The organism is Paraburkholderia sp. EG287B (assembly GCF_040965595.1).
Lineage (GTDB): Bacteria > Pseudomonadota > Gammaproteobacteria > Burkholderiales > Burkholderiaceae > Paraburkholderia.
Window position 1 is genome coordinate 227,796 of the sequence record NZ_JBFRCG010000005.1, and the last position, 54,140, is coordinate 281,935.

At 66.9% G+C, this 54,140-nt stretch carries 57 protein-coding genes, 1 tRNA gene and 1 riboswitch (1 of these 59 only partly in view); of the genes, 22 read left to right on the plus strand and 36 right to left on the minus strand.

Going from position 1 to position 54,140, the window contains the following annotated elements; all coding sequences use genetic code 11:
* Positions 1-74 precede the first annotated feature (74 nt).
* The 3 genes from AB4Y40_RS10580 (at position 75) to AB4Y40_RS10590 (ending at position 1,932) form a co-directional block, all read left to right on the plus strand.
* Entirely contained in the window at positions 75-638 is a 564-nt protein-coding gene (locus AB4Y40_RS10580) for a cytochrome b (protein WP_368687626.1), read from the plus strand.
* A gap of 61 nt (positions 639-699) precedes the next feature.
* Complete coding sequence (locus AB4Y40_RS10585) at positions 700-1,287, plus strand: YceI family protein (protein ID WP_368687627.1); 588 nt, start codon at positions 700-702, stop codon at positions 1,285-1,287.
* A gap of 54 nt (positions 1,288-1,341) precedes the next feature.
* The gene (locus AB4Y40_RS10590) at positions 1,342-1,932 is read left to right on the plus strand and encodes a YceI family protein (protein WP_368687628.1); all 591 of its coding nucleotides are present in this window, start codon (positions 1,342-1,344) and stop codon (positions 1,930-1,932) included.
* 106 nt (positions 1,933-2,038) lie between these two features.
* Here the strand turns inward: AB4Y40_RS10590 and AB4Y40_RS10595 are convergent, their stop codons facing one another.
* The 10 genes from AB4Y40_RS10595 to ydfG all read right to left on the minus strand — a co-directional run bounded on the left by AB4Y40_RS10595 (position 2,039) and on the right by ydfG (position 9,232).
* Entirely contained in the window at positions 2,039-2,371 is a 333-nt protein-coding gene (locus AB4Y40_RS10595; RefSeq protein ID WP_368687629.1) for a hypothetical protein, read from the minus strand.
* Between the two features lie 274 nt (positions 2,372-2,645).
* A tRNA-Lys gene (locus tag AB4Y40_RS10600) sits at positions 2,646-2,721 on the minus strand.
* Between the two features lie 176 nt (positions 2,722-2,897).
* Complete coding sequence (gene ybgF / locus AB4Y40_RS10605; RefSeq protein ID WP_266231215.1) at positions 2,898-3,647, minus strand: tol-pal system protein YbgF; 750 nt, start codon at positions 3,645-3,647, stop codon at positions 2,898-2,900.
* A gap of 23 nt (positions 3,648-3,670) precedes the next feature.
* Positions 3,671-4,177: a peptidoglycan-associated lipoprotein Pal gene (gene pal / locus AB4Y40_RS10610; RefSeq protein WP_042266217.1), complete on the minus strand. Its 507-nt coding sequence runs from the start codon at positions 4,175-4,177 to the stop codon at positions 3,671-3,673.
* 18 nt (positions 4,178-4,195) lie between these two features.
* Positions 4,196-5,488, minus strand: coding sequence for a Tol-Pal system beta propeller repeat protein TolB (gene tolB / locus AB4Y40_RS10615; protein ID WP_342921148.1), 1,293 nt, complete (start codon positions 5,486-5,488; stop codon positions 4,196-4,198).
* Positions 5,489-5,624: 136 nt separating this feature from the next.
* Positions 5,625-6,623 carry a cell envelope integrity protein TolA gene (gene tolA, locus AB4Y40_RS10620; protein ID WP_368687630.1) on the minus strand — a complete coding sequence of 333 codons (999 nt, stop codon included), beginning with the start codon at positions 6,621-6,623 and terminating at the stop codon, positions 5,625-5,627.
* Complete coding sequence (tolR, locus tag AB4Y40_RS10625; RefSeq protein ID WP_324152869.1) at positions 6,620-7,066, minus strand: protein TolR; 447 nt, start codon at positions 7,064-7,066, stop codon at positions 6,620-6,622. Before tolR ends, tolA begins: the two co-directional genes overlap by 4 nt.
* A 24-nt stretch (positions 7,067-7,090) precedes the next feature.
* Positions 7,091-7,768: a protein TolQ gene (tolQ, locus tag AB4Y40_RS10630; RefSeq protein WP_028205324.1), complete on the minus strand. Its 678-nt coding sequence runs from the start codon at positions 7,766-7,768 to the stop codon at positions 7,091-7,093.
* Positions 7,769-7,922: 154 nt separating this feature from the next.
* Entirely contained in the window at positions 7,923-8,417 is a 495-nt protein-coding gene (ybgC, locus tag AB4Y40_RS10635; RefSeq protein WP_069262809.1) for a tol-pal system-associated acyl-CoA thioesterase, read from the minus strand.
* Between the two features lie 68 nt (positions 8,418-8,485).
* Positions 8,486-9,232: a bifunctional NADP-dependent 3-hydroxy acid dehydrogenase/3-hydroxypropionate dehydrogenase YdfG gene (gene ydfG / locus AB4Y40_RS10640; RefSeq protein ID WP_368687631.1), complete on the minus strand. Its 747-nt coding sequence runs from the start codon at positions 9,230-9,232 to the stop codon at positions 8,486-8,488.
* Between the two features lie 197 nt (positions 9,233-9,429).
* Positions 9,430-9,567: riboswitch (ZMP/ZTP riboswitch) on the plus strand.
* A 160-nt stretch (positions 9,568-9,727) separates the two neighbouring features.
* On the opposite strand from ydfG, the gene glyA reads away from it, so the two are divergent.
* The 7 genes from glyA to AB4Y40_RS10675 all read left to right on the plus strand — a co-directional run bounded on the left by glyA (position 9,728) and on the right by AB4Y40_RS10675 (position 14,362).
* Positions 9,728-10,975, plus strand: coding sequence for a serine hydroxymethyltransferase (gene glyA / locus AB4Y40_RS10645; protein ID WP_028205321.1), 1,248 nt, complete (start codon positions 9,728-9,730; stop codon positions 10,973-10,975).
* Positions 10,976-10,990: 15 nt separating this feature from the next.
* Positions 10,991-11,470 (plus strand): transcriptional regulator NrdR, encoded by a 480-nt coding sequence (gene nrdR / locus AB4Y40_RS10650; protein ID WP_133182723.1) that lies wholly within the window; start codon positions 10,991-10,993, stop codon positions 11,468-11,470.
* Between the two features lie 157 nt (positions 11,471-11,627).
* Positions 11,628-12,164 carry a GspH/FimT family pseudopilin gene (locus AB4Y40_RS10655; RefSeq protein ID WP_368687632.1) on the plus strand — a complete coding sequence of 179 codons (537 nt, stop codon included), beginning with the start codon at positions 11,628-11,630 and terminating at the stop codon, positions 12,162-12,164.
* Complete coding sequence (locus tag AB4Y40_RS10660) at positions 12,161-12,589, plus strand: hypothetical protein (RefSeq protein WP_368687633.1); 429 nt, start codon at positions 12,161-12,163, stop codon at positions 12,587-12,589. The genes AB4Y40_RS10655 and AB4Y40_RS10660 overlap by 4 nt, the downstream gene beginning before the upstream one ends.
* Positions 12,586-13,377, plus strand: a complete 792-nt coding sequence (locus AB4Y40_RS10665) for a PilW family protein (RefSeq protein ID WP_368687634.1) — start codon at positions 12,586-12,588, stop codon at positions 13,375-13,377. The genes AB4Y40_RS10660 and AB4Y40_RS10665 overlap by 4 nt, the downstream gene beginning before the upstream one ends.
* On the plus strand, positions 13,374-13,910 hold the full coding sequence (locus AB4Y40_RS10670; protein ID WP_368687635.1) for a hypothetical protein: 537 nt from the start codon (positions 13,374-13,376) through the stop codon (positions 13,908-13,910). The genes AB4Y40_RS10665 and AB4Y40_RS10670 overlap by 4 nt, the downstream gene beginning before the upstream one ends.
* A 20-nt stretch (positions 13,911-13,930) precedes the next feature.
* On the plus strand, positions 13,931-14,362 hold the full coding sequence (locus AB4Y40_RS10675) for a type IV pilin protein (RefSeq protein WP_368687636.1): 432 nt from the start codon (positions 13,931-13,933) through the stop codon (positions 14,360-14,362).
* A gap of 29 nt (positions 14,363-14,391) precedes the next feature.
* Here the strand turns inward: AB4Y40_RS10675 and AB4Y40_RS10680 are convergent, their stop codons facing one another.
* From AB4Y40_RS10680 to AB4Y40_RS10690, 3 genes are all read right to left on the minus strand, one after another.
* On the minus strand, positions 14,392-14,862 hold the full coding sequence (locus AB4Y40_RS10680; RefSeq protein WP_368687637.1) for a DUF3318 domain-containing protein: 471 nt from the start codon (positions 14,860-14,862) through the stop codon (positions 14,392-14,394).
* A gap of 15 nt (positions 14,863-14,877) precedes the next feature.
* Positions 14,878-15,264, minus strand: a complete 387-nt coding sequence (locus tag AB4Y40_RS10685) for a phage holin family protein (protein WP_028205315.1) — start codon at positions 15,262-15,264, stop codon at positions 14,878-14,880.
* Between the two features lie 206 nt (positions 15,265-15,470).
* Positions 15,471-15,773 (minus strand): YqjD family protein, encoded by a 303-nt coding sequence (locus AB4Y40_RS10690; protein ID WP_007584918.1) that lies wholly within the window; start codon positions 15,771-15,773, stop codon positions 15,471-15,473.
* A 360-nt stretch (positions 15,774-16,133) separates the two neighbouring features.
* Here AB4Y40_RS10690 and AB4Y40_RS10695 point away from each other — a divergent pair, with 360 nt between their 5' ends.
* Positions 16,134-16,772 carry a peroxiredoxin gene (locus AB4Y40_RS10695; protein ID WP_368687638.1) on the plus strand — a complete coding sequence of 213 codons (639 nt, stop codon included), beginning with the start codon at positions 16,134-16,136 and terminating at the stop codon, positions 16,770-16,772.
* Between the two features lie 107 nt (positions 16,773-16,879).
* On the opposite strand, the gene AB4Y40_RS10700 is transcribed toward AB4Y40_RS10695, so the two are convergent.
* Positions 16,880-18,070: an acyl-CoA dehydrogenase gene (locus AB4Y40_RS10700; RefSeq protein WP_254317026.1), complete on the minus strand. Its 1,191-nt coding sequence runs from the start codon at positions 18,068-18,070 to the stop codon at positions 16,880-16,882.
* A 127-nt stretch (positions 18,071-18,197) separates the two neighbouring features.
* Here AB4Y40_RS10700 and AB4Y40_RS10705 point away from each other — a divergent pair, with 127 nt between their 5' ends.
* Positions 18,198-18,998 carry an IclR family transcriptional regulator gene (locus AB4Y40_RS10705; RefSeq protein ID WP_368687639.1) on the plus strand — a complete coding sequence of 267 codons (801 nt, stop codon included), beginning with the start codon at positions 18,198-18,200 and terminating at the stop codon, positions 18,996-18,998.
* Positions 18,999-19,076: 78 nt separating this feature from the next.
* On the opposite strand, the gene argF is transcribed toward AB4Y40_RS10705, so the two are convergent.
* Positions 19,077-20,006 carry an ornithine carbamoyltransferase gene (gene argF, locus AB4Y40_RS10710; RefSeq protein WP_368687640.1) on the minus strand — a complete coding sequence of 310 codons (930 nt, stop codon included), beginning with the start codon at positions 20,004-20,006 and terminating at the stop codon, positions 19,077-19,079.
* A 633-nt stretch (positions 20,007-20,639) separates the two neighbouring features.
* Here argF and AB4Y40_RS10715 point away from each other — a divergent pair.
* Positions 20,640-20,987 (plus strand): DUF3579 domain-containing protein, encoded by a 348-nt coding sequence (locus tag AB4Y40_RS10715; protein ID WP_324159890.1) that lies wholly within the window; start codon positions 20,640-20,642, stop codon positions 20,985-20,987.
* A 141-nt stretch (positions 20,988-21,128) separates the two neighbouring features.
* Here AB4Y40_RS10715 and rpsT read toward each other — a convergent pair whose 3' ends face one another.
* A complete protein-coding gene (rpsT, locus tag AB4Y40_RS10720) occupies positions 21,129-21,401 on the minus strand; it encodes a 30S ribosomal protein S20 (protein WP_069262794.1) in 273 nt (90 codons plus the stop codon).
* A 421-nt stretch (positions 21,402-21,822) separates the two neighbouring features.
* Here rpsT and murJ point away from each other — a divergent pair, with 421 nt between their 5' ends.
* Positions 21,823-23,373, plus strand: coding sequence for a murein biosynthesis integral membrane protein MurJ (gene murJ, locus AB4Y40_RS10725; protein ID WP_368687641.1), 1,551 nt, complete (start codon positions 21,823-21,825; stop codon positions 23,371-23,373).
* 5 nt (positions 23,374-23,378) lie between these two features.
* The gene (locus AB4Y40_RS10730; protein ID WP_035513442.1) at positions 23,379-24,218 is read left to right on the plus strand and encodes a SirB1 family protein; all 840 of its coding nucleotides are present in this window, start codon (positions 23,379-23,381) and stop codon (positions 24,216-24,218) included.
* Positions 24,219-24,293: 75 nt separating this feature from the next.
* On the opposite strand, the gene AB4Y40_RS10735 is transcribed toward AB4Y40_RS10730, so the two are convergent.
* The 5 genes from AB4Y40_RS10735 to lpxK form a co-directional block, all read right to left on the minus strand.
* Positions 24,294-25,052, minus strand: a complete 759-nt coding sequence (locus tag AB4Y40_RS10735; protein ID WP_368687642.1) for a 3-hydroxyacyl-CoA dehydrogenase — start codon at positions 25,050-25,052, stop codon at positions 24,294-24,296.
* A 199-nt stretch (positions 25,053-25,251) separates the two neighbouring features.
* Positions 25,252-25,914: an adenylate kinase gene (adk, locus tag AB4Y40_RS10740; protein ID WP_069262791.1), complete on the minus strand. Its 663-nt coding sequence runs from the start codon at positions 25,912-25,914 to the stop codon at positions 25,252-25,254.
* Between the two features lie 300 nt (positions 25,915-26,214).
* Entirely contained in the window at positions 26,215-27,018 is an 804-nt protein-coding gene (gene kdsB / locus AB4Y40_RS10745; protein ID WP_368687643.1) for a 3-deoxy-manno-octulosonate cytidylyltransferase, read from the minus strand.
* Between the two features lie 160 nt (positions 27,019-27,178).
* Positions 27,179-27,382: a Trm112 family protein gene (locus AB4Y40_RS10750; protein ID WP_042266182.1), complete on the minus strand. Its 204-nt coding sequence runs from the start codon at positions 27,380-27,382 to the stop codon at positions 27,179-27,181.
* On the minus strand, positions 27,363-28,442 hold the full coding sequence (gene lpxK / locus AB4Y40_RS10755) for a tetraacyldisaccharide 4'-kinase (RefSeq protein WP_368687644.1): 1,080 nt from the start codon (positions 28,440-28,442) through the stop codon (positions 27,363-27,365). The genes AB4Y40_RS10750 and lpxK overlap by 20 nt, the downstream gene beginning before the upstream one ends.
* 559 nt (positions 28,443-29,001) lie before the next feature.
* Here lpxK and xseA point away from each other — a divergent pair.
* Positions 29,002-30,378, plus strand: coding sequence for an exodeoxyribonuclease VII large subunit (gene xseA, locus AB4Y40_RS10760; protein WP_368687645.1), 1,377 nt, complete (start codon positions 29,002-29,004; stop codon positions 30,376-30,378).
* A 399-nt stretch (positions 30,379-30,777) separates the two neighbouring features.
* Positions 30,778-31,356, plus strand: a complete 579-nt coding sequence (gene sodB / locus AB4Y40_RS10765; RefSeq protein WP_042266176.1) for a superoxide dismutase [Fe] — start codon at positions 30,778-30,780, stop codon at positions 31,354-31,356.
* A 107-nt stretch (positions 31,357-31,463) separates the two neighbouring features.
* Here sodB and AB4Y40_RS10770 read toward each other — a convergent pair whose 3' ends face one another.
* A complete protein-coding gene (locus tag AB4Y40_RS10770) occupies positions 31,464-32,039 on the minus strand; it encodes an isochorismatase family protein (RefSeq protein ID WP_342921129.1) in 576 nt (191 codons plus the stop codon).
* A 63-nt stretch (positions 32,040-32,102) separates the two neighbouring features.
* On the opposite strand from AB4Y40_RS10770, the gene AB4Y40_RS10775 reads away from it, so the two are divergent.
* Positions 32,103-32,753, plus strand: coding sequence for a TetR family transcriptional regulator (locus tag AB4Y40_RS10775; protein ID WP_368687646.1), 651 nt, complete (start codon positions 32,103-32,105; stop codon positions 32,751-32,753).
* A 25-nt stretch (positions 32,754-32,778) separates the two neighbouring features.
* On the opposite strand, the gene clpP is transcribed toward AB4Y40_RS10775, so the two are convergent.
* A complete protein-coding gene (gene clpP / locus AB4Y40_RS10780) occupies positions 32,779-33,423 on the minus strand; it encodes an ATP-dependent Clp endopeptidase proteolytic subunit ClpP (protein ID WP_368687647.1) in 645 nt (214 codons plus the stop codon).
* A gap of 175 nt (positions 33,424-33,598) precedes the next feature.
* On the opposite strand from clpP, the gene AB4Y40_RS10785 reads away from it, so the two are divergent.
* Positions 33,599-34,711: a sigma-70 family RNA polymerase sigma factor gene (locus AB4Y40_RS10785; RefSeq protein ID WP_368687648.1), complete on the plus strand. Its 1,113-nt coding sequence runs from the start codon at positions 33,599-33,601 to the stop codon at positions 34,709-34,711.
* Positions 34,712-34,735: 24 nt separating this feature from the next.
* On the opposite strand, the gene AB4Y40_RS10790 is transcribed toward AB4Y40_RS10785, so the two are convergent.
* From AB4Y40_RS10790 to AB4Y40_RS10800, 3 genes are all read right to left on the minus strand, one after another.
* A complete protein-coding gene (locus AB4Y40_RS10790) occupies positions 34,736-36,007 on the minus strand; it encodes an EAL domain-containing protein (protein WP_368687649.1) in 1,272 nt (423 codons plus the stop codon).
* A 357-nt stretch (positions 36,008-36,364) separates the two neighbouring features.
* Positions 36,365-37,840 carry a multidrug transporter subunit MdtD gene (gene mdtD / locus AB4Y40_RS10795; protein WP_368687650.1) on the minus strand — a complete coding sequence of 492 codons (1,476 nt, stop codon included), beginning with the start codon at positions 37,838-37,840 and terminating at the stop codon, positions 36,365-36,367.
* A gap of 98 nt (positions 37,841-37,938) precedes the next feature.
* Positions 37,939-39,387: a PLP-dependent aminotransferase family protein gene (locus AB4Y40_RS10800; RefSeq protein WP_368687651.1), complete on the minus strand. Its 1,449-nt coding sequence runs from the start codon at positions 39,385-39,387 to the stop codon at positions 37,939-37,941.
* Between the two features lie 225 nt (positions 39,388-39,612).
* Here AB4Y40_RS10800 and AB4Y40_RS10805 point away from each other — a divergent pair, with 225 nt between their 5' ends.
* Complete coding sequence (locus AB4Y40_RS10805; RefSeq protein ID WP_368687652.1) at positions 39,613-39,993, plus strand: DUF2917 domain-containing protein; 381 nt, start codon at positions 39,613-39,615, stop codon at positions 39,991-39,993.
* Between the two features lie 14 nt (positions 39,994-40,007).
* Here the strand turns inward: AB4Y40_RS10805 and AB4Y40_RS10810 are convergent, their stop codons facing one another.
* Positions 40,008-41,258: a citrate synthase family protein gene (locus tag AB4Y40_RS10810; protein ID WP_368687653.1), complete on the minus strand. Its 1,251-nt coding sequence runs from the start codon at positions 41,256-41,258 to the stop codon at positions 40,008-40,010.
* A gap of 144 nt (positions 41,259-41,402) precedes the next feature.
* Between AB4Y40_RS10810 and AB4Y40_RS10815 the strand changes: the two genes are divergently transcribed.
* Positions 41,403-42,830 (plus strand): CoA transferase, encoded by a 1,428-nt coding sequence (locus AB4Y40_RS10815; RefSeq protein ID WP_368687654.1) that lies wholly within the window; start codon positions 41,403-41,405, stop codon positions 42,828-42,830.
* A gap of 21 nt (positions 42,831-42,851) precedes the next feature.
* Here the strand turns inward: AB4Y40_RS10815 and AB4Y40_RS10820 are convergent, their stop codons facing one another.
* A complete protein-coding gene (locus AB4Y40_RS10820; protein WP_368604054.1) occupies positions 42,852-43,598 on the minus strand; it encodes a GntR family transcriptional regulator in 747 nt (248 codons plus the stop codon).
* 158 nt (positions 43,599-43,756) lie between these two features.
* Here AB4Y40_RS10820 and AB4Y40_RS10825 point away from each other — a divergent pair, with 158 nt between their 5' ends.
* The gene (locus tag AB4Y40_RS10825) at positions 43,757-44,602 is read left to right on the plus strand and encodes an aldo/keto reductase (protein ID WP_368687655.1); all 846 of its coding nucleotides are present in this window, start codon (positions 43,757-43,759) and stop codon (positions 44,600-44,602) included.
* Positions 44,603-44,839: 237 nt separating this feature from the next.
* Here the strand turns inward: AB4Y40_RS10825 and AB4Y40_RS10830 are convergent, their stop codons facing one another.
* The 8 genes from AB4Y40_RS10830 to fusA form a co-directional block, all read right to left on the minus strand.
* Entirely contained in the window at positions 44,840-45,721 is an 882-nt protein-coding gene (locus AB4Y40_RS10830) for a hypothetical protein (protein ID WP_368687656.1), read from the minus strand.
* 542 nt (positions 45,722-46,263) lie between these two features.
* On the minus strand, positions 46,264-48,360 hold the full coding sequence (locus AB4Y40_RS10835; protein WP_368687657.1) for a dipeptide ABC transporter ATP-binding protein: 2,097 nt from the start codon (positions 48,358-48,360) through the stop codon (positions 46,264-46,266).
* Positions 48,357-49,241 (minus strand): ABC transporter permease, encoded by an 885-nt coding sequence (locus AB4Y40_RS10840; RefSeq protein ID WP_368687658.1) that lies wholly within the window; start codon positions 49,239-49,241, stop codon positions 48,357-48,359. The genes AB4Y40_RS10835 and AB4Y40_RS10840 overlap by 4 nt, the downstream gene beginning before the upstream one ends.
* Before the next feature lie 5 nt (positions 49,242-49,246).
* Complete coding sequence (locus tag AB4Y40_RS10845; protein ID WP_368687659.1) at positions 49,247-50,269, minus strand: ABC transporter permease; 1,023 nt, start codon at positions 50,267-50,269, stop codon at positions 49,247-49,249.
* Between the two features lie 32 nt (positions 50,270-50,301).
* Positions 50,302-51,990: an ABC transporter substrate-binding protein gene (locus AB4Y40_RS10850; protein ID WP_368687660.1), complete on the minus strand. Its 1,689-nt coding sequence runs from the start codon at positions 51,988-51,990 to the stop codon at positions 50,302-50,304.
* A 260-nt stretch (positions 51,991-52,250) separates the two neighbouring features.
* On the minus strand, positions 52,251-53,267 hold the full coding sequence (locus AB4Y40_RS10855; RefSeq protein ID WP_368687661.1) for a HoxN/HupN/NixA family nickel/cobalt transporter: 1,017 nt from the start codon (positions 53,265-53,267) through the stop codon (positions 52,251-52,253).
* Between the two features lie 34 nt (positions 53,268-53,301).
* On the minus strand, positions 53,302-53,820 hold the full coding sequence (locus tag AB4Y40_RS10860; protein ID WP_368687662.1) for a cupin domain-containing protein: 519 nt from the start codon (positions 53,818-53,820) through the stop codon (positions 53,302-53,304).
* 141 nt (positions 53,821-53,961) lie between these two features.
* Positions 53,962-54,140, minus strand: the 3' portion of a protein-coding gene (fusA, locus tag AB4Y40_RS10865; protein ID WP_342921112.1) for an elongation factor G. It continues 1,930 nt past the right edge of the window; 179 of the gene's 2,109 nt are visible here — the last part of the coding sequence; its start codon lies off the right edge, out of view — the gene reads right to left on this strand; its stop codon occupies positions 53,962-53,964.

Genomic DNA, 54,140 nt, shown 5'->3' on the forward strand with positions numbered 1-54,140 from the left:
ATCCATTTTAGACGATTGTTTGAATAGGTTTGGCCGGGTAAAGTGCACACCTCGAATAATGGAGTCGTATGCCGATGAACCCTGACGTCAAGCCCGCCGAGCGCTATAACGGCGTCGCCATGCTGCTGCACTGGCTGATCGCCGCGCTGATCGTCTGGGGCTTTGCGCTCGGCTGGATCATGACCGACATTCCCGGCATCACGCCCACCAAGCTGCGCTACTTCTCGTGGCACAAGTGGATTGGCGTGACCGTGCTCGCGCTCGTGCTCGTGCGCATTCTCTGGCGCGTCACGCACAGGGCGCCCGCGATGCCCGGCTCCATGCATGGCTGGGAACGGCTCGCCGCGCACCTGGGCCACACCGCGCTTTACGTGCTAATGGTCGCGATTCCCGTGACGGGCTACCTCTATAGCTCGGCGGCGGGCATCCAGGTCGTGTACCTCGGCATCTGGCCGATGCCTGTGCTGATCAGCCCCGACACCGCGCTCAAGGGCGTGCTGCGCGTCGTGCATATCTCGTTGAACTACACCTTGCTCACCGTCGTCGTGCTGCACGTGCTCGCCGTCATCAAGCATCAGCTGATCGATCGCCAGAACATCCTCTCGCGCATGCTGCCGTTCGGCACACCGCGTGACTGACTTCGCGGCGCGCATGCGCCGACTCCGTTTCCCGATGCCTCCCACCTTGGACCGACTGCCCATGATCCAGCGTCTTGCCCATTCCGCCTCCGTCGTCGCGCTCGGCGCGGCGCTCGCCGCCGGCGCGGCGTTTGCCACGACCTTCGCCACCAACGCCAACGCTGCTGCCGAAGCCGCGAAGAACTCCGTGAGCGCCGTGTTCAAGCAGATGAACGTGCCGGTCGAAGGCCGCTTCAATCACTTCACCGCCGACGTGCGCTTCGATCCGGCGAACGTCGCGGCATCGAGCGCGAAGCTCGACGTGGAGGTGGCGAGCTTCGACCTCGGCGCGCCGGAATACAACAAGGAAGTCGCCGGCGACGAGTGGTTCGACGCCTCGCACTTCCCGCACGCGACCTTCGTCTCCACGCAGATCAAAGCCGGCGCGAACGGCGCGTTCACGGTGGCTGGCAAGCTGACCATCAAGGGCAAGACGACCGACGTCGTCGTGCCGGTGCAGTACCGCAAGGACGGCGCCACCCAGGTGTTCGACGGCACGCTGCCCATCAAGCGCCTCGCGTACGGCATCGGTTCGGGCGAGTGGAAGGACACCTCGATCGTCGCCGACGACGTGCAGATCAAGTTTCACATCGTGTCCGCCGCGCACTGACGCGCGTACGGCAGCGCTTTTTCACCCCGTTTCTCCCGCACCAGGAATCGATTCATGAAGACCACGATTTTCGCCGCGGCCGTTGCCGCCTCGCTCGCCGCCTTCGTCGCTACGCCGGCGCTGGCAGCCGCCACGACCTACAACCTCGATCCGATGCACACCTATCCGAGCTTCGAAGCCGATCACTTCGGCGGCGTCTCGGTGTGGCGCGGCAAGTTCACGAAGAGCTCGGGCACGGTCACGCTCGACCGCGAGGCGAAGACGGGCACGGTGGACGTGACGATCGACGCAGCGTCGATCGATACCGGCAACGCGAAGCTCGACAAGCATGTGAGCTCGGCCGAATTCCTCGACACCGCGAAGTACCCGACGGCCACCTACAAGGGCACGTCGATCCGCTTCGACGGCGACAAGCCCGTGGAAGTGATCGGCACGTTCACGCTGCATGGCGTGACGAAGCCGCTGAACCTGAAGATCGACTCGTTCAAGTGCTTCCAGAACCCGATGCTCAAGCGTGAGGTGTGCGGCGCGGACGCGTCGGCGCAATTCGACCGCGCGGACTACGGCGTGAACTGGGGCCAGTCGTATGGCTTCAAGACGGCCACGACGCTGCAGATCCAGGTGGAAGGCGTCAAGGCAGACTGAGTTTGCGCGCGGCATGGACCGCGCGTCGCTCGATGCGAAGCCCGTGCGCTGTCAGGCGCGCGGGCTTTTTTTTGTTGCGGGCAGCGATAAGGACGACGAAGTGTCGTCACTGGATCGGCGAGGTTGCGTGCGTGCTGCGCGGCGACAGCGCGACATCGACGACATGCGAATGCCAGATGCCGCAGGTGGCCTTCACGGGCACCCAGGCGTACTTGCCGCGGACCTTGGCGAAGGCGCGCAGATGGATCAGCGTGTCGATGGACGGGACCGGCGTGAGCGTGTCGCTCGCGGCGGGCGCGGGCGTGGCATTGGCGCGCACTGGCTGCTCGATCGTCGCCGAGAGCGCGCGCCGATCGGGCACGAGCAGCGAATCGTAGCGCTGCGCCTTGTGCACCCACTGGTCGAGCGCGGCGACGCAATTGACGACGGCGTCCGGCACGCGAATGCGGCGCAGGTATGCGTATCTTCGGGTTGCGGCTGGATTTGCGCCTGAACGCGCAGACTGAGCCAGAATAGCGCGAGCAGGGCGCAGGCAAGGGTCGTGAACTTCATGATGACGTGGCCTGTGCAGCGGGGATGTGACGGCGGGGGAGCAGGGAGTATACATGCTGGGCGCATGCTCGCGCGCCGAGTCACTCAAACCGCTTGAGCTTGCGCCGTACGCTGCAAGGCAAAAAGCCCAGTCCGGAGACTGGGCTTTCTGTTTGATGCTTTGGTAGGCCGTACGGGATTCGAACCTGTGACCAACGGATTAAAAGTCCGCTGCTCTACCAGCTGAGCTAACGACCCAAAAGAGAAGCGGGATTATAGCGGCGCCGGGTCAACACGTCAACCTTTGCCGTCATAAAACCGATGGAAACGCCCGGAGCACGCCGTGCCCCGGGCCTTCCCTGTATGCGAGAGGCGCATTTCGCGGCTTTGGCATTACACCAGCGCCACGTCACGCCAAAACCAGCCAGCAGCGCTTATTTGAGCTGTGCAAGCTTGCTCTGCGCCGTCTGGGCGACATCCGAGTTGCCGTACTGCGAAACGACCTGTTCGAGCGTGCGTTTGGCCGCAGCCTTTTGCCCCTGCTCGATCTGGTTGTTCGCAATGGCCAGCAGCGCCTCGGGCGCACGCGGATGCTGCGGGTATTTGTTGACGACGTTCTGCCACGTCGCGGTCGACCCCTTGTAGTCCTTCAGCGCATAGAGCGCGTTGCCGAGCCAGTACTGCGCGGTCGGCTGGTAAGGACTCTGCGGGAACTTCGCAATGAAGCTGCGGAACGATGCCGCCGCGTTCTTGAAGTCGCCGTTGCGGAACTGCTGCGAAGCGGCGTTGAACGCGTCCATCTCGCCCGGCTGAACCGTGCCTTGCATGCCGTCCACGGTCTCCTGCTGCGGCTCGAACTTCTTGAGTCGCGTGTCGAGATCCGTGTAGTAGTCCTTCTGTTGCTTCTGCAGGGTCGCCAACTGGTTCGCCATATCCTCGTTCTGTCCGCGCAACGTCGCGACCTGCTGGTTGAGCTGGTCGAGGTGGTTGGACTGGTCGAGGATCGTGCGTTGAGCGGCGGACAGCTGGCTGGACAGGCTGTCCGTTTTCGCGCGCAGGTCGAGAATCGCCTGGCGCGCCTGATCGTCATCGAAGATACCCGCGTGGGCCGGCAGCGCCGCAAAGGCGACGCCAGCCACGCAGGCGGCTGCGGCTGCGCGCAGCGGGGAGAAACGGTGCGACATACGCCCCTTCATCCAATGCTCAATTACTGTTGATACACGAGGTCAGCACGGCGGTTCTGCGCCCACGATGCTTCGTCGTGGCCCGTTGCGACCGGCTTTTCCTTACCGAGGCTGACAGCTTCCATTTGCGAATCGGGCACGCCCATCAGCGAGAGGGCGCGACGGACCGCTTCAGCACGCTTTTGACCCAGCGCCAGGTTGTATTCGCTCGTGCCGCGCTCGTCGGTGTTGCCCTGGATCAGGACGTGACGTTCCGGGTGCGTCTTGAGGTACTGTGCGTGAGCTTGCAGCAGCGACTGGTAGTCGTCCTTGACGGCGTAGCTGTCGAAATCGAAGTACACGCTGCGCTTGGCGAGCGGGCTGTTCGGGTTGTTCAGCTCATCGACGTTCACCTGGGCGACCGCGTTCGGGTTCGGCTGGGTGTTCATCGCACCGGCGTTCGGGTTCGTTTCCTTGACACCCGACTTGCACGCTGCCAGTGCACCGATCATCAAAACGGCCAAGGCCAGGCGTACTTTCTTCGACATCATTTTTTCTCTCCTGAAGTGTTATTGCATAAAGGGACCCCAGGACGGCTCGCGTACGCTGCCGCCCTGAACGGACAGGATTTGCCGCGTACGACCGTCGGTCGATACTGCGGCCAGCACGCCACGGCCGTTCACCTGTGTGGCGTAAAGAATGTACTGACCGTTCGCCGCGAAGCTGGGCGATTCGTCATGTGTCGTGTCGGTGAGCGCAGTGGCGACACCGGACTGCAGATCTTGAATGTACAGCTTAAATCCGCCGCCCGTGCGTGAGATGTACGCCAGTTGCTTACCGTCCGGGCTGACCTTCGGGCTCGTGTTGTAGTTGCCCGTGAACGTCACACGCTGTGCCGCTCCGGCGCTTTCGCCCTGGGCCGGCATCTTGTAAATCTGAGGCTGGCCGCCGCGGTCGCTCGTGAAATAAATCCAGCGTCCGTCAGGAGAGTAGTTGGGTTCGGTGTCGATCGTCGTGCCTTGCGTGAGGCGGTGCAGGCCGGAGCCGTCGGCATTGACGGCGAAGATTTGCGTGTTGCCCGTGCGCGACAGTGCTACCGCGAGCGTGCGGCCGTCGGGAGACCAGGCCGGCGCCGAATTGTTGCCCTTCTGGTCCGAAATGATCACGCGGCGACCCGTCGGCAGGTCATGCACGTAGACGATCGGCTTCTTCTTTTCGAAAGATACGTAAGCGACCTTGGTGCCGTCGGGCGACCAGGACGGCGAGATGATCGGCTCGGGGCTCGACAGCGCGATGTGCGCGTCTTGTCCATCGGAGTCCGAAACCTGCAACTGGAAGCGGCCGCCCGTCTTGATCACGTATGAAAGACGCGTGGCGAACACGCCGCGATCGCCGAGCAGCTTCTGATAGATGTAGTCGGCAACCTTGTGCGCGCTCATGCGCAGGCCGCTTGCCGGGCTCGTGAGCACGAGGCCGCCGAGGCTTTCGCCCTTCACGGTGTCGTAGAGCTTGAAGCGCACTTCGTACTGGCCGTTGGCGAGCTTGTTCACGCTGCCCGCAACGAACGCGTTGGCGCCCTTGGCCTTCCAGCTGCCGAGGTCGACGGAGTCGTTTTCCGAGATCGGTGCGCTGCCGGCGTCGATATTGGTGAATTTCCCGCTGCGTTGCAGGTCGGCGCGGACGATGGCCGCGACCTGCTCGGGCGAATTCGCTTCACCGGCAAAGTTAGCCGTGGCGATGGGGAACTGGGTAGAGCCCACGCCGGTGACGAGGACGTTGAGTTGTGCGTTCGCCGCTCCGCCCGCCGTGATCAGGCAGGACGCGACGAGGGTTCGCAGGCCAAGCTTCGTCATCAATGTCATGCTGTGATATTTCCTGAAAAAAGCAATTTTGTCATAACGCGCAACAGCAGACTGACCCGAAAACGTTCGAATCGTTCCTTTTTAGCCACTGTTGCGCGGCGGCTTTCCTCAACCTTTCTGCGCCTTGCGCTCGCCATTAACCTGCCGGGCGCAAGGTGATCTTGAAGCTCGAAGGCGCCTTGCCGTCGGTATCGACCGGCATCGGATCCGAGCGCTGAACTGCCCGCAACGCGGCGTCGTCCCACGACGAGTTGCCGCTGCTGCGCGAGATCGTTGCCGAAAGCAGCGTGCCGGTTGGTGAGCAACGCACCGCGATCTCCGTCTCGAGACCCGACGTTTCGCCCGACCACACGATGTTCGGACGCACGCGGCGGCGCACCTTGTCGGCGTAGCCCGGCGACGTCGCGTTGCCGCCCGAGCCGCTGCCCGTGCCGCTCTTCGCGAGACCGTTGCCGCTCGTGCCTTCGCCGCCGCCCATCGAGCCTTGCATCTGCGCGATGCGGGCGCGGCGTTCCGCGTCGAGCTTCTTCGCCTGGGCGTCAGCTTGCGCTTTCGCCTTGGCCGCCTTCTCGGCATCGGCCTTCTTCTGCGCGTCGAGCTTCGCCTGCTTCTGCTGCTCTTCTTCCTGCTGCTGCTTCTTGAGCGCGTCCTGCTGCTGTTGCTGCTGCTTTTGCTTCTCCGCCGCGGCCTGCTGCTGTTCCTGCTGCTGCTTGAGCTTTTCCGCCTTCTGCTGCGCGGCGAGCTGCGCAGCCTGCTGGGCCGCGAGCTGCTGACGCTTCGCTTCGGCTTCCTGCTGGGCTTTCAGACGCTGCTGCTCGGCCAGTTGCGCCTCGCGCTGCGCTTCCTGCTGCTTACGCTTTTGCTGTTGCAGCGCAATGTCGGCTTCCTCGGTTTGCGGCGGCGGCGGGGCAGGAGCGACCGGCGCGGGCGGCGGCAGCGGCTTGGGTGTCGACAGGTCCGGCACCTCGGTCCACAGTTCCGCCTCTTCACCCGCCGGCGTGCTGTTCTGCCAGTGGATGCCGTGATAGAGGAACAGACCGAGCAGCACGTGCATGAGCACCGCGAGGGCGAGAGCACGTCCCGTGCCACGCTCTCGCGGAGGCTGCAGCGGATACGAATCGTTCTTGCGGATCATTGCGATTTGACGAGCAGTCCGACACGTTTGACGCCATGCGACTTCAGGTCGGACATCACGTTCATCACCGTCTCGTATTTGACGGACTTGTCGGCGGCGATCACGACGGGCTGGTCGGGATGGCTCTGCTCGCGATCGGCGACGAAGCCGTTGAGATCGGCGCGCGACATGGTCTGCTGCTGCGTGGCGCCGGAGTCATCCTTGTAGCGTACGCTCAGATTGCCGTCGGGGCGAATATTGACCACGACGGGCGGCACCTGCTGCTGCTGCGACGCGCCGCCGACGGTCGGCAGGTTGACGATGGACGGCGCCACGAGCGGCGCGGTCACCATGAAGATCACGAGCAACACCAGCATCACGTCGATGTACGGCACGACGTTGATGTCGGCCATCGCACGGCGCGAGCGGCTGCCTCGCATGCTCGAACGGACTGAGCCTCCCATCTTCGACTCCTTGCTTCGTGAAGATTAGTGGGCCTGACGCTGCAGGATGTTCGAAAACTCTTCGATGAAGGTTTCGAAGCGGATCGCCAGACGGTCGATGTCGTGCGCGTAGCTGTTGTACGCGACCACCGCCGGAATGGCGGCGAACAGACCGATCGCGGTCGCCGTCAGCGCTTCGGCGATGCCGGGCGCGACGTTCGCGAGCGTGGCCTGCTGCACGTTCGCGAGACCGCGGAACGCGTTCATGATCCCCCAGACGGTGCCGAAAAGACCGATGTACGGGCTCACCGAGCCGACCGAAGCGAGGAACGAGAGGTTCGCCTCGAGCGCGTCCATTTCGCGCTGGAAGGCGGCGCGCATCGCGCGGCGGGCGCCGTCGAGCACGAGGCTCGGATCGTTCAGGCGCTTCTCTTTCGCCTTCAGGAATTCGCGCATGCCCGACTCAAAGATACGCTCGAGCGCGCCGATCGTGTGACGGTTGTTGGCTGCGCTCTGGTAGAGCGCCTGCAGGTCGCCGCCTGACCAGAAGTCGCGCTCGAAGCGCTCTGTCTGGGAGCGCGCCCGGCGGATCGCAAACCACTTGCGGAAGATGAAAGTCCAGGAAATCAGCGACATGAGCAGAAGAAGCCCCATCACCGCCTGTGCCAGTATGCTCGCATTAAGAACGAGAGAAATGATCGACAGATCTTGTGTAGTGTTCATATAGGTTCGTTGTGACGTCCCGAAAGGGGCGAGCGGCTGCAAGACAACGCAAGGCTTCCTGTAGGCGGTTGGGAAGCTCTCGCGCCGTCGCGGCCGAACCCTGCTTGGTCCTGCATTGACCGGCGCGAGTTCACTGGCGTCGTATCAACGGTAATTACTGCACTGCCGTTGACACGGCGTACAGGTCTTTCTGGGGTCCACGTTGCAAGGCTTCATGAACGGGGGCCGGAATGGGTGCGGGCCGCATGGCCGTGCTGTCGACGCAGGCGACACGAATGGTGCCCGTGGCGAGCAGCGTGTTCTCGCGCCACGCTTCCTGCATGAAGTCGACCGAGGCGCGGCCCAGCTTCTCGACGCGGCTTACGGTGGTGACGACGTCGTCGAGGCGCGCGGGCGAACGGTAGTCGAGCGCGGTGCTGCGCACGACGAAGAGCACGCCCGTTTCCTCGGCGAGCCGACGCTGATCGACGCCGCACGCGCGCAGCCATTCGGTGCGCGCGCGTTCGAAGAACTTCAGGTAATTCGCGTAAAACACGATGCCACCGGCGTCGGTGTCCTCGTAGTAGACGCGCACCGGCCAAGTAAAGCCGCGCCCGGCCGGTGACGACGCCGCGTCCGGCTTGCTGGTGGAATTTTCCATGCCGCGCATTCTACCGGAACGCGAGGCGCCTACGTCTTTCGTACGACTGACGTAAGTATTAAATTTGTAAGGTAATTTTAGCCGCGGTGGATACTGGTGCCGGCGAACGTCTGGGCCACGGGCATCAGTTCGATCGTGTTGATGTTGACGTGCGCGGGGCGCGTGGCGATCCAGTAGATCGAATCGGCGATGTCCTCGGCCGTGAGCGGCTGCACGTCCTTGTAGACGCCGGCCGCCCGGGTGTCGTCGCCGCGAAAGCGCACGTTCGAGAACTCGGTGCCGCCGCACAGGCCAGGCTCGATGTCGGTCACGCGCAGTGCCGTGCCCGCGAGATCTGCGCGCAGGTTCAGGCTGAACTGGCGCACGAACGCCTTGGTCGCGCCATAGACGTTGCCGCCCGCATACGGCCAGCGGCCCGCCACCGAACCGAGGTTGAAAATATGGCCGCGGTTGCGCTCGACCATGCCGGGCAAAAACGCGTGAGTGACCTGCACGAGGCCCGTGCAGTTGGTGTCGATCATGGTTTCCCACTCGTCGAGGTCGGCCTTCTGCGCCGGCTCCACGCCGAGCGCGAGGCCGGCGTTGTTGACCAGCACGTCGATGCCGGCGAACCCGGGCGGCAGCGCGCCGGGCGCAGCTTCGACCGCCGCGCGGTCGCGCACGTCGAGCTCGATGGGCAGCAGGGCGTCGCCGAGTTCGGCGGCGAGGGCGTCGAGGCGGTCCTTGCGGCGAGCGGTGGCGACGACGCGATGGCCGCCCTTCACGAAGGCCCGGGCGATGGCGGCGCCGAATCCTGCGGAAGCGCCGGTGACGAAAACGATCATGGTGGCTCTTTGGTCTATAGAAGGCGAGAAAAGGGGAGAGCCTACTTGCAATGCCGCATTGCGGCAAGAAAGGGACAGTACGCGCGCGGGCCGCATGACCGGGGGCGCCGCCCGGCGCGCCACGTGCCGCGGGGCGCCCGAGCGCACTGGGGGCGGGCGGTTGCCTATTCCCGGCCGTTCCAATAAACTAACGCGCTCAATCCCTGCGTGACTGGCGATAGGGTTCCGGAACGGCGGCATTGGCGGTAGCCATGCGCTCGTTATTGGGGACCCAAGGTGGAACGACCCACCGTGAAGCGCAGGGTGCCGTTTTGCCGTTCGCCTGGGCAGCCTGATTTCGCGCGCTTTCGTTTGCGCTGCGGAGGCTGTCCTGCCTCGCGTGTGCGGCACCTCCTTCCGCCACGTCAAGGCTGGCCTCTTCGCCAGCAGCGCCGCGTACCCGCTACGCGTTCCGCGCGAGACCCGGTCAACCTGAACACACTTAACGGAATCCGTATGTTTGACAGAGCCGAAAGCACCATCGCCAACGTCGATCCCGAACTCTTCAAGGCGATCGAACTCGAGAACCGCCGCCAGGAAGAGCACATCGAGCTCATCGCGTCGGAAAACTACACCTCGCCCGCGGTCATGGCCGCGCAGGGCTCGCAGCTCACCAACAAGTACGCCGAAGGCTACCCCGGTAAGCGCTATTACGGCGGCTGCGAAAACGTGGATATCGTCGAGCAGCTCGCGATCGACCGCGTGAAGCAGCTGTTCGGCGCCGAAGCCGCGAACGTTCAGCCGAACTCGGGCTCGCAGGCCAACCAGGGCGTGTTCTTCGCCGTGCTCAAGCCGGGCGACACCATCATGGGCATGAGCCTCGCCGAAGGCGGCCACCTCACGCACGGCATGGCGCTGAACATGAGCGGCAAGTGGTTCAACGTCGTGAGCTACGGCCTCGACGCCAAGGAAGACATCGACTACGAAGCACTCGAAAAGCGCGCGCACGAGACCAAGCCGAAGCTGATCATCGCCGGTGCGTCGGCATTCGCGCTGCGTATCGACTTCGAGCGCATCGCCAAGGTTGCCAAGGCGGTCGGCGCGTACTTCATGGTCGACATGGCGCACTACGCGGGCCTGATCGCCGCGGGCGTCTACCCGAACCCGGTGCCGCACGCCGACTTCGTCACCACGACCACGCACAAGAGCCTGCGCGGCCCGCGCGGCGGCGTGATCCTGATGAAGGCGGAGTTCGAGAAGCAGATCAACTCGGCCATCTTCCCGGGCATCCAGGGCGGTCCGCTCATGCACGTCATTGCCGGCAAGGCCGTGGCGTTCAAGGAAGCGCTCTCGCCGGAATTCAAGACCTACCAGCAGCAAGTGGTCGACAACGCGCGCGTGCTGGCGGAAACGCTGGTCAAGCGCGGTCTGCGCATCGTTTCGGGCCGCACGGAAAGCCACGTGATGCTGGTGGACTTGCGCGCCAAGAACATCACCGGCAAGGCGGCGGAAGCCGTGCTCGGCACCGCGCACATCACGGTCAACAAGAACGCGATCCCGAACGACCCGGAAAAGCCGTTCGTGACGAGCGGTATCCGTCTCGGTTCGCCGGCCATGACGACGCGCGGCTTCGGCGTGAAGGAAGCCGAGCAGGTGGGCAACCTGATTGCCGACGTGCTCGACAATCCGGAAGACGCCGCGACGATCGAGCGCGTGAAGGCGCAGGTCGCCGAGCTGACGAAGCGTTTCCCGGTTTACCGCTAAGCCACGCGATAACCCATGCGCTGCCCCTTTTGCCGGCACGAAGACACGCAGGTCGTCGACTCGCGCGTGTCCGAAGACGGCGCCGCGATCCGGCGCCGCCGCCGCTGCCCGGCCTGCGACAAGCGTTTCACGACGTACGAGCGGGTCGAGCTGGCGATGCCTTCGATCGTCAAGAAGGATGGCAGCCGCACGGAATTCGACCGCCGCAAGATCATGGCGAGCATGCAACTGGCGCTGCGCAAGCGCCCGGTTGCGGCCGATGCGATCGACGCGGCGGTTGCCCGTATCGAGTATCAACTGCTCGGCAGCGGCGAGCGCGAAGTGCGCAGCGAGCGCCTTGGCGAGCTCGTCATGGGCGAATTGCGCGAACTCGACAAGGTCGCGTTCGTACGGTTTGCTTCGGTGTATCGACGCTTCGAGGACGTCTCCGAATTCGAAGACGTGATCGAGGAATTCCGCCGCGCGGGTGCCAACAACCCCGCGAAAAAGCGCTGAGCGCATTCGCATTTTTCTTCCTCCCTGCCAGGCCGCGGTCGTAACGCTTGCATTCTCGCGAGCCGACGCTGCGCGCACCAGCTAGCCGTTCGGCTAATTGTTTCGTTTCGCTTTCGTCCGTAGATTGATGGCAATCCGCTCGAACTAAGGATTGCTCATGAAGTCCGGAGGATTCACGCTCATTGAGACGATGGTCGTCATCGTCCTGCTGGCGATCTGCGCAACGGTTTCCACGCCCGTTTTCACCGCATGGCGCGTGCGCGATCAGGTCGACGCGCGCGCCAATGCCATGCTCGGCACGCTCGCCTATGCACGCAACGAGGCCATACGGCGCAAGTCGCGCGTTACCGTTTGCCGCGTCGACGCCGCGCGCCATTGCCTCGAGGCGGGCAAAGCGTGTCCGTCCGGTATTGCCGACTGGTCCTGCGGCTGGGCCGTCATGATCGAGCGCGCCGGAGCGTCTATCCCGTTGCGCACCCAGCCGGCGCTCGACGCGATTTCCGTGGCGTCGGGGCTCGCTGCCATCACGTTTTCGCCGCCGGCGGGGCAGACCATCGGCAGTTTGCGCAACTTCGAGATCGCCCCGCGGGCGCCGTCGGCGGCACAACGCGGCGCGGGCTGGCGGCGCTGCATACGCATCGCGCAGGGAGGCCGGGCACGCATCAGCGACGGCGCATGCACGGGGGCGCCATGAGCCGCGTGAGCGAGCGCGGCGCGCGCGGGTCGACGCTGCTGGAAGTCGCCATTGCGCTCGGCGTCATGGCGATGTGCGGGCTCGGCCTCATGAGCACGCAGCTTGGGCTGGTCCGGCACGCGCAACTGGCAGCGGCGCGCGAGCGCGCGGCCTTTGCCGCTGACGCCATGGCCGAAGCGGCGCACGTGGCGGGGGCAACGCCCGCAGCGACTGATCGATGGAAGGCGCTGGCGGCGAGCGTCGTGCCCGAAGGGCGGCTGACCCTGTCGAGCGCGGGCGGCGACGCATCGATCGCGTCCGTGAGTTGGGCGGCGACACCGCTCGGCGCAGCGTCGGGATCGACCGCGCTTTCGCGGGTTGCGCCGTGTCTCGATGCCACGTCGCCCGCCGGACGCGCCTGCGTCGCGCTGGCGTTTTTGCGATGAACAAGCGTTTCGCTCACGTGCGCCAGCAGGCCGGCCACACCCTGCTCGAACTGACGATCGCCGTGGCGCTGGGCCTCGTGGTGACGCTTGGCGCGCTCTCGGCATATCGCACGCAGCGCCAGGCCTATGCGCAGGCGAACGACGCCGCGCACATCCACGAGGCCGGCATGAATGCGTTGATGCTGATCGGCGAGCAGATCCAGATGGCCGGCTTCGTTGCCGCGGACGCACGCTCGCCACTCGCCGGCCCAGCGATCTTCGGCTGCGCGGCTGGGCGCCCGGTCGACGCCGATGTGGCGCTTGTCTGCAAGCCGCTGCCGAGCCGCTCCGATGGGTTGGCCGTGCGCTATCAAGGCGACAGTGTATCGACGTGGCCTACCGTAAACGGCCAGGTAACCGACTGCCTCGGGCAGGGGGTTGGCGTGGCAGGCGTGGAAATCGTGAACCGCTATTACGCCGATGTGGCGAGCCAGACGACTCGCGGGAGCGAGCTTTACTGCGCGGGCGCTGGCAAGCCGCAGCCGCTCGTCGAGGGCGTCGAGCGTTTGCGCCTGCGCTACTGGACAGCGGGCGCGGCGCAGGCGGTCGACGCTTCGGCGCTCGCGCGCGATCAGTGGGCGTCGGTCGTCGCGGTCGATCTGTGCGTGCTGGTGCACGGGGCGGCCTTTGCGCGGCGCATGCGCTACGTCGATTGCGACGGTGTGCAGGCTGTCGGCGCGGATGGGCGTGCGCGACAGGCGTTCTGGCGGCACATCGTGCTGCGCAACGTTGTGCCGGCAGCGTCATGAAAACGAACCTGCGCGGGAAGCGTCGCATACGCGCCGCGTGTCGGGGCGTGGCGCTCCCGGTCGTGCTGCTCGTCGTCGCGATGATGCTCGTGACCTCGGCGGCGTGGTTCGAGGCCGCGCTGCTCGCGCGGCGCAACGCGGATGCCGTCGCCGATCATCTGCAGTCCTTCCATGCCGCCGACGCCGCGCTCGTGTTGTGCGCGCGTGCGCTGACGAATGGCTCACTGGCCGCGCCTGTGGCGGCCGCGCAGCCCGGCGAGCCGCAAGCCTGGCGATGGCAGGACAGCTTCGAGCGGCAGGCGGTCGTGCCCGTTGCCGCGTGGCCGGGGTCCGTGCGCTTGCCGCGATGCATCGTCGAGGCCTGGCGCATCGAGAGCCGTCCGCTGGTTCGCGCGTATCTCGTCACGGCGCGAGGGTTCGGCGCATCGGAAGACACGCAAAGCTGGCTGCAGGACCAGGTGGTCATCGAAACCGCGGGTGGCGCGACGCGCGTCGAGCATCACTGGCGTCGCGTCGTCGCGAGGCCATTTTGACGACGCCAACGGGAGGAAAGGTGAAGAGCAATCGGTACAACGCGTTCACACTGCTCGAACTGGTCATCGCGCTGGCGGTGGCCGCTATCGTCGCCGCCTTCGCGATGCCGGGGTGGAGCGCGCAGATCGCGCGGGGACATCGCACCGACGCCGTGGCCGCGCTCTATCGCGCGGCGCAGCTCGTCGACACGCAGAGCGCGTCGTTGGCGCTCTTGCCCACTGGGTTCGATCAGGCTCCGCCAACCGGAAGGCCCATCTACCGCTTGCGGCTGATGCCCGCCGACGATTCCAACGGCGGCTACGCCCTCGTAGCCGATCCGGTGGAAGCGGGACCGATGCGTGGCGATGCGTGCGGCGCCTTCGTGCTCGATGCAACCGGCGCGCGCAGCAATCACACAGCAGGCGGCGGCGCTGTCGCGGCGGCGACGCAGATGTGCTGGAGGGATCGGTGAACGCCCCGGAGGGCGGGCGCGGGCGGCGGTTAGCCGGTGAGGTCGTCTTCGTCGGACCTGTTGCGGGCAGGCGGGTTCGCCGAGGTGCCGCGCTGGCGCCGCACCTGCTGCCACACGCGATACGCTTCCCACGCCGTAAAGGCGAGGCCGCCCCACTTGATCACGGGGCGCGCAGCCGAAACGATGCTCGTACGCAGCGGCTTCGCCACGATGAGCGAGATGAGCGAACTGACCAGCGGATATTCCTTGAGCAGGCTGCCGAGGCCGGAAGCCACGCGGCTACCGCCAGAGCGACCGAATCCGGGCACCACGAAGCGCAGCCAGCTGAAGTTCGTGACCGTCGCGCGGATGTCCACAATCGCTTCGGCCATTTCGGCGCGCTCGACGCTCGCTCGCACGAGCAGCAGTTCCTTGCGCAGGGCGCGCAACTGCGGCGTCGAGAGGTCGTGCGCGCGGCCGCGGCGGGGGCGAAAAGCAGTGTCCGGTCGGGGTTGGTTCATGGCGTCGGCTCGCGGCTAGGGGTTGCGCAGGGCGTCTCGGTCTTTCTCGAATTCCTCGAGCGTCGCCTGGAAGACGAGCGGCGCGGTGTGCAGCCCGCGGCGCGCCTTCAGGCCGCAGAAAATCGCCGCGATCGCATAGACGATCGTGAGACCGGCGAGCGCCTCCCAGCGGTACGTGTCCCAGAAGGCGATGGCCACGAGCGCCGTGAGCGCGATCAGGGCAAGCATCGCGAACATCATCCCCGCGAGGCCAAGAAAGAGCACGCCGATGAGGCGGTCCTTCTCCTCGGCGAGTTCGATGCCGATCAGTTCTAGCCGCGTCTGTAGCATCGCGGACGCGGAGCCGAGCAGTCGGCGCAACGGCCCGTGTTCGTGTCGCTGCGAGTGGGTGTCTGTCGTCATGGCGATGGCAGGTGGCGCAGGCGGAGGCCCGAGCAATGCGCAAGAAAGAACGCAAGAAAAGACAGCGGGCTCAATCGGCCCGGCGAGACTAATCAGTGCGGCTGGCGGCGTGAGCAAATAGCCGTCAGCCAACCGCTGCCAGCCGGCTGGTCGAGCCGCGCCGCGCGAGCGGCCCGGAGACCGTCCGCGTGGTACGGCGAGCCGCTTTATTTGCGGTTGATCAGCAAGCCGACCAGCACGCCCACGCCGGCGGCGATCCCGATCGACGCCCACGGATGCTCGTGGACATAGTCGTCGGTGGCGCGTGCCGCTTTCTTGCCTTTCTCGACCACGACCACCTGGACGTCGGCGGCCTTCTCTTTTGCCTGCTTCAGACGCGAGAGTGCCGTTTCGCGCAATTCCGAAGCGCGCTCGCCCGTAGCGCTCGCAGCCTGCTTGAGCAGGTCCTCTGCATCCGCGAGGACGGTTTTGATATCGGACATCAGCCTCTCCTTGTTGACCTCTGACATTGACTGGCTCCCATCGTGTCACATCACGCGTGAATCGTAACAAAGATCCGGGCGCTGGCAAGCGTGGCGCGCCGCCACGACCTGCGAATTCGCACGAACCGTTCCCGCGAGCGTGCGTGGACGGGGTTCTGGATCTCGCTCACAAAAAATCGCGTGGTGAGAGTCATTGATTTGATCCGGCACCTAAAGTTTCCTCCAACCGGTTCAAAATTACAAAAACTCATACCGGTGTGAGGCGATGTTCGTTCGCGGGGCGCAGCCAGGGCCTGTATGCTTGAATGTTGTAAACGTCCACTGGATCAACGGCCCGCGCGCGCCGTTTCGATCAAACCCGTTCACCTCGTTCAAAGGAACCGCACCATGAGTCTACGTCTTGGCGATATCGCACCCGACTTCGAGCAGGATTCGAGCATTGGCCGCATCAAGTTTCACGAGTGGCTCGGCAATAGCTGGGGCGTGCTGTTTTCACATCCGGCCGACTTCACGCCGGTCTGCACGACCGAGCTTGGCCTGACCGCCAAACTCAAGGACGAATTCGAGAAGCGCAACGTGAAAACGATCGCGCTTTCGGTGGATAGCGCCCAGTCGCACAACGAATGGATCAAGGACATCAACGAGACGCAGGCCGCGAACGTCGGCTTCCCGATTCTCGCGGACGGCGACCGCAAGGTGTCCACGCTGTACGACATGATTCATCCGAACGCGAATGAGACGCTCACCGTGCGCTCGCTCTTCGTGATCGACCCGAACAAGAAGGTGCGCCTCATCATCACCTATCCGGCGAGTACGGGCCGCAACTTCGACGAGGTGCTGCGCGTGATCGACTCGCTGCAGCTCACCGACAACTATCAGGTCGCGACGCCCGGCAACTGGAAGCAGGGCGACGACGTCGTGATCGCGCCGTCGCTGAAGGACGAAGAAGTCCTCAAGCAGAAGTTCCCGAAGGGCTACAAGGCCCTGCGTCCGTATCTGCGCATGACGCCGCAGCCGAACAAGTAAGCCGTTCGGCCAGCGTCCGCGCAAGAGAGGTGCAATAACAAAAACGCCGCACGAAACGAATCGGGCGGCGTTTTTTTATGCGCCGGCGATGCCGGGCAGGGCAGCGATCAAAAGAACGCCTGAATGCCCGTTTGTGCGCGGCCGAGGATCAGCGCGTGGATATCGTGCGTGCCCTCGTACGTGTTCACGACTTCGAGGTTCACGAGGTGGCGCGCCACGCCGAACTCGTCGGAGATACCGTTGCCGCCCAGCATGTCGCGGGCGAGACGCGCGATGTCGAGCGACTTGCCGCACGAGTTGCGCTTCATGATCGACGTGATCTCGACGGCCGCCGTGCCTTCGTCCTTCATGCGGCCAAGACGCAGGCAACCCTGCAGGCCGAGCGTGATTTCCGTTTGCATGTCGGCGAGCTTCTTCTGGATCAGCTGGTTCGCGGCAAGCGGGCGGCCGAACTGCTTGCGGTCGAGCACGTACTGGCGCGCAGTGTGCCAGCACGATTCCGCGGCGCCGAGCGCGCCCCAGGCAATGCCGTAGCGCGCCGAGTTCAGGCAGGTGAACGGACCGCGCAGGCCCTTCACGCCCGGCATGAGGTTTTCTTCGGGCACGAAGACTTCGTCGAGCACGATTTCGCCGGTGATCGAGGCGCGCAGACCCACCTTGCCATGGATGGCCGGCGCCGACAGACCCTTCCAGCCTTTCTCCAGGATGAAGCCGCGGATGTCGTCCTTGCCGTCTTCCTCGAGCTTCGCCCAGACGACGAACACATCGGCGATCGGCGAGTTCGTGATCCACATCTTCGCGCCCGAGAGCGAGTAGCCGCCGTTCACCTTCTTCGCACGCGTGACCATGCTGCCCGGGTCCGAGCCGTGGTTCGGCTCCGTGAGGCCGAAGCAGCCGATCCACTCGCCGCTCGCGAGCTTGGGCAGGTACTTCTGCTTTTGCGCTTCCGAGCCGAATTCGAAGATCGGCACCATCACGAGCGACGACTGCACCGACATCATCGAGCGATAGCCCGAGTCGATGCGCTCCACTTCGCGCGCGATCAGGCCATAGGCGACGTAATTGAGGCCGGGGCCGCCGTATTGCTCGGGAATCGTCGGGCCGAGCAGGCCGACTTCGCCCATCTCGCGGAAGATCGAGGCGTCCGTCTTCTCGTGGCGGAACGCTTCGAGCACGCGCGGCGCGAGCTTGTCCTGGGCATACGCGGCGGCGGCGTCGCGCACCATGCGCTCCTCTTCGGTGAGCTGCTGGTCGAGCAGAAGCGGGTCTTCCCAATGGAACTGGGCGTGTGCGGCCATGGTGTCTCTCCTTTCCTCAAATCCTTGAAATGGGCAAATTTGCGCTTGACGCGAGTTCCGCTATGCGGAACAATGTTTTGCAAATTGACTTTAGTGTAGCACCAGGGCGCCCATGTCTGCATCCGGAATGACTACGACTTCTTCTTTTTCTGCTTCGCTGGCCGAGGGGCCGGTCGACGAGCGCAAGTTCGTCGTGGCGCTCGCTCGCGGGCTCGACCTGCTGCGCGCGTTCCGTCCCGGCGAGACGCTGCTCGGCAACCGCGACTTCGTGGAGCGCACGGGCCTGCCCAAGGCGACCGTGAACCGGCTCGCGTACACGCTGACCGTGCTCGGCTATCTGCGCTTTGACGAATCGCTAGGCAAATATGCGCTCGACGCCGGGGTGCTGTCACTCGGCTTCGCGCTGCTCTCGGGCACGGACACGCTCGAACTCGCACGCCCGCATATGCGCGTATTCGCGCGCGAGGTGGGCGCCGCGGTGTCGCTGGGGTGCCGCGACGGCCTCGACGTGATCTATCTGGAGACGATCCGCAGCGAGACGGCGCTCACGCTCGGCCTCGCCTCGGGCTCGCGGCTGTCGATGCTCACGAGCTCGATGGGCCGCGCCTATCTGGCCGTGCAGCCCATCGATGTGCGGATGGCGTTGTTCGCGGAGCTGGAGAAGACAGCGGGCGCCGAAGGGCCGGCATTGGTTGCGGCCGCGAAACGCGAGATCGAGGTGTTCGGCAAGGAAGGGTGCTGCTATTCATTTCGCGACTGGCACGAAGACGTCAACGCCGTGGCGGTGCCGTTTCGCGAGCCGCGCGAGCGTCGCTGGCTCGTGCTCAGTTGCAGCGGGCCGGCTTCGTCGATGGGGCCTGACGTGTTTCGCGCGCGCGTGGCGCCGCTTTTGAAGTCGCTGGCGCGTCGTCTCGGCGAAACGGTCTGACGCGCGCGCCGCGGGCCGCAGCGGACACAAAAAAGCCGACCCGAAGGTCGGCTTATTTCATGTTGGCGCACGCCGGGCTCAGTGGTTCAAGCGCCCGAGCAGCAGGAACTCCATCAACGCCTTCTGCACGTGCAGGCGGTTTTCCGCCTCGTCCCAGACCACGCTCTGCGGACCGTCGATCACCTCGGCGCTCACTTCCTCGCCGCGGTGCGCGGGCAGGCAGTGCATGAACAGCGCATCGGCGTTGGCGCGGGCCATCATCGGCGCGTCCACGCACCAGTCGGCGAAGGCCTGCTTGCGCGCTTCGTTTTCGGCCTCGAAGCCCATGCTGGTCCAGACGTCGGTCGTCACGAGGTCGGCGCCGTCGCAGGCGTCGTGCGGGTCCTCGAACACTTCGTAGAACGGCTTGCTTTCCGGCGCGACCAGCGCCGGATCGAGCGGATAACCGGGCGGCGTGGAGATGCGCAGCTTGAAGCCGAGGATCTGCGCCGCTTCGATCCACGTGTAGAGCATGTTGTTGGCGTCGCCGACCCACGCCACGGTCTTGCCGCGGATCGGACCGCGCTGCTCGTAGTACGTGAAGATGTCGGCCAGCACCTGGCAGGGGTGGTACTCGTTCGTGAGACCGTTGATGACCGGCACGCGCGAGCTTTCGGCGAAGCGCTGCAGGATGTCCTGGCCGAACGTGCGGATCATGATGATGTCGACCATGCGCGAGATGACCTGCGCCGAATCTTCGATCGGCTCGCCGCGGCCGAGTTGCGTGTCGCGCGTGTTCATGAACACCGCGTGGCCGCCCAGCTGGAAGATACCCGCTTCGAACGACAGGCGCGTGCGCGTGGAGCTCTTCTCGAAGATCATCGCCAGCGTGCGGTCGTGCAGCGGGTGATAGGTCTCGTAGTTCTTGAACTTGCGCTTCAGGATGCGCGCGCGCTCCAGCACATATTCATATTCGTCAAGGGAGAAATCCTTGAACTGCAGGTAATGGCGTATGGTCCGGGAGGTCATGAAACAAAAACGGCGCCCGATCCGGCCTCGAACTGCAGGATTGGGCCGGCGACGCCGCTGCGGTTGGTGGTAAGTCAAAGCAGCATAAAGGATTTTGCGCATTTTGACGAGTTGCCCAAAATTTAGGCAGGGGTGCCCTGGCGCACGATGGGCGGCGCTTTCGTGACGGCTTTCGCGACTGTTTCGCGGGCGTCGCTCAGGCCCGGATCCAGCCTTTCAAGTGCCTTGTGTGCACTGCGTCAAAACGGTCAGTGCGCTATAATCCCAGAGATTTCTTAGGCACGACAAACGGGCCCTGAACGTGTGGTGGCAACACCATCGGCCAAGGTGGCGACACCTCGCGGCGACGGCAGGCCCGCGGGAGCGGCCTGTGCGCTGGCTGGCAGTGCGCCGCGAAATCGCCCTGTCGATCCCGTTGCGAGACCTGCTTGTGACACGCGTCGGCGGCGATTTTCGAGACTTCACGCCAGGCGGGGTGCGCGGCAGCCGTTCCCTATCCATCGGACTGTCCATGCGTGTGGCAGCGGGCGATCCCCGCGGCCGGCGTTCCGCGGTACCCGCGCGGGCGCAGCGCTCGTGCCGCCGTTACACGCTGCAAACGCACCCAGCAGCTACACACACAGGTACTCCTGCATGGCCGACGAAGCTCCAACCGAATACTTCATTCAAGGCATCACCAGCGCGGGGAAGAAGTTTCGTCCGAGTGACTGGTCGGAGCGCCTCGCCGGGGTGATGTCGAGCTTTGGTCCGAAAGCGTCGGCCAATGCTCGCGGCCCGAACGCCTATCTGCGCTACTCGCTCTATGTGCGCCCGACGATGATCGGCGACCTCAAGGTCGTCGTGCTTGACTCGCGCCTGAAGGACGTCGAGCCGATGGCCTTCAATTTCGTGATGAACTTCGCAAAGGACAACGACCTCGTCGTGACGGAGGCGTGCGAACTGCCTCACGACCACGCCACGCAGCAAGCCAACGTGCGCTGACGGCGCGGCGACGGCCACGGACGGACCCGCCTCGGCGGGTTTTTTTGCGCCCGGCAGAAACAAAAAAACCCGCCGAAGCGGGTTTTTTGTGGTGCAGCTCAAAGAGGGGGCTGCCAGCCGTGGCCGGCAATCCGAAGCTCTTTACTGCGCGGCTTGCATTGCCTTGACGGCAGCAGCCAGGCGGCTCTTATGGCGAGCGGCCTTGTTCTTGTGAACGATCTTCTTGTCGGCGATGATGTCGAGCGTCTTGCCCGATGCCTTCAGAACTTCAGCAGCCTTAGCCTGGTCGCCGGCGTCGATTGCCTTGCGAACAGCCTTGATGGCGGTGCGGAACTTCGAGCGCAGTGCCGAGTTGTGCGAGTTTGCCTTCGCAGCCTGACGGGCGCGCTTGCGTGCTTGTGCGGAGTTTGCCATTGCGATTCCTTGTGATTGCGGAGCGTGGTGCGACCGACGCTCTTTGCCTGGATTTGAACGACCGGCAGGATGCCTGAGACGTTCAAAACGGTATTTGCCGGCTGAGTTTCGCTCAACCAGCCGCGCCTTTTGTGCCAGAGCGGGTTTCTACCTCTTTCCTGCCCCCTTTCCAAGACGCGTTTCGAGCCCTCCGGGAGAACTCGAATCGATGATTATAGCAACAGAATCATGCGAGTGGCAATCACGACACGATAGCGAAGCCAGACGCTGCGGGACGTGAACGCCTTTCACGCAGCACGGTCACAATCAGCGCGCTTTGTCTTTGCCACCCGTTCGCCTGCGGCGTCGCGCGGGGTTGTGCGCCGACCTTTGCGCTGCGCATCCGCGATGGAGCGGACGACGCCCGTATAATGACCGCCCCATGAATCTATTCCGAGCCCTGCTGACAGTCAGCGGCTTCACGCTGCTGTCGCGCGTGACCGGTCTGGCCCGAGAAACGCTGATCGCGCGCGCCTTCGGTGCGAGCCAGTACACCGACGCTTTCTACGTCGCGTTTCGTATTCCCAACCTGCTGCGCCGCATCTCGGCGGAGGGCGCATTTTCGCAGGCCTTCGTGCCGATTCTCGCGGAGTTCAAGAACCAGAAGGGCCACGACGCCACGCGCGCGCTCGTCGACGCCACCTCGACCGTGCTCGCCTGGGTCCTCGCGATCCTCTCGCTGCTCGGCATTTTCGGCGCGACGTTCGTCGTGATCGTGGTCGCTTCGGGCTTGAAGAGCGACGGGCAAGCGTTCCCGCTCGCCGTCACGATGACGCGCATCATGTTCCCCTATATCGTGTTCATCTCGCTGACGTCGCTCGCGTCCGGCGTGCTCAACACGTACAAGCAGTTCTCGCTGCCCGCGTTCGCGCCGGTGCTGCTCAACGTCTCGTTCATTACCGCGGCCGTGGCCTTCGCTCCGCACATGAAGCAGCCGGTCTACGCGCTCGCGTGGGCCGTGATCGTCGGCGGCGTGCTGCAGTTCATCGTGCAGCTGCCGGGCTTGAAGCGCATCGACATGATGCCGCGCATCGGCCTGAACCCGCTCAAGGCGCTCGCGCACAAAGGCGTGAAGCGGGTGCTCGCGAAGATGGTGCCCGCCATGTTCGCCGTCTCGGTCGCGCAGATCAGCCTCATCATCAACACCAATATCGCCTCGCGTCTCGGGCCCGGCGCGGTGTCGTGGATCAACTACGCCGACCGCCTGATGGAGTTCCCGACCGCGCTGCTCGGCGTGGCGCTCGGCACGATCCTGCTGCCGAGCCTCTCGAAGGCGCACGTCGATGCCGATCCGCACGAGTATTCGGCGTTGCTCGACTGGGGCCTGCGCGTGACGTTCCTGCTGGCTGCGCCTTCGGCCGTCGCGCTCTTTTTCTTCGCCGAGCCGCTCACGGCCACGCTGTTTCACTATGGCAAGTTCGACGCCACGTCCGTCATCATGACGGGCCGCGCGCTGGCGGCCTACGGCGTGGGGCTCGTCGGCCTCATCCTCATCAAGATCCTCGCGCCCGGCTTCTACGCGCGCCAGGACATCAAGACGCCGGTCAAGATCGGTGTGGGCGTGCTGATCGCCACGCAGATCAGCAACTACATCTTCGTGCCGATCTTCTCGCACGCGGGCTTGACGCTCTCGGTCGGCCTCGGCGCCTGCATGAACGCGCTGCTGTTGTTCATCGGGCTGCGCCGCCGTGGCATCTATATGCCGTCCTCCGGCTGGGCGACGTTCTTCGTGCAGCTGCTCGGGGCATGTCTCGTGCTGGCCGGGGCGATGCACTGGTGCGCCATCAGCTACGACTGGATCGCACTGCGTCATGCGCCGCTCGAGCGCATCGCCTTGCTTGGTGCGTGCCTCGTCCTGTTCGCGGCGCTATATTTCGGTATGCTTTGGCTGATGGGCTTCAAATACGCGTACTTCAAGAGGCGGGCGAAGTGACCACGATGACTACGCGGGTTCTGGATTATTTCAGCGCGCTCGTTGCCGACGACGAGAGCCTGCCGCTCACCGAGGCGGCACTCGCGATCGCGCAGGACGCTTATCCCGACCTCGATCTGCAAGGCACGCTCGCCGAGATCGACGAACTCGCGCTGCGTGTGCGCCGCCGCATGCCCGAAGGGGCGGACGTGCGCCAGCAGGTGGCCGTGCTCAACCGCTGCTTCTTTCGCGAGATGGGCTTCGCGGCCAATCTCAACGACTTTCTCGACCCCGAAAACAGCCACCTGAACGCCGTGCTCAAGCGCCGGCGCGGCATCCCCATTTCGCTCGCGGTGCTGTATCTGGAAATGGCGACCCAGCTCGGCCTGCCCGTGAAAGGCGTGTCGTTTCCGGGGCATTTTCTGCTGCGCGTGGCGTTGCCCGAAGGCGACGAGATGCTCGATCCCACCACCGGCCGCACGCTCACCGAATCCGACATGGTGGAGATGCTCGAACCGTTCGTGGCCAACGCCGGCGATTCCGTGGCGCGCGCGCTGCGCATGCTGCTCGAGCCGGCCACCCGCCGCGAGATCGTCGCGCGCATGCTGCGCAACCTGAAATCGGTCTATCTGCAGACCGAGCGCTGGCAGCGCCTGCTGGCCATCCAGCAGCGGCTCGTGATCCTGCTGCCGGAGAACATCGAAGAAGTGCGCGACCGCGGCTTCGCTTATGCGCGGCTCGACTATCTGCGACCGGCGCTCGAAGACCTCGAACACTATCTCGACGAGCGCCCCGACGCGGAAGACGCAACCGTCGTCGAGTCGCAGTTGCATGAGTTGCGCCAGCGCACGCTCGATAACGACTGAAGCCCGCGGCCAGGCCGCAGAAAAAAGCCCGCGATTTTCGTCGCGGGCTTTTTTTGCGCGGGGCAGGGCGCGCCGTTACTTCGGCTGCATGCGGATCGCGCCGTCCAGGCGGATCACCTCGCCGTTGAGCATCGGATTCTCGACGATCTGCTTGACGAGCATCGCATATTCATCCGGCTTGCCGAGGCGCGGCGGGAACGGGACCATCGCGCCGAGCGCGTCCTGCACCTCCTTGGGCATGCCGAGCAGCATTGGCGTTTCGAAGATGCCGGGCGCGATCGTCATCACGCGGATGCCGCTGCGCGACAGGTCGCGCGCGATCGGCAGCGTCATCGCGACGACGCCGCCCTTCGAAGCGGCGTAGGCCGCCTGGCCGATCTGGCCGTCGTAAGCGGCCACCGACGCCGTGTTGACGATCACGCCGCGCTCGCCGCCCTCGCCGGGTGCGGTCTGGGCGATGGCGGCCGCCGCGAGGCGGATCATGTTGAAGGTGCCGATCAGATTGACCGAAATGGTCTTCGAGAACGTCTCGAGCGGATGCGGGCCGTCCTTGCCCACGGTCTTCACGGCGGGCGCGATGCCCGCGCAGTTCACGAGGCCGCGCAGCGTGCCGAGCGCGGTCGCCGCGGCCACGGCACGCGCGCCGTCGTCCTCGTCCGCCACGTTGCACTTCACGAACGCGCCGCCCAGTTCTTTCGCGAGCGCGTTGCCGGCGTCCTCGTTGAGGTCGGCGATGACGACCTGGCCGCCTTCGGCCGCGATCAGACGCGCGCTGGCCGCGCCGAGCCCCGACGCGCCGCCGGTGATGAGAAATACGTTGCCGCGGATCTGCATCTTTCGTCTCCTGTCGTTGTGGCCATGCTGTCCCGCGTAGAGAGGCAACGCGCGCGAGACTCACCAAAAACAAAACGGGCCGGCTGGCGTCGCGTCCCGAACCACCTCGGGAGTGCGGCGCCAGCCGGCCCGCAGGCAAACCAGCAAGTGTGCCGAAACCGGCTTCGGGTCGGACTTCGCCCCGTGGACTTTGACCCGCTTACTTGAGCGCTTCGAACGCGCGCTCGCGAATTTCGTCGACGCTGCCGAGGCCCGAGATCGCGCGATACTGCGGCGCCTGCAGGCCGTTTTCCTCACCGCGCTTCGCCCAGTCGCTGTAGTAGGCGATGAGCGGCTTGGTCTGGGCGACGTACACGTCCAGACGCTTGCGCACCGTTTCTTCCTTGTCGTCGTCGCGCTGGACGAGCGGTTCGCCCGTCACGTCGTCCGTCATGTCCACCTTCGGCGGATTGAACTTGACGTGATACGTGCGGCCCGAAGCCGGGTGCATGCGGCGGCCGCTCATGCGCGTGATGATTTCGTCGAACGGCACGTCGATCTCGAGCACGTAGTCGATCGCGACGCCCGCCTGCTTCATCGCTTCGGCTTGCGGCAGTGTGCGCGGGAAGCCGTCGAACAGGTAGCCGTTCTGGCAGTCGGGCTCCTGAAGGCGCTCCTTCACGAGATTGATGATGAGCTCGTCGGTCACGAGTTCGCCGGCGTCCATGAATCGCTTCGCTTCGAGGCCAAGCGGCGTACCGGCCTTGACGGCCGCGCGCAGCATGTCGCCCGTCGAGATTTGCGGAATGCCGAACTTTTCCTTGATGAAGGTTGCCTGGGTTCCCTTGCCCGCGCCCGGGGCGCCCAACAGGATCAAACGCATGTGAACAATCTCCGATCTGTGTGAATTCTTGCGGCGCGGCGGCTGCCCCGCACGCGCGGTGGGGCGGCATCGTCAGCGTCGTGCGTCTCCTCGCCCGTTCGCTCACGGCCGTCGAGGCAGTGCTGGCGGGGGCGACGGCACGTCCCGCGCGGCTTTCGCCCGGTGTTCATGACCTGCACTGGACACGGGGCGGCGCTGCAAGACGGTGCCGAAAAGCGGGGAAACCCCGACGCACAAAGGCTTTAGACGGCTCGCGCAAACAATTGATTATGCCATGGGATTTTTGCCCCACGGACGGAATTAAGGCCGGTATAACGCCTGCACACGGGCGAGGTCGGCGGGGGTGTCGACGCCCGGCGCGGGTGCCTCGGTCGTCACGAGCACGGCGATGCGCTCGCCGTGCCACATCGCGCGAAGCTGTTCCAGCGCCTCGACCTGCTCGATCGGCGAATGCGCGAGCGAGGGGTAGCTGCGCAGGAATTTCGCGCGGTACGCGTACAGGCCGATGTGGCGATAAACGGTCGCGGGAGCCGGCGGGGCGGCCATTGCGCCGAGATCGAGGCGCGCCGGCGACCAGTGCGGCTGCCAGGCGTCACGGGCCCAGGGAATCGGCGCGCGCGAAAAGTAGAGGGCAACGCCGCGGGCGTCGAGCACGACCTTCACGACGTTCGGGCTGAAGATTTCGTCGGGCGCCGTGATCGGATGCGCGGCGGTGGCGATCGCGCATTCGGGGTGCGCGGCGAGGTGCGACGCAACGTCGCACACGAGTGCCGGGTCGATCAGCGGCTCGTCGCCCTGCACGTTGACCACGATCGTCTCGTCGCTCCAGCCGTAGTGCTCGGCGACCTCGGCTAAGCGGTCGGTGCCCGACGGGTGGTCGGCGCGCGTGAGCACGGCCTCGAAACCGTGGGCACGGGCGGCGTCGAGCACGCTCTGGGCGTCCGAGGCGATCAGCACCTGCTGCGCGCCCGAATCGCGTGCGCGCTCGGCCACGCGCACCACCATGGGCTTGCCGCCGATGTCGGCGAGCGGTTTGTTCGGCAGCCGCGTGGACGCGAGACGCGCCGGGACGACGGCGATGAAGGGTTGCACGGGAGCGATCATGGCCAGTTGGAGCTAGGACAGGAAAGGGGATTGGGAAACCGGTTCGGGAAACCGCCTTGGGAGACGACAGCGCGCCGGGGGGCGGCGCGCGTGATCCGGTTTCGAGCCGATAAGACGAGATGAGCGGAGCAAGCGGCGCGCACGGCGCCGCCCGCACGCCTTACGCGGCGCTCGGCCCGTGCGGATCGACCGGCGTGCCTTCCACGGTTTGACGCGCTTCGTCGACGAGCATGACCGGAATGCCGTCGCGGATCGGGTAGGCGAGCTTGTCGGCGTTGCAGATCAGCTCCTGCGCGGCGCGGTCATAGCTGAGCGGGCCCTTGCAGATCGGGCAGACCAGGATTTCAAGCAGACGAGCGTCCACGAAGTTTCTCCACAACCAGGGTAATGAGGCGATGATCGAGCGCGGCTTCAACGGGGACGACCCAGATGCGCGCATCGTTCCAGGCCCCCAATTTTACTGCATCCTTTTCGGTGACCAGGATGGCGTCGGCGGTGACGTCGGCGAACGGGTTGCTGGCGTAGGCGTAGTGGTCCGGCAGCGGCAGGGTTTGCGGCGCGAGGCCGGCCGCGCGCAGCGTCGCGAAAAAGCGCTCCGGCGAACCGATGCCGGCCGCCGCCACGAGGCGCAGCGCACCCTGCGATCCCTGTGTGCCTGCGCCTTGTCCCGCTGCGGCCGTGCCCGCGGCAAACTGCGCGAGCGGTCGGCGCAGCGCCGGATTGGCGAGATGCCAGGCGTCGCCGGGTTCGAGCTTGAGCGCGAAGGTATTGGGCCAGGCGGGCAGCGTACGCTCGAACGGATTGTTCACCAGCGTGGCGTCGCGCCGACGCGAGAGCGGCTCGCGCAGCGGGCCCGCCGGCAGCAGAAAGCCATTGCCGCCCAGGCGATGGTCGAACACCACGACCTCGACGTCGCGCGCGAGGCGGTAGTGCTGCAGGCCGTCGTCGCTCACGATCACGTCGACGTCGCTGTGAGCGCCGCACAGCGCCGTGGCCGCCGCCACGCGGTCGGGCGAGACCCAGACGGGCACGCCCGTGCGGCGGGCGATCAGCAGGGGCTCGTCGCCGCAAAGGCGCGCGGGCGTATCTGCTGTGACGGGCGTAGGGCGGGCGATTTTCGCGCCATACCCGCGCGAGACCACGCCCGGCGAGAAGCCCGCGGCGCGCAGCGCCTCGACGAGCGCGATCACCGTGGGCGTTTTGCCCGTACCGCCCACGGTCACGTTGCCGACCACCACCACGGGCACGCCCACGCGCACGCGCTTGAGCCAGCCCGCCGCAAAGGCGGCGCGGCGTGCACCGCTCACGGCGGCGAACACGGCGGCGAGCGGCGTGAGTGCCCAGGCGAGCGCGCCGCGGCGTTGCCAGGCGTGCGCAAACTGCGCTTCGAGGCGTTCCTTGAGACTGGGGACGGGGCCGCTCATCGGCAATTTGCGCGCGAAGCGCCGCACGCGGCATGCGGGAAGCAGACAGGCAGGGCGGGCATCGGGTCGGTTCTCCGGTTCCAGGTGAGCTGAGCGACAAACAAGACGGCAGACGAATGACCTGCGCAGGCGAGCAACCGGCGCTTCGCGTGACGCGGCACAGGCGCTCGTGAACCCGGCACTCTAGCGCGGGTAGGCGTTACGCGGCAAGTTGCCGGGCCGTACGCAATTGTCGGTTGCCTGCAAGCCGCGCGAAACGCCCGAAAATTCGCCGCCTGTGGATAACTTTGTGGAGAAGTAGGTCCCGGGAAGGCGCAAAGGCCCATTCGTTGGCCTCTCCATCGGCCTGTAAGGATGTGATATCGATAAAAAACGTATAAAAATCAACGGTATGAGCCGTTTTTTCAGCGTTTGCGGGCCAGCCGCGGCCATCATGCCGCATGACAGCGCCGATGTGGACACTTCGCGGGGCTTGCGGGCCGGGTCTCATTCATGCTGGACTACCGCCCCCCGAACGGTCTATCGTCTGTCCGGCCAAGGTTTCTCCACACCCTTACGCATGCTATCCGACCGTTTTTCCGCTTCCTCCGCGCCTTCGGGCGACGTCGTCGTGCCGGTCTCGGCGCTCAACCGGGCGATCGCCTCGATGCTCGAGCGCACGTTCCCGCTGGCATGGATTTCCGGCGAAGTTTCCAACTTTACGCGCGCCGCGAGTGGCCACTGGTACTTCTCGATCAAGGACGCCCAGGCGCAGATTCGCTGCGTGATGTTCCGCGGCCGCGCGCAGTACGCCGAATTCACGCCGCGTGAAGGCGACCGCATCGAAGTGCGCGCGCTCGTCACGATGTACGAGCCGCGCGGCGAACTTCAGCTGAACGTCGAGGCCGTGCGGCGCACCGGCCAGGGCCGCCTCTACGAAGCCTTCCTGCGGCTGAAGGCGCAACTCGAGGCCGAAGGGCTCTTCGACCCGGAGCGCAAACGCCCGCTGCCCTCGCATCCGCGCGCGATCGGCGTGATTACGTCGATGCAGGCCGCCGCGCTGCGCGACGTGCTCACCACGCTGTGCCGCCGCGCGCCGCACGTGCCGGTGATCGTCTATCCCGCGCCGGTGCAGGGCGCGGGCTCGGCAGAAAAGCTCACGGCGATGCTGGCGACCGCGAATGCGCGCAACGAGGTGGACGTGCTCGTGCTGTGCCGCGGCGGCGGCTCGATCGAGGACCTGTGGTCGTTCAACGACGAGGCGCTTGCCCGTGCGATCGCGGCCAGCGCCATTCCGGTGGTGAGCGGCGTGGGGCACGAAACCGATTTCACGATCGCCGATTTCGCCGCCGACGTGCGCGCGCCGACGCCCACTGGCGCGGCCGAACTCGTCAGTCCGCAGCGCACGCTGCTGCTGCGCGACCTCGACCAGCGCCATGCCGCGCTGGCCCGCGATTTCGGCCGTCTGCTCGAGCGCCGCGCGCAGCAGCTCGACTGGCTGGCGCGCCGGCTCGTTTCGCCCGTCGAACGGCTTGCGCAGCAGCGCACCCACTTGCGCCAGTTGACGATACGGCTCGCCTCGGCGGGTTCGCGTGCCAGCGCCGAGGCGCGTGCGCGCCTGAACGTCATGCAGATGCGCTGGCAGCGCGCGCGGCCCGACGCCGCCGCGCAGCGCGCCCGGCTGGAGTCGCTCGGCCGGCGTCTGGACGGCGCCTTCGCGCGCCAGCGCGAGCGCGAAGCGGCGCGCGTTTCGGAACTCACGGCGCGGCTCGAAGTGCTGAGCCCGCAGCGCACGTTCGAGCGCGGCTACGCGGCGCTGCTCGACGCGCAAAGCGGCGCGGCCGTGCGCTCGCCCGCCACGCTCAAACCGGGCAAGCGCCTCACCGTGCATCTCGCCCAAGGCAGCGCCGACGTCGCGCTCGCCGATGTCCAGCCGCGCCTCGCCGACGGTTTCTGACCCGGGTTCGCGGGCGGCCTGTCGGGCCCGTTGCTTGCTGCTCAGCGAGGCACCGGCGCCATCGCCCGATCGCTTCGCCTCGACGAACAATCGTGGCGGCGAACGATTGTTGCAGTCTCGTTGCAGGAAGTTTGCACGCCGGTTGCGCGGAGATTGCAACGCGATTGCAGCCGTCCTGCCTGCGTGCAAATCCGGCATGGAAAGCGTTGTTCGAGCGTCGCTGGATCGGCGAAAAACCGCATCGCGGTTGATGCGGAAACGCCCTGCGCAAACGATATCCGGCATAAAGGCCGCTCGTTTGCGGGGTTATTCCAACTCGCCTACAATCGAGTGCTCCATGCCGGCGAATTTGTAGAACTTCACGCAGAACTCCCCATAACACGACGAAGGAACCGCATCATGTCATTTACGCTCCCGCCGCTGCCGTTCGCGAAGAACGCCCTCGCTCCGCACATGTCGGAAGAGACGCTCGAGTTCCACTACGGCAAGCACCACCAGGCTTACGTCACGAATCTGAACAACCTGATTCCGGGCACCGAGTTCGAAAAGCTCTCGCTCGAAGAGATCGTCAAGAAGTCGTCGGGTGGCGTGTTCAACAACTCGGCGCAGATCTGGAATCACACGTTCTTCTGGAACAGCCTCTCGCCGCAAGGCGGCGGCGCACCGTCGGGCGCGCTCGGCGACGCGATCAACGCGAAGTGGGGCTCCTACGACGCGTTCAAGGAAGCCTTCACGAAGGCTGCCGTGGGCAACTTCGGTTCGGGCTGGACTTGGCTCGTGAAGAAGGCTGACGGCTCGCTCGACATCGTGTCGACCAGCAACGCCGCCACGCCGCTCACGACCGACGCGAAGGCGCTCCTCACGATCGACGTGTGGGAACACGCTTACTACATCGACTACCGCAACGCGCGTCCGAAGTTCGTCGAAGCGTTCTGGAACATCGTGAACTGGAACTTCGCAGCACAGAACTTCGCGTAATACGAAGCCCTGCTGAATGCGCCGCACTGGCTGCGGCACATGCAAAAAGCCCTCGATGCGAATCGAGGGCTTTTTTGTTTTGAGCGAAGCGTTTTACACAAACGGATTTACACAAACGCGGCGATGGTTTCCTGCGTCGAGCGCACGTGGCCCATATGGCGGAACAGCTTCTCGAACGAGAAGTGATGCATCTCTTCGTTCAGACCCGAGGTGGCGTCTTCGACGAACACGAGCTTGAAGCCGAGATCGAACGCCGCGCGCGCGGTGGATTCGACGCCGAAGTTCGTGGCGATGCCGCCGATGACGATGGTGTCGATGCCGCGGCGGCGCAGCTGCTGCTCGAGGTTGGTGCCGTAGAACGCGCCCCATTGGCGCTTCGCGACGATCACGTCCTCGGGTTGTGCGCCGATCCCGGGCACGAGTTCGGAGGCTTCGGCCGGTGCGGGCGGGGTGTCGGGCGTGCGGCCGGGCGCGTCGGCGGGCAGCGCGAGCAGTTCGTTCAGGAGCACGTGCACCCAGACGACGGTGCCGCCCTTGGCGCGCAGCGCGTCGGCGAGCGGTTTGGCGTTGGCCACGACCTGCGCGCCGCTATAGGGCGCGATCTGGCGGCCTACGATGCCGTGCTGAAGGTCGATCATCACGAGCGCCGTGGTGCGCGCGTTCAGTGAAAGTGCTTGCGTCATGGTTCACCTATATGTGAGGATGGCTTCACATAATCATACACGAATGTGAAGGAGGCTTCAGATATGGCGGCAGATCCGCTCGCGCGCAAGGAGGCGCAAAAGGAAGCGGCACGCGAAAACGCCCGGCGCGTGCCGCGCCAGGAACGCGCGGCGCGCACGGTCGACGCGCTGCTCGAGGCCGCGGGCGAGGCCTTCGCCGAGCGCGGCTTCGAAGCGGCGACGATGACGCAGATCGCGCAGCAGGCGGGCGTCTCGGTGGGCGCGGCGTACCAGTATTTTCCGAACAAGGAGGCACTGGCTCTCGCACTGCGCAAGCGCTACGGCGACGAAATGGACGCGCGCTGGAGCGCGCTCATCGCCGCGCACGACGATGCAGGCAAGCTGCCGCTCGCGCAGCTAGTCGAGCGTCTGTTCGACCTGATGGTCGATCTGATGCACGACTATCCCGCCTATTTGCCCCTGCTTTCCGTGCCGCTCGGCTTCAAGCGCGATGCGGCCGTGCGCAATCTGCTGCGCCAGCGGTTCACGGCGCTCTTCCTGCGTTATCAGCCGGCGCTTGCGTCCGATGAGGCCTATCGCGTGGCCGAAGTCATGCTGCAGGTCATCAAGAGCCTCAACCCACTATACGCCGCGGCGAAACCGAAGGAGCGCAAGCTGCTGGTCGCCGAGTACAAGGGCGTGCTGGCGGCGTGGCTCGCCGTGCGGCTCGCGTGAGCCCGCGAGCCGCGGACACCGCGCCCTAGCGCAGTAACGGGTCGTCGCGCGACTCGATCACGCGGTCGATCAAGCCGTACTCGGCGGCCGCGTGGGCCGACATGAAGTTGTCGCGGTCGCTGTCGTGCGCGATCTGCTCGATGCCGCGTCCGGTGCGCGCGGCGAGCATCGCGTTCAGGCGCTCGCGCAGGTACAGGATCTCGCGTGCCTGCAGCTCGACATCGGCGGCGGTGCCCTGGCCGCCCCCCGAAGGTTGATGGATCATGATGCGTGCGTTCGGTAGTGCGAAGCGTTTTCCCTTGGCACCCGCGGCGAGCAAGAACGATCCCATGCTGGCGGCGAATCCCGTGCACAACGTCGAGACATCGGGCTTGATGAACTGCATCGTGTCGTAAATGGCGAGTCCGTCGTAGACCGAACCGCCCGGCGAGTTGATATAGAGGCTGATGTCCTTGTCCGCGTTTTCCGCTTCCAGAAAGAGCAGTTGCGCGACCACGAGGCTCGCGCTCTGTTCGGTCACCGGCCCGACGAGGAACACGATGCGCTCGCGCAGGAGGCGCGAGTAGATGTCGTAGGCGCGCTCGCCGCGCCCCGAGGTTTCGATCACGGTCGGGACGAGATTGAGCGCGCTCGGCGGCAATGCTGCATGATTCAGTGCAAGGGATGGCATGACTGGCCTCGTGGTTTTTCCGTTGACGGCGCGATTGCGCCGCTGCTGTCATGACGCCCGGCGCGCCTCGCGCGTGACGAAAATATTTTTGCGTGGGGCTGTCACGCCGGCCGCGTGCCGGACGTCATGAGGGAAACGGGCGGCAGCGAGCACGCATGGCGAAGGAGCGAAGCGAATGACGCAGGCGATCGACACAATCGAAGGAACGAGTCTGGAGGGCGCTGGGCGCAATGAGGCTGCGACCCCAGTGAGCGACGAAGCCGGGCCTGGCGCAGCAGCGTGGACCGACGCGCGCCGCGCCGCCGCCTTCGGCGAGGCGCGCGGGCGGCTCATTGCGCTGGCCGCACGCGTGCTGGGCAGCCGTGCGGAGGCCGAGGATGTCGTGCAGGACGCGTGGTTTCGCTGGCGCGACGCCGACGCGCAAGCCTTGCGCGCACCGCGGGCGTGGCTCGCCACGGTCACCGTGCGCCTCGCGATCGACCGGCTGCGGCGCCTGCGTCGCGAGCATGCAGGCGAACACGAGGCCGCGTGGCTCGACGACGCGGCGCCTTCGGCGGAAGAGGCGGGCTTGCGTACGCGGCGCTTCTCGGACGCGCTGCTGCTCCTGCTCGAAAGGCTGGGACCCCTCGAGCAGGCGGTGTTCGTGCTGCGTGAGGCCTTCGACTGCGACTACGCGCAGATCGGCGCGCTCACCGGGTGCACGAACGAGCATTGCCGGCAGATCGTGCGGCGTGCCCGCGTTCGACTCGCCCGCGAGGCCGCGCCGCAGGCGGCGCCGGCCGACAAGGTGCAGCACGCGCGCACGGTCGAGCGTCTGCGCGACGTGCTGCATGCACAGGATCGCGTGGGATTGATGGACTTGCTGGGAGTGACGGCAAACGCGCTGGTCGCGGCGAGCGTGGCGGAGGCGGCTCACGGCGAGTCCCGGCAAGAAGCGCCCGCCGCGCATGTTCTGCGTGCCGAGGCGCTAGCGCTGGACGGCGAGCCCGGCGTGGCGCTCGTCGCGCAGGACGGCGCGCTCGCCGCCTGGCTGCATGTGCGCGACGACCGCGACGGGCTGCCCGAGCCGGTGGTTTGTGTCGCGGCGCTGGAAGAGGGGAGCGCGGGGCCGGCCAACCGGCTTCAGGCAGCCAACCGGGCTTTCGGCGGCGAGGCGGTGCGCAGGATGCTGGCCCGGCTCGCCTCGAGCGACGGCGCGGCGTGCGTGTCTACGCTTACCGTCAGCGCTCGCGCGTCCGCCACGCACGACTGCGCGACGCTGCACACGCAGCCGCTCGTCTTCGCGTGAGCCCGGCCTCGGCCTGAACGCGCGCTAGCCGCGCAAGGCGGCGTCCCAGTTGATATCGACGCACAGCACCTGCACGCCGTGCTCCGTCTGCACGGCGACCGAGGCCGTGACGCACAGGTGCGCCTCGTTGATCGACAGATAGGGCGGCGTGAACTGCACGCGGCCCGGCGCCTTCATGGCACCGATGAAGTAAGGCCGCCGTTCCCAGCTTGCGCCCTCGGAATGCAGCAGCGGCCGGAAGCGCTTGGCGCGCTGCGACGTGCGGCCGTCGGGCAGCACGTTGTCGCCGATCTGGCGGCCCGACGCGTCGAGCAGGAAGCAGCGCGCCGTGTCGTCGAGGCCGAGCAGCGGCAGCGTGGCGTCGTTCATGTTCGCGCCCTCGGCAAGCTGCTTCGCCGCCGCTTCGATGGCGCTCACGTACGGCGCGAGACGCGCCGACTGCGAACGCTCGCGCGCGGCCACGCGCTCGCGCAGGCGCGCCGAAAGATCGTCCATGAGCTGCGCGGCCCTGGCCGGCGGCACCGGCTCGACGTCGGGCCGCGCGAAATACGCGCCCTGCACGAAGTCGGCGTTGCTCTCCAGCGCGATCAGCGCGTCGCGCTCGGTCGAAAGTCCGCCCACGAGCACGAGCTGACCCGACTCGTGCAGCATCGAGACGAGCCCCGGCAGCACGCGCTCAATATGCGCGTGGCGGCTCGCCTGGGCGAGCAGGCTGCGGTCGAGCGTAACGATGTCGGGCCGCAGCTGCCAGACGCGGTCGATGTTCGAATGCTTCGCGCCGAAGCCATCCAGCGCGATCACGAAGCCCGCCTTGCGCAATCCGTCGATGATTTCCGCGAAGCGCGAATTCTCGCCGCCCGCCTGCTCCGACACTTCCAGCACCACCCGCTGCGGCTGCAGGCCGAGCGCCTTGAGGCCGGCGAGCAGCGCGTCGCCGTAGCTCGTATCCATGAGCGCGGCCGGGTGCAGGCTCAGAAAGAGCCATTCGTCATGCGAATCGAACGCGTTGAAATTGCCCAGATGCAGCGATTCCGCGAGGCGCCCCAGCTCGAGCAGGTCGCCGCGGCGCGCCGCCTGCGTGAACACTTCCTGCGAGGGCGCCTGCTGGCCCTGCTCGTCGTGTGCGCGCAGCGACGCGTGATAGCCGATCGCGCGCCGGTGCGCGACCGAAAACACGGGCTGGAACACGCTGAAGACGGTGTAGCCGCCGTACAGCACGGTGCGGCGGGCACCTTCTTCGCCGGCGATGGGGCGAGACTGGAAGCCGGGGGGATCGAGGTCGATCATGCTGGTCATTTCGTTTCGATGGCGCGCGGGACGGACGTGACGGGCGGGACGCGTGAGCGTCAAGTTTACAGGATAGGGCAGCAAAAAGTATGCGAGTGCCTGGTCCCGTGGCCATAGGCCCGTGCGATGGGGCACGCGCCATTTCGGGATGGTGTGCGGGTTGGTGCGCGAATCCGGCGCGAACCCGGGCGGCGCACGGCCACGAGGCGTGCCGCACCTTTGCGGTGCGCGCGCCCTCGGCGAAGATGCGACCGCAACGACCGCAACGACCGCAACGACCGCAACGACCGCAACGACCGCAACGACCGCAACGACCGCAACGACCGCAACGACCGCAACGACCGCAACGACCGCGGCCCCGGCTTGTCAGGTCCGCTCGGACGGATCGGTCTTCTTCGCGGTGCGGCGCAGGTCCGGCGAGAGCTGCGCGAAGATCCACGACGAACCCGCCGTGATGATGCCCACGCAAATGAAGGTCGCGTGGAACGCCGGAATCACGTTCTCGCCCGTCTTGTGGCCCATGATGCCCGTGAAGGTAGTGAGCAGCGCGCCCGCGACGGTCACGCCAAGGCTCATCGAGAGCATTTGCACGAGCGAGAAGAGGCTGTTGCCGCTGCTCGCGCCGCCGGTGCCGAGGTCCTTGAGCGTGAGCGTGTTCATCGCCGTGAACTGCATCGAGTTCACGGCGCCGAAGATCGCCAGTTGCGCGATGCGCATCCACAGCGGCTCGTGGGGCGTGGAAAGCGCGAAGCTCGCCATCATGAGGCCCACGAGCACCGTGTTCGAGACCAGTACGCTGCGGTAGCCGTAGCGCATGATGAGATACGTCACGAGGCGCTTCGAGAACATGCCCGCGGCCGCGGTGGGCAGCATCATGAGGCCGGCCTGGAAGGCCGTGTAGCCGAGCGCCACCTGGAGCAGCAGCGGAATCAGATACGGCATCGCGCCGCTGCCGATGCGCGCGAACAGGTTGCCGAGCAGGCCCACGCTGAAGGTGTGGATCTTGAAGAGATCGAGCGAGAAGATCGGCTGTGGCGTGCGCACCGCGTGCAGACCGTAGGCCACGAACGCGGCGAGCGAAAGGATGAAGAGCACGAGCACGGTGGCGTGCTGGATGCCGAACTCGCTGCGCCCGTCGAGCGCGAACGAAATCGCGAGCATGCCGATTACGAGCAGCAGGTAGCCCGGCAGGTCGAAGCGCGGCGTATCGGGGTTGCGGCTGTCGGGCATGAAGATGAAGGTGGCGACGCAGCCCACCACGCCCACCGGCACGTTGATGAGAAAGATCCAGTGCCACGAGGCGATCTGCACGAGCCAGCCGCCGAGCGTCGGGCCGATGAGCGGGCCGATCAGCCCCGGAATCGCCACGAACGAGAGCGCGGGCAGATAGCGTTCGGCGGGAAACGTGCGCAGCACGGCAAGCCGGCCGACCGGCAGCAGCATCGCGCCGCCCACGCCTTGCGCGATGCGCGAGACCACGAGCTGGTTCAGCGTATGCGCGCTCGCGCACAGGAGCGAGCCGACCGTGAACACGAAAATCGCGCCGAGGAACACACGCCGTGTGCCGAGCTTGTCCGCGAGCCAGCCCGATACGGGGATCATCACCGCCATCGTGAGCGAATACGCGATCACGACTGATTGCATGCGCAACGGTAGTTCGCCGAGGCTCCTCGCCATCGCCGGCAACGCCGTGTTGACGATGGTCGAATCGAGGGTCTGCATGAAGAAGCCGGTGGCGACGAGCCACAGCATCACGGACAACGAGCGGGGCGACGGGGCGGTGCTGGACGCAGCGGTGGATTCGGACATGGGCGAGGACTGGGGCGCGCAGGCAAGCGCCATTGTAGGGAAAACGGCGTGCCCACGCAGACGGACGGCCCCGCTGCCGCAAATGTGGCGCAGGCGGCGTGAGCGCCGGGGGCGACCCGCGCCTTGCGCGTCTATCCGTCGAGGCGCGCGGCCGCCGCGAAGAAGGCCTGGGCGCGCGGGTCGAGCGTGAGCGCCACGTTGATGCGAATCCACGGGCTCGGCTCGCCTTGCGGGCGGAAGTGGCTGCCCGGCGAGACCGCCACGCCGAGCGGCTCGCCGCAGGCGGCGAGGCGGGTGGAATCCTCCACGTGCGGCACGCGCGCCCAGACGAACTTGCCGCCCGTTTGCGCATAGCCGCGCGCCGCGCTCGCCGCGGTGGCCGACGCCGCGCTGCCGAACAGCTCCCACCCATGCGCTTCGAGTGTGCGCGTGGCCGACCCTTGCGCCTCGGCGATGCGCCGGCGCAGCCGTTCGAGGTATTTGCGGTACGCGCCGCGCTCGAGCAGCGTGGCGGCCACGGCCTGCGAGAAGCGCGAGCCGCTGATGCTGGTGAGCGCCTTGATGGACGCGAGATCGCGCACGATCGCCGGGTTGGCGACCACGTAGCCCACGCGCAGCGCCGAGGAGAGCGTCTTCGAAAGCCCGCCTACATAGACGACGTGCTCGAACTGGTCGAGCGCCGCGAGCCGGTCGGTGGGGTCGGCCTGGAAATCGGCGTAGATGTCGTCCTCGACGATCGTGAAGCGGTGCTCGCGCGCGAGTTGCAGCAGGCGGAACGCGACAGGCGGCGAGATCGTCGAGCCGGTCGGGTTGTGGAACACGGTGTTGACGAAGAACGCGCGCGGATGGTGCTCGGCGAGCATCGCGTGCAAATGGTCGAGATCGGGCCCGCTTGCCGTGCGGCGGATGCCCACGAGGCGCACGCCGTGCAGCTTGAGCAGACCGTACAGGTTGTAGTAGCCGGGATCTTCGACGAATACCGTGTCGCCGGGCTTGAGCATGTAGCGCATGAGCAGGTCGAGGCCTTCGCTCGCGCCTTCAGTGACGAGGATCTGCTGCGTCCCGGCGACGATGCCAAGCGGCGCGAGCCGGTTGCACAGATGCTCGCGCAGCGTGGCGTCGCCCGTTGGCGTGCCGTAGTCGACGAGGCTCGCCGGGTCGCTGCGCGACACATGGCGGATCGCCTGACCGAGCGCGTCGATGTCGCGCCACGCCTGCGGGATCGAGCCGCTGTCGAGCTGCAGCAGCTCGCCCGCGCGTTCGAGCTGGCTGAGCAGGTGGCCCGATTCGTCGGCGGCGTTCGAGAGGTCGCAGGTACCCATGCCGGAGAGTCCCGCGCGCGCGTGCTCGCTCACGTAGAAGCCCGAGCCGTGGCGCGAGTCGAGATAGCCGAGCGAGACGAGCCGGTCATAGGCCTCGATCACCGGAAAGCGGCTGATGGCGTAATCGGTGGCGAACTGGCGGATCGACGGCAGGCGCGAGCCCGGGTGCGCCGCGCGCGAGCGGATCCACGTCTGCACGCCGCTGACGATTTGTTCGGTGAGCGGCACGTCGCTCGCGCGGTCGAGTTCGAGTTTCATCTGGGTCTCGCTGGGTAGGGCGCTTCAGGCTGCGGTTTGAAACGGCAGTGACTGTTCGGTTTTTTGGCTGCACAGTTCCAGATGAACTGTTCGGAACTGTACATGGGATCGTCCGTCACTGATCGCAATAATGCTCCTACCGGGAAGGCGCTTCAAGTCCTTGTCAGCCAGCCTTCCGGTGGCCGTCCGAGGGGACTCGGCGGCCAGTCTGCAAGGAGCACGGCAATGCGCGAAATCCGAATCTTCGAACTGGAACACGGCGAGCCCGTCGAAACCTGGCGGCTCGCGCAGGCAATGCAATTGCATGTAAGCGAAGGCGAACTCTGGCTCACGATCGCGGGCGACGCCGGCGACTACTGGCTGCGCGCCGGCGAGTCGATCGGGCTCGCCGCGGGCGTGTGCGTGCACGTGAGCGCGGGCCACGAAGGGGCGCGTTTCGTGCTGGCGCTGGGCGGCGCAAGCGCCGCTGCGCCAGCGTGGACGGTGGCGCCGGTCGACGTGGAACGCGTGCGCGCGGCAGGGGCGAGCGGCGTGGCGGCGCGCATCGGCGAGACGTTGCGCGGCTGGGTGCAGCGCGGGCAGTGGGGTGTGCGGGCGGCGGGTTGAACTAGCGGCGCGTGTTACGCGATGTGCGGCACGGCATGCCTCGTTTCGCCCTCCATTTCCCCTACGTACCTTGCGCGCGGACGGATCAGCCGGCCATCGGCGGTCTGTTCGAGCGCATGCGCGATCCAGCCCGTCACGCGGCCCGCGGCGAACAGCGTAAATGCCGCGCCGCGCGGCAGCCCCAGCACGCGCTCCATGGCCGCGAGCGCGTAGTCGAGCGTCGGGCGCGCGCCGCTCGTCTCGGCCACGGCCTGGGCGAGCGCGTCGACTTCGTCCATCGGCGAGCGCGCCGGCGCGCGCTGTGCGAGCAGGTCCAGCAACAGGCGCGCGCGCGGGTCGCCAGCGGGATAGAGCGGGTGGCCGAAACCGGACAGCGGCACGGCCGCGCCGAGTTCGTCGGGCGCGAGACGGTCGGCGAGATAGCGATGCAGATCGTCGGCGCGCGCGGCTTCGTCGAAGAGCGCGGCGACGCGCGTGGTCTCGCCGCCGTGGCGCGGCCCGGCCAGGGCGGCCAGGCCGCCCGTCGCCGCGCCGAACAGATGCGTACCCGTGGAGGTGATGCAGCGCACCGTGAACGTCGAGGCGTTCAGCTCGTGGTCGGCGCACAGGACGAGCGCGGCGCGCAGCAGGTCGTTTTGCGCGCGCGAGCGCACGCCCCATGCCTCGCCTAGCTGACGGTGCAGCGGCTCGTTCGACGGCGCCGCGGAAACGAGCGCCGCCGCGAGCAGGCGCATGAGCATCGCACCGGTGTCGATTTGCGCGTCGCGGCCCTGCGCCCAGATGCGCGGCATTTGCGCGGCGGCGGCCGGCAACAGAACGAGCGCGCGCTCCAGCGGCGTGTGCCCGCTCCAGATCTTCAGCCATGCCGACCATTGCGCGGCCGCGATGGGCGCCTCGGGCGCCTGCAGCACGCGGCGCGGCGCGCATTGCCACAGCAGCGCCGCGACCTCCTCGAGCGAGGCCTGACGCGCGAGCGCGATGGCGTCCTCGCCGCGATAAAAGAGCTTGCCGTCGGCGATCAGCGTGATCGACGATTCGAGCACGGGCACGCCCCAGTCGAGCACCTTCTGCGCGACCTTGCCCGCGCGCTTGCCGTCGGCCTTGCGGCGCGCGAGGCGGCGCACCTCGGCGGCGTCGTAGCGGTTGTGGCGGCCATGGGGCGAAGGCGCCGAGGCGATGAGTCCGCGGCTCACATAGGCGTAGAGCGTGGCGCGGCTGATGCCGAGTTCGGCGGCGGCTTGCTCCGCGGTCATATAGCTGGACATGGTGGCTCGCCTCCCGGAACCGGAGAAATCAATCTATGTTGATCATGATAATCAAGATTGATCCGGGATTCGAGTGGCGCGACGATGCGTGACATCACTTCGGCTCGCTTTCTCCCCGCTTCCCTCGCAAAAGGACTGCACGCCATGACGCCACGCGACGCGCTCGAACACCTCTGGATGTTGGCGGGCTGCGACCCTTCCGCTCTCGACTGGCTCGACGTCGAAGGCGTCGATCCGGGCCTGCCCTCGATCTTTCGCGTGGGCACGCTCGCGGCGGCGAGCATCGGCGCGGCGGGGCTCGCCGCCGCGCAACTGCACGCGCTGCGCACGGGCCGGACGCAGCGCGTGGCGATCGACGTGCGCCGCGCGCTCGCCGCGTTTCGCAGCGAGCGCCATTTGAGCGTGGACGGCCAGCCGCCCACGGAGCTGCGTCATCCGGTGACGGGTCACTTCCCGACCGGCGACGGTCGCTGGGTCCAGCTGCACGCGAACTTTCCGCATCACCTTGCGGGCATCCTGCGCGTGCTCGAATGCGCGGACGAGCGCGACGCCGTGGCGCGCGCGATCCTTCGCTGGGAAGGCGCGGCGCTCGACGACGCGCTCGCGCAAGCGGGCCTGTGCGCCGCGCTCGTGCGCGCGCCGCGCGAATGGGCCGCGCACGAGCAGGCGAAGGCGGTGGCGAGCCTGCCGCTGTTCGAGATCGAGCGCATTGGCGACGCGCCCGCCGAGGCGCCGCGGGCGGGCGCCGGCGCGCGTCCTCTGGAAGGCGTGCGCGTGCTCGATCTCACGCGCATCATCGCGGGGCCGGTGGCGGGGCGCACGCTCGGTCAACACGGCGCGGACGTGCTGCTCATCAACGGCGCGCATCTGCCGAACATTGCGCCGCTCGTGATCGACAACGGCCGCAGCAAGCGCTCCGCCACGCTCGACCTGCGCGACGCAGCCGCGTGCGAGCAGTTGCGCGCACTCGCACGCGATGCCGACGTGTTCGTGCAAGGCTACCGGCCAGGTGCGCTCGCCGCGCGCGGCTTCGCGCCCGAGGCGCTTGCGCAGGTGCGGCCCGGCATCGTGTGCGTGTCGATCAGTGCGTATGGGCATCGTGGGCCGTGGCGCGAGCGGCGCGGCTTCGACAGCCTCGTGCAGTCGGCGAGCGGCATCGTGTGGGCCGAGAGCGTCGTCGCAGCGAGACACGGCAGCGCCGCAGCAGGCGCGCCGCCGTTCACGACGGCTCGCCCGCTGCCGTGCCAGGCGCTCGATCACGCCACGGGCTATCTGGCCGCGTTCGGCGCGATGGTCGCGCTCGCGCGGCGCATGCGCGAAGGCGGCAGCTGGCACGTGCGCCTGTCGCTCGCGCAAACGGGCCGCTGGCTGCAGACGATGGGCACGCTCGAAGACGGCCAGCAGGCGCCCGAGGTGGGCGCCGCCGATCTCGCCGATTGTCTGGAGGAAATGGCTTCGCCGTTCGGGCGCGTGCGCGCGGTGGCGCCCGCCGAGCGGCTAGAACTCACGCCGGCGTTTCATGCGCGGCCGCCGGTGCCGATCGGCAGCGATGCGCCGGCATGGAACGACTAGACGACACCGCGTTTTCGCGCGCTACTTGCGCAGTTCCGCGACGAAATCGTAATAATCGTTGCGGCAGTAGGTATCGGTGAGTTCGATGGCGCGCTGATCGGCCGTATAGCCCACGCGCGTGATGAGCAGCAGCGCCTCGTTGGGCGCGATGCTCATCTGCCGCGCGATTTCGTCGCTCGCGTTCACGGCGCGAAAGTGTTGCAGCGCGCGCACGATCGAAAGCCCGCGCTGTTCGAGAAAGCTGTAGAGCGAGTCGCCGATCGCGTTCGGGTCGGGAATCAGCGCGGCGGGGAAGGTGGAGTTCTCGACGGCCATGACGATGCCGTCGGCCAGACGCAGGCGCTTCAGGCGCGTGACGGCCGCCGCCGGCGAGAGCCCGAGCTGGATCACCTCGTCGCGGCTCGCGGGCTGGATTTCGCGCGAGAGCCAGCGCGAGCTCGGCGTGAAGCCGCGCTGGCGCAGCATCTCGCTGAAGCTCGTGAGGCGCGAGAGCGGGTCTTCGATGCGCGGCGTGATGAAGCTGCCCGCGCCTTGCGTGCGGCGAATCAGGCCCTGCTCGACGAGCAGTGCGATCGCCTTGCGCGCGGTGATGCGCGAAACGCCGAGCGACTCCGCGAGGACGCGCTCGGAGGGCAGGGCTTCGCCCGCGTTCCAGCGATTGTCGTGGATCGCGAGGCTCAGCTTGCGCGCGAGCTGCAGATAGAGCGGCGTGTCGTTGTCCGGGTCCGGGCGCAGGTCGCGCCAGCGGTCTTCCGTGGGTGCGTTCATGGGAGGCAGGCATGAAAGGCGAACGGCAATTTTATGTCATCGATGCGCAATCGCGGAAATGAACGGCTTGCGAGAGTGCGTATGACCGCATTGCGCGCGAGGCGATACACTGGCCGTTCTTTGCCAGTTGGCGCGGTTGCAGCGCACAAAGGGAGATCATGACGACCGATATCGCAAGCGTCGCATTGCCGGACGGCGAACGCATTCCGAAGCTGGGGCAGGGCACGTGGGAAATGGGCGAGCGCAGTGCACACCGCGCGGCGGAAATCGCCGCGCTGCGCGAAGGCGTGGCGCTCGGCATGACGCTCATCGACACCGCCGAGATGTACGGCGACGGCGCGACCGAGCGGCTGGTCGGCGAGGCCTTGCAGGGCCTGCGCGACGAGGTGTTTCTCGTGAGCAAGGTGTATCCGCACAACGCGAGCCGCAGCGGCGTCGCGCGCGCGTGCGAGGCGAGCCTGAAACGCCTCGGCACCGACCGGCTCGATCTCTATCTGCTGCACTGGCGCGGCGGGGTGCCACTCGAAGAGACGGTCGAAGGGTTCGAAGCGCTCGTGCGCGCGGGCAAGATCCGTCACTGGGGCGTGAGCAATTTCGATACCGACGACATGGAGGAACTGTTCGCCACGCCTGGCGGCGACGCGTGCGCGACCAACCAGATTCTCTACAACATCGCGCGGCGCGGCGCGGAATTCGACCTGCTGCCGTGGAGCGCCGCGCATCGCATGCCGGCGATGGCGTATAGCCCGGTCGATCACGCGCGCTTGCCGAGGCGCTCGCCGCTCGACGACATCGCTCACACCCACGGGGTGTCGGTCTATCGCGTGGCGATGGCGTGGGTGCTGGGCCAAAGCGGGGTCTGCGCGATTCCGAAGGCGGGGCGCGTGGAGCACGTGCGCGACAACCGCGCGGCGCTCGATCTCGTGCTCGGTGCTGACGAGCACGCGGCGCTCGACGCGCATTTCAAGCCGCCGCGCAGCAAGCGTCCGCTGGAGATGCTGTAGGGCGCGAGTGGGATGCGCGCTTGCGCGCGCGGTCATGGTTTGTGCCGGCGTATGGCGAGCAGACAGCCGCTGTGGTCGCCCGGGAACGCCACGCGCATCGCGCATCCGGCGACCGGCCCACGGCGGCGGTGCCCGGCCGGGGGACCGGGACGCCGCCGCCGACGCCAGGACTGGCGCGCCTGGCCGTCGCGCCAGATCGGAGTGGCTGCAGCGCTCTGCCTGCACCGCCGTACAGGTTCAATGACCGCTGCCATGGCCGCCACCGTGTCCGCCGCCGTACCCGCCGCCCGGGCCGCCCGACGGTCCACCTTTGCCGAATCCACCTCCGAAGCCACCGCCGAATCCGCCGAAACCCCCGCCAAAGCCGCCGCCGAATCCGCCTGCTGGGCCGCCCGAAGGGCCGCTAGCCGATCCGCCGTGGCTGCCGCAGCCACAGCCGCCTGAACTGCCGCCGTTGCTGCTTCCGCCACCGCTGTTGCTACCACCGTTGTTGCCACCGCCGTTGTTGCCACCGCCGTTGTTGCCGCCACCGCTGTTGCCACCGCCGTTATTGCCGCCGTTGTTGCCACCGCCGTTGTTACCACCGCCTCCTTTCCCACCACCGCCTTTGCCGCCGCCGGAGTGGCTGGAACCGCCTCCCGAACCGCTCGGTCCCGTCCCTCCCACGCCAGAGCTGCCGCTGCGGCCAAGCCCTCCCGTGCTGGCCGTCGCGGCGCCCGCGCCGCCGCCGCTTCCGCTGCTGCCGCTCGACGCACCCGAGCCGCCATGGCCGCCGCCGCCGTTGCCCCGGAAACACGCGCTGCCCGTACGGCTAATGCAATCGTTAGGCGCGAACACCATAGAAACGTCGCTCGCCAGCGTAGCCGAATCGGACTCCGAATCAGTCTTCGACGAGATGCTGGCGGCAGGCGAATCCGCAGCAACCGGCGCGCCGAAAGCCCCGAAGCCCTCGGCCCCGCTCGCCGGCAGAGGTGCGTCGGCGAGCAGGATTACCGGATTGATGGCATCGCCTGCGGCGTGCGCAGAGATCACGGGGAATAAAACGCCCGCGCCCACCGCGCACACGCCTGCTCCCCATCTTATCCAATCGCAGTACTGATGAATGTTGGTCTTTTTCATCTTGTTCTCCCCGCAAGGCGGCAGCGTGATGCGCTGTCGTCTCCCATGCCCCCGTGCCGGCCGCACGCCTTGTGCGCGTGCGCCGACTCCGTCAGGCTCGCAACCCGCTTCGCGCCGGCGTATTGGGTTCGATCCGGCTGTAACGGTACTCGCCAAAAACGGCACCCGGTCAGGCCGCGCGCAGGATGACCGGTTTGCGCAGGACTACTTGTGGATTGTCGGAACCCATGGCGTGGGACCGCAGATTACAAGCGCGTCGAGCGGCCGGTCATCCGTGTGCCCGGTGCGCCGCCCCGCGCGTGTGTCGGGGCGCATTGCACTGGATTGCGGCGGCCGGATGCCTGGTGCCGATATAGCCAGTTTTGTGCCATCGGCCGGGGAGGGGCGTGCGGGGTGGACTTGACAATTGATGTGTCGCCCGCGTGGCAGAAAAAACGCGGAAAACGTTACGGCGATGAAACGCGCGCACTGGATGGCGCGATTCGCGTTGCGAAAGCGGACAGCGCAACGAAGCCGGATGCGATATGCGCGCTATCGCACCGTCAGGTCGCCGCTTGCGTGGCTGTGGTGGCGCTCTGTTGTGTGCGCAATTCGTCTACGGGAATATGGCAGAGAATGCGATGGCCGCCGCCCGCGTCGGCGAGTGGTGGGGGCGCTTCGTCGCAAATGGCGCCGAGCTTGCGCGGGCAGTGGGCGCTGAAAATGCAGCCGCGCGCCGCGGCCTGCGCGCCGTTGGCCGTTGCCGCGCCGAGCGCGCGCGCGGCCAGCAGCGTTTCTGTATACGGATGCCAGGGGCCGTCGAACACCGCGCCGGCCGGACCGCTTTCCACGACACGGCCCGCGTAGAGCACGACGATGCGATCGGCGAGATAGCGCACGACATCGAGGTCGTGCGAAATGAACAGGTAGCTCACGCCGCGTTCGCGCTGCAGGCGTGCGAGCAGGTTGAGAATCGCGGCCTGCACGGAGACGTCGAGCGCCGAGGTGGGCTCGTCACAGATCACGATGCGCGGCTCGCCCGCGAACGCCTGAGCGATCGCCACGCGCTGCTTGAGGCCGCCCGAGAGTTGCCGCGCGCGCGCCACGAGATAGCGCGCCGGCACGCGTACGGCTTCGAGCAGTCCCGCGATGCGCGATTCGTCTGAGGCCTGGTGAGCGGCCGGCGTGGCGTCGTGCGCCCGGGACAGCGCGCGCTCGATCAGCCGTTTCACCGGCAGTGCGCGATTGAGCGAGGCGTCCGGATGCTGGAACACGACGCGCAGCGCTGCGCGCTCGTCGGCGCGACGCCGCGCGACGTGGGCGTGCAGGCGTTTGCCGTCGAGCTCCACGGCGCCGCCCGCATCGGGCGCATGCAGGCCGAGCAGCATGCGCGCGAGTGTCGTCTTGCCGCTGCCCGATTCGCCCACGACGCCGAGCGTCTCGCCCGCATGCAGTTCGATCGATACGCCGTCGAGCGCGCGCACGGCTTGCGCGCCGTGTCCGAAGGTGCGCGAGACGTCGAGCGCGCGCAATACGACGCGCGGTTCGGATTCACCATTCGAAGCGCCATCGCTCGAGGTCTGCGATCCGTCGCCGCCTCCGATCAGGTTGCCGAACGGCAATTCCATCGCACGTTCGTGATAGTGGCAGCGCGACATCTGCTCGCCGTGCGGCGCGGTCATGCGATGCGGCGGCGGCGCTTCCACGCGGCAACGCGCGTCGGCGAGGCGGCAGCGCGGTGCGTAGATGCAGCCGGGCGCACTCACGCCAGGCGCCGGCAACTCGCCCGGTATCGTGTCGAGCGCGCCCGCATGCTTGTTGCGGCCCTGCGCCGGCAGGCAGCGCAGCAGGCCGACCGTGTACGGATGGCGCGCACGCTCGAACACGTCGCGCGTGGCGCCTTCCTCCACGAGCCGTCCCGCGTAGAGCACGCCCACGCGTTCGCACATGCGCCCGATCACCGCGAGGTCGTGGCTGATGAGCAGCACCGCCATGCCCAGCTCCGCACGCAGCTTCGAGATGAGGTCGAGCACCTCGGCCTCGACGGTGGCGTCGAGGCCGGTGGTCGGTTCGTCGAGGATCAGGAGCGCGGGGTTCGACGCGAGCGCCATCGCAATCACCACGCGCTGCTGCATGCCGCCCGAGAGCTGGTGCGGATAGCTCGCCAGCACGCGGCCCGGATCGGCAATGCGCACGCGCTCGAGCATCGCGTGCGAGCGCGAGCGGGCCACGCTCGCGTCAGCGCCCGCGGCTTCGAACGCTTCGATCAGCTGGCGCGCAATCGTGAGCGTGGGATTGAGCGCGCTGGCGGGGTCCTGATAGACCATCGACACGGCGTTGGCGCGCAGCGTGCGCAGGCCGTCGACGTCGAGCGCGAGCACGTCGTCGCCCGCGATCGCGATGCGCCCGGCCTTCACACGGCCGTTGCGCGGCAGATAGCGCAGCGCGGCGAGCGCGACCGTCGACTTTCCGCAGCCCGATTCGCCTACCAGCCCATACGCTTCGCCGCGCCGGATGCGCAGCGAGACGTCGGTGAGCACGTCGCGGTCGCGCCCGCGCACGCGGTAAGCGACGGTGAGGCCGACGAGCGCGAGCGCGTCGTCGTTGCGCGGCGCGCTGAAGGTGGCGAGAGCGGGGCGTGACGAAGCGGGGCGGTTCACGATTGGAGCACCTCGCGCAGGCTGTCGGCGATCAGGTTCACGGCCACCACGAGCGAGGCGATGGCGAGCGCGTCGAATGCCACGGTCCACCATGCGCCGCCCGCGAGCAGCGTGTACGACTCGGCGAGCGCGAGCCCCCAGTCGGCGGACGGCGGCTGGATGCCGAAGCCGAGGAACGAGAGCGTCGCGACCGCGAAGATCGCATAGCCGAGGCGCACCGTCGCCTCGACGACGATGGGCGGCCAGACGTTCGGCAGGATCTCCGTGAACATCACGGCGAGCGCATTCGCGCCGCGCAGGCGAGCCGCCGCCACGTAGTCGAGATGACGCTCGGCGAGCACCGCCGCGCGCACCGTGCGCGCGATGAGCGGCGCAAACGTAATGCCGATCACGAGCACCACGGCGAGATTCGAGGCGCCCACGGCCGCGAGCACGAGCAGCGCGACGATCACGAGCGGCAGCGCGAGCACCGCGTCGAGCGTACGCGCGACGAGCGTGCCGAACGCGCCTTCGAAATAGCCCGTGACGAGCCCGAGCGCCGCGCCCGCGAGCGTGCCGACGAGCGTGGCGAGCGGCGCGATCGTGAGGATGTCGCGCGCGCCCACGATCACGCGCGAGCAGATGTCGCGGCCGAGCTGATCGGTGCCGCACCAGTGCGTATGGTCGGGCGGCAGGAGCGAGCTGAGCGGATCGGACGCGTAGGCGTCGTGCGGTGCGAACCACTGGCCCGCGAGCCCGCAGACGATCCACCACACGAGGATCAGCGCGCCCGCGACGAACGAGGGCGAGCGCAGCAGCAGATGCAGCGTGTCGCGCCAACGCGTGTCGGCGAGCGCTTCTTCGCCCGGTTCGCCGCCCGGAGAAATTGTTTCGGAAGCCATATCGTTCATGCGCCTCCCGGCGCGCGCAGGCGCGGGTCGAGCAACGCGTGCAGGGCGTCGGCGGCGAGATTGGCGAGCGTATAGACGGCGCCCACCGCAAGCACGCCCGCTTCGAGCAACGGGAAGTCCTTGGCCTTCGCGGCGTTGAAGATGAGGGAGCCTACGCCCGGATAACGGAACAGCGATTCGACTACGACGAGCCCGCCGATCAGATAGCCGAGCTGGGTGGCTGCCACCGTCACGCTGGGCAGCAGCGCGTTGCGCAGCACGTGCCGCACGATCACGACGTGGCTCGGCAGCCCCTTGAGAATCGCGGTGCGCGTGTAGTCGGCGTCGAGCGCCGTGATGGTGCCCGCGCGCGCAATCCGCGCGAGATAGCCGAAGAACACGAGCACGAGCGGCAGCACGGGCAGCACGAGGTGCCGCAATTGTTCGAGCACGCCCGCGCCGCTCGGTGCGGTCGCCTCGATGGGCAGCCAGCGCAGCCACACGCCGAAGATGAGGATCAGCACGATCGACGAGACGAATTCCGGCACGGCACTCGCGCACAGGCCGCCCGTGCTGATCGCGCGGTCGATCAGGCGGCCTTCGTGGAGCGCCGCCCAGACGCCGCCCGCAATGCCGAGCGGCACCACCACCACGAACGCGAGCAGGCCGAGCCTGGCCGACTGCAGGAGCGCGTCGCCCACGAACGGCGCGACGGGCTGCTTGTAGCTCCACGACATGCCGAAGTCGCCGCGCAGCGCATGAGTGATCCACGAAATGTACTGGTCGAGCACCGGCCGGTCGGCGCCAAGTTCGTGATTGAGCGCGGCCACGGCGCGCGCGTCGGCGAGCGGGCCCAGCACGGCGCGGCCGATATCGCCGGGCAGCAGCTGGCCGCCCGCGAACACGAGCACCGAGAGCAGCCAGAGCGTGAAGATCGCCCAAGCGGCGCGCCGGCCGAGAAAGCGCGCGACGCCCGCGCGCGGGGCGAAGGCGCGCGCGGTGCCGGCCGGATTCGACATGGGCGGGAGCGGAGTAGCCATCGGACCTCCGTTTCGGGTGCGCTAGAGCCGGTTCAGGCGGCGAGCGTCGCGCGGTCGAAATAGAGCTGGGCGAGCGCCGTGAAGCGCACGCCCGAAAGCACGGCGCGCTGTGCGATCAACTGGTCGTAGAAGTACGGGATGATCACGGGCGTCTCGTCGAGCAGCAGCGTCTGGATCTGCCTCGCCACCTGCTTCTGGGCCGCCACGTCGAGCGTCGCCGCGAACTGCGCGACCAGCTTGTCGTATTGCGCGTTGCGAAAGTGCGCAGCATTCCACGTGCCGCCCGAGGTGAGCGGCGCGTTGAGAAACACGTTCGGCACGCCGCGGTGCCCATAGTCGGTAATGCCGAGCGGCGAATCGAGCCAGTCCGATTTGCCGAACGTGCCCGCGCCGTAGTACTGCGACTGGCTCTCCACCTTGAGCGCGATGCGAATGCCGACCGCCTTCGCCGCGTTCTGCACGACCACGGCGAGGTCCGGTATCTCCATGTACTTCTCGGTGGTGAGCGTCACGTCGAAGCCGTTGGCCACGCCCGCCTGCGCCAGCAACTGGCGTGCCTTCGCGACATCGATCTTGCGCTGGGGCACGTCGGTCGCCGTGGAAGGGAAGATGGGCGCGAACGGGCTGTCGTTGCCCACCACGGCGCGACCCTTGAACAGCCCGCGCACGAGCACGTCGCGATCGAGCGCCAGCGCGAGCGCCTGGCGCACGCGCTTGTCCTTGAAGGTGGGCGAGTCGTTGCGCATGTGGATCTGGCGGTGCGCGCTCGAGCGCACGCCGATCACCTTGAAGTCGGGATTGTTCAGGATGCCGATGCCGCCCTGCACGGTGAAGGTGCCCATCACGTCGGCCTGGTGGCCCTGCAGCGCGAGCAACTGTGCCTGCTCGTCGGCGTAGAAGGCGAACTCCACGCGCGCGGGCAGCGCCTTGTCGCCCCAATAGTCGGGATTGCGCACGAAGCTCACGCCACGCCGCGCCTCGAATTTGTCGAGCTTGAACGGCCCGGTGCCGATAAAGCTCTTTTCGTAATTGCCCGCATAGTTGGCGGGCAGCATCACGGCGTTGTAGTTGTCCGAAGAAACGTAGTAGGCGAAGTTGCCGTTGGGCGCGTCGAGATGGAACTCGACGGTGTGATCGTCGACGGCCTTCGTGCCGCCTTTCGAGAGCACGCCCTTGAGCACCGAGAGCGCCGCCGAGCCGGTTGCCGGGTCGGCGAGGCGATCGAAGGTCGCCACTACGTCCTTCGCGCCGAACGGCTGGCCGTCGTGGAATTTCACGTTGGGGCGCAGCTTGAACGTCCAGACATCCGCTTTGGCGTTGGCTTGCCACGAGAGCGCGAGGGCGGGTTGCAGATGGCCTTGCGCGTCGTCGTTGGCGAGGAATTCGCCGGTCTGGTTCAGGAGACACAGCGCGCCCGCATCGGTCACGGTGAGCGGATCGACGGCGCCCGCGGGCATCAGGTGCGCCACGCGGATCGTCTGCTCGCCGGGCTTCGCCGCGCCCTGGGCGTGCGCCCCGCGCGGCACGGCGAGTCCCGCAAGCGCAGGCAGTGCCGTGAGGCCTACCGCGCTGGCGTAGCGCAGCAGCTCGCGGCGCGTGAGGCGGCCGGCAGCGAATTCGTCGAGGGCGTGGTTGCCGTGATCGCCGGCCTGGGGGCGCAGCGCTTCGAGGCGGGACGGGTTGGACACGTCATGCGGACGGCGGGACTGCGGTCGTTTCATCGGTGCGGGTTTCCGTGCGATTCCGTTCAGGGGACGCGCGAGGCCCGGGGGCGTGCGCGACGGCGGCATGCGGTACGGCAGACGACGAATGGGTGCAGCAAGGTGAAACGATTGACGGGGCTATCGAGCACGGCAGGCGCGCAATAGCTGGGCCTAGTTTACGCGCTTTCGGCAACCGAGGCGAAGGGTAGGGGTTTCGCGGGGTTGCGCGCGCATGGCGCGCCGTGCAGTCGTGCAGTCGCGAGAGGGGCGTGAGCGCTTTAGCGGGCCGCGGCGGGCCGGCGCCAGCGATGGAACAGCACCGAGCCGATCCAGCAGGCGATGAATACCGCGACGATGCCGTAGCCCAGCTCGCCGAAGCGCTCGTTGATGCCGGCGATGAGCGTCCACACGCCGCCGCTCGCGCCGAGCTTGTCGGCGATGAGCCCGAGCGCTTCTACGCCGCCGATCGCGATCGCCACCAGCGCCGAGACGAACGTGATGCTCGCGTTGTAGTAGAGCTTGCGTCTCGGATCGTCCATCGCCCAGCCGTAGGCGTGGACCATCAATACGTTGTCGGTGGAATCGACGAGCGTCATGCCCGCCGTGAAGAGCGCGGGGAACACGAGAATCGAATAGATCGGCAGGCCCTTGCCTGCTTCGGCGGCGGCAATGGCGAGCAGGCCGATTTCGGTGGCCGTGTCGAAGCCGAGGCCGAACAGCACGCCCACGGGGTACAGATGCCAGCTCCTGGTGACGAGAGCGAAGAGCGGTCGCAGCGCGCGCGAGAAGAGGCCGGCGGGCGCGGGTGCTCCGGCGGCGAGCGCTGCGTCGTCGCCTTGCTGCGCGCGGCGGTAACGCCTCCACACGTCGCGCAGGATCACGAGGTTCACGCCTGCGAGTACGAGCAGGAACGTCGACGAAACGAGCGTGCCGATGGTCGAGCCGATCTCGTGGAACTGCTCGAAGCGGCCATGCAGGGAGAGCGCCGTGAGCGCGATGCCGAGCGTGGCGACGATCACGACCGTCGAATGGCCGAGCGAGAACGCGAGTCCCACGCCGAGCGGGCGCTGCCCCTGCTGCATGAGCTTGCGCGTGACGGCGTCGATGGCGGCGATATGGTCGGCGTCCACCGCGTGGCGCAGGCCGAAGCCGTAGGCGAGCGCCGCCGTGCCGAGCAGCAGCGGATAGTGCCGAAACGCGATCAGCGCCCACGCCCACGCGCCGAGATTGGCGGCGACGAGCGCGGCGTAGAGCGGAATCAGGCGGGCGCGGAGCGAGCCGGCGGGCGTCGTCATTGCGTCGTGGTGGGCGGTAGGGGCTGCCGGGCGCTCAATGGTCGTGCGGATGACGGTGGATGGGATCGACCCAGTACACGGTTTCCGGGGCTTCGACGGCGTCGATGTTCAGGTTCACGACGACGGCCTCGTTGTCGCTGCGCACGAGCACGCATTCGAGCGGATCGTCGGTGCTGGCGTTGATTTCCTGGTGCGGCACGTAGGGCGGCACGAAGATGAAGTCGCCCGGGCCCGCCTCGGCCGTGAACTCCAGATGCTCGCCCCAGCGCATGCGCGCGTGACCACGCACGACGTAGATCACGCTTTCCAGCGCGCCGTGATGATGCGCGCCGGTCTTCGCGTTCGGATGGATCGTCACCGTGCCCGCCCAGATCTTCTGCGCGCCCACACGCGCCGCGTTGATCGCGGCCGCGCGGTTCATGCCGGGCGTTTGCGCCGTGTTCGTGTCGAGCTGGTCGCCGCGTATCACCTTGACGCCGTTTTCGCGCCAGTCGATCGGTGCGTCGTCGTGAGGGTGTTCATGAGGATGCTCATGGTCGTGTTCGTGGCTCATCGTCGTGTCTCCTTGCCTGTGGGCGTCGCAGCGTCATCGCCGCATTGTGGCATGGTCAAAATTGCGCCGCGCGCATGCAAAAAAGCCCGTCCGCAGGGGACGGGCTTTCGTGTGCACAGCAACGCCTGCACGTCGCGTGACTTACGCCTTCTTCGCGTTGATGACCGCTTCGGCCACGTTCTGCGGCGTTTCCGCGTAGTGCTTGAACTCCATCGTGTAGGTGGCGCGGCCTTGCGTGAGCGAGCGCAGCGAGGTGGAGTAGCCGAACATCTCCGAGAGCGGCACTTCGGCGCGCACGATCTTGCCGCCGCCGCCCGCGA

Coding starts and splice junctions, on each gene's coding strand:
- AB4Y40_RS10580 (WP_368687626.1), top strand. CDS start 75: ATGAACCCTGACGTCAAGCCCGCCGAGCGCTATAACGGCGTCGCCATG.
- AB4Y40_RS10585 (WP_368687627.1), top strand. CDS start 700: ATGATCCAGCGTCTTGCCCATTCCGCCTCCGTCGTCGCGCTCGGCGCG.
- AB4Y40_RS10590 (WP_368687628.1), top strand. CDS start 1,342: ATGAAGACCACGATTTTCGCCGCGGCCGTTGCCGCCTCGCTCGCCGCC.
- ybgF (WP_266231215.1), bottom strand. CDS start 3,647: ATGTCGCACCGTTTCTCCCCGCTGCGCGCAGCCGCAGCCGCCTGCGTG.
- pal (WP_042266217.1), bottom strand. CDS start 4,177: ATGATGTCGAAGAAAGTACGCCTGGCCTTGGCCGTTTTGATGATCGGT.
- tolB (WP_342921148.1), bottom strand. CDS start 5,488: ATGACATTGATGACGAAGCTTGGCCTGCGAACCCTCGTCGCGTCCTGC.
- tolA (WP_368687630.1), bottom strand. CDS start 6,623: ATGATCCGCAAGAACGATTCGTATCCGCTGCAGCCTCCGCGAGAGCGT.
- tolR (WP_324152869.1), bottom strand. CDS start 7,066: ATGGGAGGCTCAGTCCGTTCGAGCATGCGAGGCAGCCGCTCGCGCCGT.
- tolQ (WP_028205324.1), bottom strand. CDS start 7,768: ATGAACACTACACAAGATCTGTCGATCATTTCTCTCGTTCTTAATGCG.
- ybgC (WP_069262809.1), bottom strand. CDS start 8,417: ATGCGCGGCATGGAAAATTCCACCAGCAAGCCGGACGCGGCGTCGTCA.
- ydfG (WP_368687631.1), bottom strand. CDS start 9,232: ATGATCGTTTTCGTCACCGGCGCTTCCGCAGGATTCGGCGCCGCCATC.
- glyA (WP_028205321.1), top strand. CDS start 9,728: ATGTTTGACAGAGCCGAAAGCACCATCGCCAACGTCGATCCCGAACTC.
- nrdR (WP_133182723.1), top strand. CDS start 10,991: ATGCGCTGCCCCTTTTGCCGGCACGAAGACACGCAGGTCGTCGACTCG.
- AB4Y40_RS10655 (WP_368687632.1), top strand. CDS start 11,628: ATGAAGTCCGGAGGATTCACGCTCATTGAGACGATGGTCGTCATCGTC.
- AB4Y40_RS10660 (WP_368687633.1), top strand. CDS start 12,161: ATGAGCCGCGTGAGCGAGCGCGGCGCGCGCGGGTCGACGCTGCTGGAA.
- AB4Y40_RS10665 (WP_368687634.1), top strand. CDS start 12,586: ATGAACAAGCGTTTCGCTCACGTGCGCCAGCAGGCCGGCCACACCCTG.
- AB4Y40_RS10670 (WP_368687635.1), top strand. CDS start 13,374: ATGAAAACGAACCTGCGCGGGAAGCGTCGCATACGCGCCGCGTGTCGG.
- AB4Y40_RS10680 (WP_368687637.1), bottom strand. CDS start 14,862: ATGAACCAACCCCGACCGGACACTGCTTTTCGCCCCCGCCGCGGCCGC.
- AB4Y40_RS10685 (WP_028205315.1), bottom strand. CDS start 15,264: ATGACGACAGACACCCACTCGCAGCGACACGAACACGGGCCGTTGCGC.
- AB4Y40_RS10690 (WP_007584918.1), bottom strand. CDS start 15,773: ATGTCAGAGGTCAACAAGGAGAGGCTGATGTCCGATATCAAAACCGTC.
- AB4Y40_RS10695 (WP_368687638.1), top strand. CDS start 16,134: ATGAGTCTACGTCTTGGCGATATCGCACCCGACTTCGAGCAGGATTCG.
- AB4Y40_RS10700 (WP_254317026.1), bottom strand. CDS start 18,070: ATGGCCGCACACGCCCAGTTCCATTGGGAAGACCCGCTTCTGCTCGAC.
- AB4Y40_RS10705 (WP_368687639.1), top strand. CDS start 18,198: ATGACTACGACTTCTTCTTTTTCTGCTTCGCTGGCCGAGGGGCCGGTC.
- argF (WP_368687640.1), bottom strand. CDS start 20,006: ATGACCTCCCGGACCATACGCCATTACCTGCAGTTCAAGGATTTCTCC.
- AB4Y40_RS10715 (WP_324159890.1), top strand. CDS start 20,640: ATGGCCGACGAAGCTCCAACCGAATACTTCATTCAAGGCATCACCAGC.
- rpsT (WP_069262794.1), bottom strand. CDS start 21,401: ATGGCAAACTCCGCACAAGCACGCAAGCGCGCCCGTCAGGCTGCGAAG.
- murJ (WP_368687641.1), top strand. CDS start 21,823: ATGAATCTATTCCGAGCCCTGCTGACAGTCAGCGGCTTCACGCTGCTG.
- AB4Y40_RS10730 (WP_035513442.1), top strand. CDS start 23,379: ATGACTACGCGGGTTCTGGATTATTTCAGCGCGCTCGTTGCCGACGAC.
- AB4Y40_RS10735 (WP_368687642.1), bottom strand. CDS start 25,052: ATGCAGATCCGCGGCAACGTATTTCTCATCACCGGCGGCGCGTCGGGG.
- adk (WP_069262791.1), bottom strand. CDS start 25,914: ATGCGTTTGATCCTGTTGGGCGCCCCGGGCGCGGGCAAGGGAACCCAG.
- kdsB (WP_368687643.1), bottom strand. CDS start 27,018: ATGATCGCTCCCGTGCAACCCTTCATCGCCGTCGTCCCGGCGCGTCTC.
- lpxK (WP_368687644.1), bottom strand. CDS start 28,442: ATGAGCGGCCCCGTCCCCAGTCTCAAGGAACGCCTCGAAGCGCAGTTT.
- xseA (WP_368687645.1), top strand. CDS start 29,002: ATGCTATCCGACCGTTTTTCCGCTTCCTCCGCGCCTTCGGGCGACGTC.
- sodB (WP_042266176.1), top strand. CDS start 30,778: ATGTCATTTACGCTCCCGCCGCTGCCGTTCGCGAAGAACGCCCTCGCT.
- AB4Y40_RS10770 (WP_342921129.1), bottom strand. CDS start 32,039: ATGACGCAAGCACTTTCACTGAACGCGCGCACCACGGCGCTCGTGATG.
- AB4Y40_RS10775 (WP_368687646.1), top strand. CDS start 32,103: ATGGCGGCAGATCCGCTCGCGCGCAAGGAGGCGCAAAAGGAAGCGGCA.
- clpP (WP_368687647.1), bottom strand. CDS start 33,423: ATGCCATCCCTTGCACTGAATCATGCAGCATTGCCGCCGAGCGCGCTC.
- AB4Y40_RS10785 (WP_368687648.1), top strand. CDS start 33,599: ATGACGCAGGCGATCGACACAATCGAAGGAACGAGTCTGGAGGGCGCT.
- AB4Y40_RS10790 (WP_368687649.1), bottom strand. CDS start 36,007: ATGACCAGCATGATCGACCTCGATCCCCCCGGCTTCCAGTCTCGCCCC.
- mdtD (WP_368687650.1), bottom strand. CDS start 37,840: ATGGCGCTTGCCTGCGCGCCCCAGTCCTCGCCCATGTCCGAATCCACC.
- AB4Y40_RS10800 (WP_368687651.1), bottom strand. CDS start 39,387: ATGAAACTCGAACTCGACCGCGCGAGCGACGTGCCGCTCACCGAACAA.
- AB4Y40_RS10805 (WP_368687652.1), top strand. CDS start 39,613: ATGCGCGAAATCCGAATCTTCGAACTGGAACACGGCGAGCCCGTCGAA.
- AB4Y40_RS10810 (WP_368687653.1), bottom strand. CDS start 41,258: ATGTCCAGCTATATGACCGCGGAGCAAGCCGCCGCCGAACTCGGCATC.
- AB4Y40_RS10815 (WP_368687654.1), top strand. CDS start 41,403: ATGACGCCACGCGACGCGCTCGAACACCTCTGGATGTTGGCGGGCTGC.
- AB4Y40_RS10820 (WP_368604054.1), bottom strand. CDS start 43,598: ATGAACGCACCCACGGAAGACCGCTGGCGCGACCTGCGCCCGGACCCG.
- AB4Y40_RS10825 (WP_368687655.1), top strand. CDS start 43,757: ATGACGACCGATATCGCAAGCGTCGCATTGCCGGACGGCGAACGCATT.
- AB4Y40_RS10830 (WP_368687656.1), bottom strand. CDS start 45,721: ATGAAAAAGACCAACATTCATCAGTACTGCGATTGGATAAGATGGGGA.
- AB4Y40_RS10840 (WP_368687658.1), bottom strand. CDS start 49,241: ATGGCTTCCGAAACAATTTCTCCGGGCGGCGAACCGGGCGAAGAAGCG.
- AB4Y40_RS10845 (WP_368687659.1), bottom strand. CDS start 50,269: ATGGCTACTCCGCTCCCGCCCATGTCGAATCCGGCCGGCACCGCGCGC.
- AB4Y40_RS10850 (WP_368687660.1), bottom strand. CDS start 51,990: ATGAAACGACCGCAGTCCCGCCGTCCGCATGACGTGTCCAACCCGTCC.
- AB4Y40_RS10855 (WP_368687661.1), bottom strand. CDS start 53,267: ATGACGACGCCCGCCGGCTCGCTCCGCGCCCGCCTGATTCCGCTCTAC.
- AB4Y40_RS10860 (WP_368687662.1), bottom strand. CDS start 53,820: ATGAGCCACGAACACGACCATGAGCATCCTCATGAACACCCTCACGAC.